Genomic DNA, 57,671 nt, shown 5'->3' with positions numbered 1-57,671 from the left:
ATCAGCGGGGAGATGCTGCCCGCCGCGCTCCTGGTGGCGGTGGGCGGCGCGACCCTGCTCGGCGACGAGATGCTCCGCCAGCATCTGACGGATGCTCAGCTCGCGATGGCCACGACCGCACCCGGCGGCTCCACCGGGTCCTCATCGGGTGACGGCAGCTGGACTTCGCCGGGCGACGTGCCGGGCACCTCCTGGTGCGCCGGCTCCGACGGCGGTTCGGGATGCGGGGGTTCCAGCTCCGACGGCGGAGGCAGCCACTCCGGAGGCGGAAGCCATTCGTCCTGCGGAAGCCACTCCGGGGGCGGGAGCCACTCGTCGTGCGGAAGTCACTCGTCGTGCGGCGGCGGACTCTCGTGCGGCGGTGGCAGCAGCTCCAGCTGCGGTTCCAGCTGCGGCAGTTGAGCCACCACGGGGGCGCACACCCGCCCGCCGGCACGCACCCCGCCCCCTCGGGCGCGCCCCCTCCCCCACCAGCGACCCGGCCCGCCCGTCGGGAGGGTTTCCGCATACTGAGAAATAGCGTGGCGGCACGGGCGCCGTTCCCGTAGAACCACCGCCATGTGGCTCCTCTTCCTCGCGGTCGCCGTGGCCGCCGCCGTCATCTCCTGCGTCCGGGTGTGCCGTGCGGCGTCCGTCCCCCTGCCCGGTGACGCCGCGTCACACCCGCCCGGTCCCCGCGAGCCGGACGGGGCGACCCTGTACGAGACGGCGTTCCTGGCCGGCGGTCCCGACCGGGTCGCCGATGTCACGCTGGTGTCGATGGCCAGGCAGCGCCGGCTGCTGCTCGCCCACACCGGCTGGGCCACCGTCGTCGACCCGGTCGGCCGGGACGCCGTCGAGTGCGCCGTGCTCGCCGCCATCGGTCCCGGCGGGCAGCACCGGATACCGGCGGTGCGCGAGGGGCTCGCCAGGACCGCGACGCTCCGCTCCCTGGCGGACGGTCTGGTCGCCACGGGCCTCACCCCGTCGGCGACCGGCCGCAGCGGGGTCGACGCCGCGATCCGCCAGGTCCGTGCCGCCACCCTGCTGATCCTGCTGGCCGCCGCCGCTGCCGTGTGGTCGGGCCCGCAGGGCCTCGGCACCGGCCTGCTGCTCGCGTGGTTCGCGCTGCCCCTGGTCCTGACGACGGGCACCTGGGCGATGGCACGCGTCGAGGCCCGCCCCTCCGTGCGCTGGGCGACCACCGCGGGCGAACACCTGCTGCGCCGGGCCGCCGCGCGCGTCACACCCGACGGCGGCGGGCACCGCGCGGAGGGCCACGACCCCCTCACCGCGCTCGCCCTGCACGGCCCCCGCACCCTCGCCGACCCCACGCTGCGGGCCGCGCTCCACTCTTCCGGGGCATAGCGCCCGACACCGGTGCCCGGTGCTTTACTTCGGCAACCCCCACCCGAACTATCCCTTTTGTATGCACGCAGTGCGGCCGAACGAGGAGGGTCGCGCCGTGCCACACCCCATACGAAGGGACGGCTCGTGAGAGCACTCGCGTTGTACGGGACCATCGGGTCACTGGTTTTGAGCGCCCTCGCCACCGCACCCGCGGACGGCGCCACGGGGGCATCGGCCGCACCGCCCGCGCCCGTTGTGCACCCCATCTCCTTCGGCCGCTGCGCGCCCGTGGAACATCTGCCGTCGACCGTCGAATGCGGCACCCTCACCGTCCCCCTCGACTACGCGCGCCCCGAGGGCAAGAAGATCAAGCTCACGGTCAGCCGGATCCGCGCCACCGCGCCCAAGGAACGGCAGGGCGCGCTGATCTTCAACCCCGGCGGGCCCGGCGGCTCCAGCATGGAATTCCCGCTCTACGGGTCGCTGCCCGAGTGGCGCAGGACCGCCCGCGCCTACGACTTCGTCGGCTACGCGCCACGCGGCGTCGGTCGGTCGGCGCCCCTGTCCTGCCAGGACCCGGAGAAGTTCGCGAAGGCGCCGTCGGACAGCCAGGTGCATCCCACCGAGGCGTTCAAACGGCACAAGACCGCGCAGGCCAAGGCGTACGCGCAGGGCTGCGCCCGGCGTGCCGGTGCCGACCTGCCCTTCTACAACTCCGTGAACAACGCCCGCGACCTGGACATGCTGCGGGCCGGCCTCGGCGAGCGGAAGCTGACGTTCATGGGCGCGTCGTACGGCACCTACTTCGGGGCCGTCTACGCCACCCTCTTCCCCGGCCACGTCCGCCGGATGATCTTCGACAGCATCGTCGACCCCGACCCCCGGCAGATCTGGTACCGCAACAACCTCGACCAGAACGTCTCCTTCGAGGGCCGCTGGAACGACTGGCGCCGCTGGGTCGCCAAGCATCACGACGTCTACCGCCTCGGCACCTCGGCGCAGGCCGTCCAGCGCGCCTACGACACGGTGCTCCAGCAGGTCCGCAAGCATCCGGCGGGCGGCAAGGTCGGGCCCGCACAGTTGCAGGCGTCGTTCCTCAACGTCGGCTACAACGACGCCTATTGGCCGCTGCGCGCCAAGGCGCTCGCCGAGTACGTGCGGGGCAACCCGAAGCCGCTGACCACCCAGGCGGCAGCGCACCGGGAGGACGCGGCCGACGCGGAGAACAGCAACGCCGTGTACACCGCCGTCGAGTGCAACGACGCCGCCTGGCCGCGCGACCTGCGCACCTGGGACCGGGACAACACCGACGTCGCGCGGGTGGCACCGTTCGCGACCTGGGACAACGCCTGGATGAACCTGCCGTGCGCGTTCTGGCCCCGACCGGCGGACTCGGCGGCCGACGGCCTGACGGCGGCGGTCGGCAAGGCGGCGGACGGCCCGTCCAAGGGCACCCCGGCACCGGGCGGGGACGACATCGCCGAGGCCGCGCGCCAGGTGGCGGCCACCGAGGCGGACGGCGCGCTGCACCGCCGGCACGGCCCGGTCGACATCCGTACGGCGCCCGGCGCGCTGCCGCCGGTGCTGCTGCTGGCGGCCGAGCGGGACGGGGCGACGCCGTATCCGGGCGCGCTGGAGCTGCAACGCAGGCTGTCCGGCTCCTCGTTGGTCACCGAGCAGGGGTCCGGCACGCACGGCATCGCGCTCGGCGACAACGCCTGCGTGAACAAGTACACCGAGGCGTACCTGCTGGACGGGAAGATGCCCGCGCACCGGGTCTACTGCGGCCCGCGGGCCGAGCCGCGTCCCGACGCGCAGTCCGAGAGGTCCCTGCGGTCGCTGAAGCCGCACGTGGCGGTCCACCCGTAAGGGGACCGGCGCTCCGGACGCGGCTGCGGGCCGCCCTTCCCCGGGCGGCCCGCAGTGCTGTCCGGGTCAGGCCAGGCCGGCGACCAGCTCGGCGACCGGCTTGCGGCGGCCCGTGTAGAACGGGACCTCCTCGCGGACGTGGCGGCGCGCCTCGGAGCCGCGCAGGTGACGCATCAGGTCGACGATGCGGTACAGCTCGTCGGCCTCGAAGGCGAGGATCCACTCGTAGTCGCCGAGCGAGAACGACGGCACGGTGTTGGCGCGGACGTCCGGGAAGCCGCGCGCCATCTTGCCGTGGTCGGCGAGCATCTTGCGGCGGTCCTCGTCGGGGAGCAGGTACCAGTCGTAGGAGCGCACGAACGGGTAGACGCTCACGTAGTCGCGGGCCTTCTCGTCGGCGAGGAACGCCGGGATGTGCGACTTGTTGAACTCGGCGGGGCGGTGCAGCGCCATGTTCGACCACACCGGGTCGAGGGCGCGGCCGAGCCGGGTGCGGCGGAAGAGGTTGAACGCCTCCTGGAGCGCGTCGGAGCTCTCCGAGTGCCACCAGATCATGACGTCGGCGTCGGCGCGCAGGCCGGACACGTCGTAGGTGCCGCGCACCACGACGTCCTTGGCGGCGAGCTGCTCGAACAGCTCCTCCACCTCGTCGGCGAAGCCGCTGCGGTCCTCGGGGAGGATCTCGCGCAGCCGGAAGACCGACCACAGGGTGTAGCGGATGGTCTCGTTGAGGTCCTTCGCCTTCTTGCCGGCGTTCGGGGCCTTCTCCGGGCTGGTCTGTTCGGGGGCGGAAGCGTCAGTCATACCGACCATTCTCACTCGTCACCGGATGAACCCGGCGCCAGGGTGCCGAGTACCTCGTCGGCGGCCCTGTGAGCCGAGCCGACACAGGCCGGGATGCCCACGCCGTCGTAGACCGCGCCGCACACCCGCAGGGGCCCTGGCAGCGCGCCGACCGCCGCCCGGATCCGTGCGACCCGCTCCACATGGCCGACGGCGTACTGCGGCAGGCCACCGTCCCAGCGGGTGACGGTGGACGCCACCGGCCGTGCGGCGAGCCCCACCGCCTCGCCGAGGTCGCCGAGCGAGAGGTCCACCAGCTCGGCGTCCTCGCGCTTGAGGTCGGCGTCGTCACCGAACCGTCCGACGGAGGTGCGCAGCACGAAGAGTTCGGGGTCGGCGTCCGCGATCCAGCCCCACTTGTGGCTCGCGAACGTCGACGCCTTGATGCGGTGGCCGTCGACCGGCGGGACGAGGAAGCCGCTGCCCGCGGGCACCCGGTCCAGGTCGGCGCGGCGGAAGGCCATGGTGATCAGGGCCATCGACGCGTAGTCGACGGCGGCCAGTTCGGTGGCAGCGGCCGGGCAGTCCTGCCCGACGAGACGCGCGGCTTCGCCCGCGGGCGCGGCCATGACGACCGCGTCGGCCACCAGGGCACGGTCGCCGACCCGCACCTCCCAGCCGCGCTCGCCCCGCCACCACAGGTCCTGGACGCGGGTGTGGAGCAGGATCTCCCCGCCGGACGCGCGGACCGCGTCGGCGACGGCGCCCGGCAGCGTCCCGATGCCGCCGTCGATGCCCATGAAGACCGGGCCGCCTTGCTGCGCCGCGGCGGCGGTGCGGGCCTGGAGCGCGCGGACACCGTCGAGCAGGGACCGCTGGGAGCGGGCGGCGTCGAAGAGCTGGGGTACCGCGGCGCGCATCGAGATGCGGTAGGCGTCACCGGCGTAGACCCCGCCGAGCAGCGGTTCCACCAGCCGGTCGACGACCTCGCGGCCGAGCCTGGCGGCGACGTACGCGCCGACCGCGACGTCCTCGCCCGCTTCGGTGCGCTCCAGCGTCGCGTCCCGGCCGATGCGGTCGAGCCCTTCCGGGGAGAGCACCCCGGAGGCCGCCAGCGGGCCGAGGTCACCGGGGACGCCCATGACGTGCCCCTTGGGCATCGGGCGGAGCGCGCCGCGGGTCCACAGCGATGCCGACGCGGTGGTGGGCGGCTGGAGCCGGTCGCCGAGCCCCACCGCGCGGGCGAGCGCCACCGCTTCCGGCCGCCTGGCCAGCATCGATTCGGCCCCCAGGTCGACCGGGACGCCGGCGATCTCCCCGGCGCGCAGCTTGCCGCCGAGCCGGCCGGACGCCTCCAGGACGGTGACCTTGGCGCCGCCTTCGAGCAGGCGGTGCGCCGCGGCGAGTCCGGAGATGCCGCCTCCGATGACGATGACGTGACCGGTGCCGCCGGCCGCCCGGCCCGTCCTGGTGTGCGCTGCGCTCATGCCCCCACTCTCTCAGAGTCCTTACGGCGCCCCCGCCGGGGCCGCTCCGGAGCCCGCCACCAGCGTTCCCGTGGCGCCGTAGCACCGTGCAACGGGCAGTCCCCGCACGCCACTTGGCGCCCTTCCGCCCGGGGCGCCCGGCCCCCGGAAGGTGGCCGACGGCCCCGTTGACACCGGGCTGCACCGGGCAAAGACTCGGTGCGGGCGGCGGCGATCTTCGTGCCGTCCGCCCACGCCGGGCCGGGAGCGCGCACACCGCGCGCGGACAGCGAGGACGCCGCCTGATGACCGACCACCGCGTACGGGATGTCTACATCGTCGATGCCGTGCGGACCCCCGTCGGCAAGTACGGCGGGGCGCTGGCCGGGCTCCGGCCCGACGACCTCGCCGCGAAGGTGCTCAGGGCGCTGGTGGACCGCACCCCCGCGCTGGATCCGGCGCGGATCGACGACGTCTGTTTCGGCGACGCGAACGGCGCGGGCGAGGACAACCGCAATGTCGCGCGGATGGCCGTGCTGCTGGCCGGGCTGCCGGTCACGGTGCCGGGCGTGACCGTCAACCGGCTGTGCGGCTCGGGCCTGGAGGCGGTCGTCCAGATGGCCCGTGCCCTCGCGCTCGGCGACGCGCACCTCGCGGTGGCGGGCGGCGTCGAGTCGATGAGCCGCGCACCGTACGTCCTGCGCAAGCCCGAGAGCGCCTACCCCGCGGGCCATCAGGAGCTGTCCTCCACGACCCTGGGCTGGCGGATGGTCAATCCGCGGATGCGGCCCGAGTGGACGGTCTCGCTCGGCGAGGGCGCCGAACTGATCGCCGACCTGCACGGCATCACCCGCGAACAGCAGGACGTGTTCGCGCTGGCCAGCCACCAGAAGGCGGTGCGCGCCTGGCGGGACGGCGCCTACGACGCGGAGGTGGTGGCGCTGCCCGAGGTGGCGCTCGCCCGGGACGAGTCGATCCGCGAGGGCTCCTCACTGGAGTCGCTGTCCAAGCTGAAGCCGGTGTTCCGCACGGCGGGCGGCACGGTCACCGCGGGGAACTCCTCGCCCCTCAGCGACGGCGCCGCCGCCCTGCTGCTGGCCGACGAGGAGGGCCTGCGGGCCACCGGCCGGGAGCCGCTGGCCCGGATCCGGGCGAGCGCGGTGACGGGTGTGGAGCCGCAGCTGTTCGGGCTCGGCCCGGTGGAGGCGGTGCGGCGGGCGCTCGACCGGTCGGGGCGTGGCTTCGGCGAGGTGGCGGCGTTCGAGCTGAACGAGGCGTTCGCGGCGCAGGCGCTGGGCTGCATCGGGCAGTGGCCCGAGCTGGACCCTTCGGTGGTCAATCCGCGCGGCGGCGCCCTCGCGATCGGCCACCCGCTGGGCGCGTCCGGTGCCCGGCTGGCCGGCTCGGTCGCCCACCAACTCGCCGCGCTGGGCTCGGGAACGGGCCTGGCGGCGCTGTGCATCGGCGTGGGGCAGGGGCTGGCGCTGGTACTGGAACGGTAGGGGCGGCAGTCGTACCGGCGCGCGCTCCGCGCCGGCCGGCCGCGCACCGTAGCCTGGCGGTGCGGTCCCCACCCGGCGCCTGGGCCCGTCCCGGACGGTCGGCGGACACCGCGGAACAGGCGAACCCGGCGAAAGGGCACAGGACATGGCGGCTGCGGAGCGACTGGTGGTGGTCGGCGGTGACGCGGCCGGAATGGCAGCCGCCTCGCAGGCCAGGCGCCTGCGGGATCCCGGCGAACTGGCCATCACCGCCTTCGAGCGCGGCCATTTCACCTCGTACTCGGCCTGCGGCATCCCGTACTGGGTGGGCGGCGCGGTCGAAGGACCGGCCGGCCTGATCGCCCGTACACCGGAGGAGCACCGGGCCCGCGCCATCGACCTGCGGATGCGCACCGAGGTCACCGAACTCGACCTGGACCGCGGCCGGGTGCGCAGCCGCACGCTGGACGGCGGCGGCGAGTCCTGGACCGGCTTCGACAAACTGGTGCTCGCCACCGGCGCCAGACCGCTGCGCCCCGCCCTGCCCGGCATCGACGCGCGGGGCGTGCACGGCGTCCAGACCCTGGACGACGGCCGGGCGCTGCTGGACACGCTCACCTCCGCCACCGGCCGGCGCGCCGTGGTCGTCGGCGCCGGCTACATCGGCGTCGAGATGGCCGAGGCGCTGATCCGCCGCGGATACGAGGTGACGGTCCTGGACCGCGGCGAGCAGCCGATGTCCACGCTCGACCCCGACATGGGCGCGCTGGTGCACTCGGCGATGTGCGCGATGGGCATCGAGACGGTGCGCGGCGCGCACGTCACCGAGGTGCTGACGGACGCGGCGGGGCGGGCCCGCGCGGTGGCCACCGAGGACGCCGAGTACCCGGCGGACGTGGTCGTGCTGGGCATGGGCGTACGGCCCGAGACATCGCTGGCCGCCGCGGCGGGACTGCCGCTCGGCGACTCCGGCGGGCTGCTCACCGACCTGTCGATGCGGGTACGCGGCCAGGAGCACATCTGGGCGGGCGGCGACTGCGTCGAGGTCTGGGACCTGGTGTCGGGCCGCACCCGCCACATCGCGCTCGGCACCCACGCCAACAAGCACGGCCAGATCATCGGCGCCAACGTGGGCGGCGGCTATGCCACCTTCCCCGGTGTCGTGGGCACCGCCGTCAGCAAGGTCTGCGATCTGGAGATCGCCCGCACCGGCCTGCTGGAGCGCCAGGCGCAGGCGGCCGGGCTCCAGTTCGTCACCGCGACGATCGAGTCGACCGACAAGGCCGGCTACTACCCGGGCGCCCGCCCGATGCACGTGAAGATGCTCGCCGAGCGCCGCACGGGGCGGCTGCTCGGCGTGCAGATCGTCGGCCACGAGGGGGCGGGCAAGCGGGTGGACATCGCGGCCGTCGCGCTGACCGCCGGGATGACGGTGGAGCAGATGACCGCACTCGACCTCGGCTACGCGCCGCCGTTCTCGCCGGTCTGGGATCCGGTGCTGGTGGCGGCCCGGAAGGCCACGGCGGCGGTACGGGCCGCCGGGGCCTGACGGGTCAGCGCGCGGTCTGCGTGTGGACGTACTCGACGAGGCGGGTCAGCGCCTCCGGGTCGGTGGCGGGCAGCACGCCGTGTCCGAGGTTGAAGATGTGCCCCTCCAGGCCCGCCGCCGCGTCCAGGACCTCGCGGGCCTTGGCCTCGACCGCCTCGCGCGGCGCGAACAGCACGGCCGGGTCGATGTTGCCCTGGAGCGCCTTGCCGGGACCGACCCGGCGGGCCGCCTCGTCCATCGGCACCCGCCAGTCGACGCCGACGACGTCCGCGCCCGCCTCGCCCATCAGGCCGAGGAGTTCGCCGGTGCCGACGCCGAAGTGGATGCGCGGCACGCCGTGGTGCGCGACCGCGTCGAAGACCTTGGCGGACGCGGGCATGACCGAGCGGCGGTAGTCGGCGGGGGACAGCGCGCCGACCCAGGAGTCGAAGAGCTGGACGGCGCTCGCCCCGGCCTCGATCTGCACGGTGAGAAAGGCGGAGGTGATGACGGCGAGGCGGTCGAGCAGGTCGGCCCACAGCTGCGGGTCGCCGTACATGAGCGCCTTGGTGTGCTCGTGGTTGCGGGAAGGACCGCCCTCGACGAGGTAGCTGGCGAGCGTGAACGGCGCACCGGCGAAGCCGATGAGCGGCGTGGCGCCCAGTTCGCCGACGAGCGCCCGGACGGCCTCGGTGACGTACGCGACGTCGTCGGGCTCCAGCGGACGCAGCCGCTCCAGGTCGGCGCGGCTGCGGATCGGCTTCTCGACGACCGGTCCGACGCCGGGCTTGATGTCGAGGTCGATGCCGATGGCCTTGAGCGGGACGACGATGTCGCTGAAGTAGATGGCGGCGTCGACGCCGTGGCGGCGGACCGGCTGGAGGGTGATCTCGGTGACGAGATCGGGCCGCATGCAGGAGTCGAGCATCGCGGTGCCCTCGCGGAGCTTGCGGTACTCGGGCAGCGAGCGCCCGGCCTGGCGCATGAACCACACGGGCGTGTGCGGCACCGCCTCGCGCCTGCACGCCTTGAGGAAAGCCGAGTCGTACGTACCGGTCTGCTGCTGGCCCGCGGGGCTGTGGTTGGCGCTCACGCCCCAAATCTTCGCATGCAGGGAACGACACCTCCGAATGGGCGACGCGCGCACCGGGTGTCCTCCCCATATGCGGGCCCGGTTCCGCCTAACCTTCCGGGCATGGCTGCGGCTCACGAACACCTCGCGGACAGCGCGGACGAGACCCCGATCCCCTTCCGTCAGGCGGTCGAGTCGCTCCGCGCGGCACGACTGCGGCCCGAGATCGAGATCGACCCGACACCCGCACCGAAACGGCTCGCCCCGTTCGCGTACGCGCTGGAGGCTGCGGTCGTCGAACGGGGCTCGGGTGCCGACGGGGAGGACACCGACCTGGCGGACGGCAGACTGGTGCTGCTGTACAACCCGGCAGGCCAGGAGGCATGGGCCGGCGCCTTCCGGGTGGTGACCCTGGCGCGCGCCGAACTGGAGCCGGAGATGGGCACCGATCCGCTGCTGCCCGAGGTCTCCTGGTCGTGGCTGACGGGTGCGCTCGACGCCCGCGCGGTGCGGTACGGCGAGCCCAGCGGCACGGTGACGCGGGCCGGTTCGCACTACTTCGGCGGGCTCGCGGCACGTGAACCCGCCACCCAGATCGAGATCCGCGCCTCCTGGACGCCGGCGGAGGGGCCCGGCGGTGTGCCGGATCTGGCGGCGCACCTGGCGGCGTGGTGCGACCTGCTGTGCCAGGTCGCCGGGCTGCCGCCGGTCCCGCTGGACGCGGCGCCGCGCGGCGGGGTGGTCCCGCTGCCGCAGCGCCGCGGCCCGCAGCCGCGCTGAGTACCGACGGACCACGAGGGCGTCGCACCGAACCGGTGCGACGCCCTTTCGTCATGCGTACGCCTCTGATCATGTCGGTGCTCACGTATGATCGATCACGCATCCGATTTGCCCGAATTGCACCCAACTAAATCGTGATCAAAGTCTAAAGTCCCGCCGTATTGCTGCCGAAGAGGTCAGTGACCCTTCCATCACGGAACATTCCGGCTCGCCCCTCTGTAGCCGGATTTCTTCCCCCCTCGCCACTCCCCCAGGAGGCCCGGTGTCTGTTCTCCTCGAGCAACCTTCGAGCCTGGTCGCCTACCGCCCGAACAAGCCGACGGCCATGGTCGTCGTGGCCGACCCTCGCGTCCGCTCCACCGTCACCCGCCATCTGTGGGCGCTCGGCGTGCGTGACGTGATCGAGGCGTCGTCCATCGCGGAGGCCCGTCCCCGCGTCGGTAACCCGCGCGACATCTGCGTTGCCGACGTCCATCTTCCCGACGGCTCCGGCCTGACCCTGCTGTCCGAGACCCGGGCCGCCGGCTGGCCCAACGGCCTGGCGCTGTCGGCTGCCGACGACATCGGCGCGGTACGCAACGCACTCGCCGGCGGCGTCAAGGGCTACGTCGTCACCGGCACCCGCACCAACCTCGGACTGCCGGGGCGTCCCGGCGCCGCGCCCATCGGCGCCCATGCCGCCCGCATGCAGCGCCGTCCACCTGGTGCCCCGGGGCACCCCGGCGGCTACCGCGAACTGTCGGGCCGCGAGGTCGAGGTGCTGCGGCTGGTGGCGGAGGGCCAGTCCAACAAGGCCATCGGCGTCTCGATGGGCCTGTCCGCGCTGACCGTCAAGAGCCACCTCGCCCGCATCGCCCGCAAGCTCGGCACCGGCGACCGGGCGGGAATGGTGGCCGTCGCCCTGCGCACCGGCATCATCCACTGACCCGTCACACGACCGCATCGCCCGTCGAGGGAACGTTCCCTCGACGGGCGATGCGCATACACAGATACCCTTGACTGGTGACCGACGCCCAAAAGACCGCAGCAGACACGACACTGCGAGCAGCCGGAGACTCGCCTCCGGATTCCCGACCGGCGCCGGAACCCCTGTTGGAGCCCCGCGAGGGCATCCCTCCGGTGACCGAGACCGACGAAGCGCTCGCCGAGGTCGTCGCCGCCTTCGCGGCCGGCCGCGGCCCCGTGGCCGTGGACGCCGAACGCGCCTCCGGCTACCGCTACGGCCAGCGCGCCTACCTCGTCCAACTGCGCCGCGAAGGCGCCGGCAGCGTACTGATCGACCCGGTCGGCTGTCCCGACCTCTCGGCCCTGGGCGAGGCCATCGCCGACGCCGAATGGGTCCTGCACGCCGCCACCCAGGACCTGCCCTGTCTGCGCGACATAGGGATGGTCCCGGCCCGGCTGTTCGACACCGAGCTGGCCGGACGGCTGGCCGGTTTCGCCCGGGTCGGCCTGGGCGCGATGGTCGAGAACGTCCTCGGATACGCGCTGGAGAAGGGGCACTCGGCCGTCGACTGGTCCACCCGCCCGCTGCCCGACCCCTGGCTCCGCTACGCCGCGCTCGATGTCGAGCTGCTGGTGGACCTGCGGGACGCCCTGGAGGATGAGCTGGCGGAACAGGGGAAGCTGGAGTGGGCCAGGCAGGAGTTCGCGGCCATCGCCGCGGCGCCGCCCGCGCCGCCCCGCAAGGACCCCTGGCGCCGCACCTCCGGCATGCACAAGGTGCGCAGACGCCGCCAGATGGCCGTCGTACGGGAACTGTGGACAGCGCGCGACCAGGTCGCCCAGAAGCGCGACGTGTCGCCGGGCAAGGTGCTCGGCGACGGCGCGATCGTGGAGGCGGCGCTCAATCTGCCGCCGAACACGCACGCGCTGGCCGCGCTGCCCGGCTTCGGGCACCGCATGGGCCGCCGTCAGCTGGAGCAGTGGCAGGCCGCCGTCGACCGCGCCAGGGCACTGCCCGACAGCGAACTGCCGCAGCCGGGAGCGCCGCTCAACGGCCCGCCGCCGCCCCGCTCCTGGGCCGACAAGGACCCGGTGGCCGCGGCCCGGCTCTCGGCGGCCCGTACCGCCGTGACCGCGCTGGCCGATTCGCTGAATCTCCCTCAGGAGAACCTCATCACGCCCGACACGGTGCGCCGGCTGTGCTGGGAGCCGCCCGCCGAGCCCACCGAGGAGGCGGTCGCCGCCGTCCTCGCGGGCCACGGCGCCCGCGCCTGGCAGATCGAGCAGGTCGCGCCGGTCCTCACGGCGGCGCTGGAGGCGAACAGCGGCTGACACGCGACAGCACCCCGGCGGTCCCCTCACGGGGCGCCGGGGTGCGTGCGTGGGGCGTCCTCAGCCCTTGCCGACGTGAGTCCTTGTCGACGTGCTCAGTCCTTGTCGACGTGCTCGCGCAGGATCTTGCGGTTCGTGGCGTCGACGTCGAAGGTCGTCTTGTTCCAGTCGGACGTCGTCACGACGTCCACCGACCACTTGGGCGTGCCGTTGTCCGTGTCGTCCAGCTCGACGGAGCTGACGGTGCCCTTGGTCTTGCCGGTCGCCGTCTGCGCGGCCTGCTGCACCGTGACGGTGGCCTTGCGCAGTTGATCGGCCAGCTGGGTCTTGTCGTCCTTGTCCTGGTCCTTCTTGACGCTCGGCTTGTCCGCCTTCCCGGAGGCCGCGTCGACGCGGACGGTGTGGACGGTCCCGTCGGCGGTGGCCACCTCCGTGTCCCAGGTGGGCCGGCCGCCGTCGTTGCCGTCGAGTTCGACGGCCACCGCCTTGGACTTCGGTACGGCGGCGAGCGCGGTGTCCAGCGCCTTGTCGTAGCCGACCTTGGCCTTCGGGATCAGGGCCTTGCGCTGGGCCTGGTCCTCGGTGAACGAACCGCCCGGCGATCCGCTCGGTGAACCGCTGGGCGAACCGCTCGGTGTGGCGGCTGCCGGATCGGCCGCCCCGGAAGCCGCCCCGGAAGCCGCCGCCGGGCTGCCGGGACCGCTCTTCACGTTGCCCGCGCCCTTGTCCGTCCCGCTTCCGCAGCCCGCGAGCAGCGCGCCCGCGGCGGCGACGGCACACACCAGGCCGATCGCACGGGGCCCCGTCGAATGCATACTGCGTGTGACCACGCTCTTGCTCTTCGTGTCCATATGGGCACTTTAAGCGGGCCGGGGGCGGATCACACCTCCACCCGGACGGCATCCGCCGGGTGTGACGTTCACCGCTCCGGGCGAGGGGGCTGTGCAGCTTGGTTACCCGTAAGTAGCATGAGGGGTGTGACGCGTCCCCCGGGGCGCCCCGCAGCAGTGCCATCCCGCACCTGGAGGAGAGCCAACGTGCCTCGTACCGCTAGGGACGTCGTCTTCGTCGACGGCGTCCGCACCCCGTTCGGCAAGGCGGGCCCGAAGGGCATTTATCACGAGACCCGCGCCGACGACATGGTCGTCAAGTGCATCCGGGAGCTGCTGCGCCGCAACCCGGATCTCGATCCGGCCAGGATCGACGAGGTCGCTCTCGCGGCGACCACCCAGATCGGCGACCAGGGCCTGACCCTGGGCCGTACGGCCGGCATCCTGGCGGGCCTGCCGCAGTCCGTGCCCGGCTTCTCGATCGACCGCATGTGCGCCGGCGCGATGACCGCCGTGACGAGCATCGCGGGCGGCGTCTCCTTCGGCGCGTACGACATCGCGGTGGCCGGCGGCGTCGAGCACATGGGCCGCCACCCCATGGGTGAGGGTGTCGACCCCAACCCGCGCTTCGTGTCGGAGAAGCTGGTCGACCAGTCCGCCCTGTTCATGGGCATGACGGCGGAGAACCTGCACGACCGGCTGCCGCACCTGACCAAGCAGCGCGCCGACGAGTACGCGGTGCGCAGCCAGGAGAAGGCCGCGAAGGCGTACGCCAACGGGCAGATCCAGGCCGACCTGGTGCCGATCTCCGTGCGGCGTACCAACGCGGAGGCCGGGGAGACCGGTTGGGGCCTGGCCACCGCCGACGAGCCGATGCGTCCGGGTACGACCCTGGAGAACCTCGCCGGGCTCAAGACCCCGTTCCGTCCGCACGGCCGGGTGACCGCGGGCAACGCCGCCGGGCTCAACGACGGCGCGACCGCCTCGCTGATCGCCGCCGAGGACGTGGCGCGCGAGCTGGAACTGCCGGTCAAGATGCGCCTGGTGGACTTCGCGTTCGCCGGTGTGGAGCCCGAGGTCATGGGCATCGGCCCGGTCCCGGCGACCGAAAAGGCGCTGGCCAAGGCCGGTCTGACGATCGATGACATCGGCCTGTTCGAGATCAACGAAGCCTTCGCGGTGCAGGTGCTCTCGCTGCTGGACCACTACGGCATCGCGGACGACGACCCGCGCGTCAACCAGTACGGCGGCGCCATCGCGTTCGGCCACCCGCTCGCCTCGTCCGGCGTGCGCCTGATGACGCAGCTGGCCCGGCAGTTCGAGGAGCAGCCGCAGGTCCGCTACGGCATCACCACCATGTGCGTGGGCTTCGGCATGGGCGGAACGGTCATCTGGGAGAACCCGCACTTCGAGGGGAACAAGTGAGTACTACCGCTGAGCTGTTGAAGGGTGCGGCAGAGCTGTTCCCCGACGAGGTCGTGACTGCGGCGCACGTGCGCCACATCGATCTGCCCCTGGGCGCGGGGAAGTTCGCGCTCATCACGCTGGACAACGGCCTGGACCACACCAAGCCGACCACCTTCGGGCCCCAGTCGCTGGCGAACCTCAACACCGCCGTCGACCAGGTGGAGAAGGAGGCCGCGGCCGGCGACATCGTCGGTGCCGGCGTCACCGGCAAGCCGTTCATCTTCGCGGTCGGCGCCGACCTCAAGGGCGTCGAGCTGCTGAAGCGGCACGAGGACGCGCTGGCCATCGGCAAGGGCGGCCACGAGGTCTTCAAGCGTCTTTCGGGCCTGGCCGTGCCGACCTTCGCGTACTACAACGGCGCGGCGATGGGCGGTGGCGTCGAGGTCGGGCTGCACTGCACCTACCGCACCGTCTCCAAGGCGCTGCCGGCGTTCTCGCTGCCCGAGGTCTTCCTCGGTCTCGTCCCCGGGTGGGGCGGCTGTGTGCTGCTGCCGAACCTCATCGGTGCGGACCGCGCGGTCTCCGTCGTCATCGAGAACTCGCTCAACCAGAACAAGCAGCTCAAGGGCGAGCAGGTCTTCGAACTCGGGATCGCGGACGCGCTCTTCGAGGGCGCGGACTTCCTGGAGCAGTCGCTGATCTGGACCGCTTCGGTGCTGAAGGGCGACACCGAGGTCGTACGGGCCGAGATCGACCGCGGTGCGGCCTGGGACGAGGCCGTGGCGCGCGGCAAGGCCATCGCCGACGGCAAGGTGCACGGCGCGGCCCCCGCCGCCTACCGTGCGCTGGAGATCATCGCCGCCGCCAAGAACGGCGACCGCCAGCAGGGCTTCGACGCCGAGGACCAGGCTCTCGCCGACCTGATCATGGGTGGCGAACTCCGGTCCGGCATCTACGCGTTCAACCTCGTGCAGAAGCGCGCCAAGCGTCCGGCCGGTGCGCCGGACAAGAAGCTGGCCCGCCCGGTCACCAAGGTGGGTGTGGTCGGCGCCGGTCTGATGGCCTCGCAGCTGGCGCTGCTCTTCGCCCGTCGCCTGGAGGTGCCGGTCGTCCTCACCGACATCGACCAGGCCCGGGTCGACAAGGGCGTCGATTACGTCCACGGCGAGATCGACAAGCTGCTGCTCAAGGGCCGGGTCAACCAGGACAAGGCGAACCGCCTCAAGGGCCTGGTCTCCGGTGACCTCGACAAGGCGGCGGCGTTCGGTGACGCGGACTTCGTCATCGAGGCCGTCTTCGAGGAGATGGGTGTCAAGCAGAAGGTGTTCGCCGAGGTCGAGGCGGTCGTGCCGGAGCACGCCATCCTCGCCACCAACACCTCATCGCTGTCGGTCACCGAGATGGCGTCGAAGCTGAAGAACCCCGAGCGGGTCGTGGGCTTCCACTTCTTCAACCCGGTCGCGATCCTGCCGCTCCTGGAGATCGTGCGGGCGGAGCGGACCGACGACGCGTCGCTGGCCACCGCCTTCTCCGTCGCCAAGTCGCTGAAGAAGACCGCCGTGTTGGTGAAGGACGCCCCGGCGTTCGTCGTCAACCGCATCCTGACCCGCTTCATGGGCGAGATCCAGAACGTCATCGACGAGGGCACCCCGATCGCCGTCGCCGAGAAGGCCGTCGAGCCGCTCGGTCTGCCGATGTCGCCGCTGGTGCTGCTGGAGCTGGTCGGCCCGGCGATCGGTCTGCACGTCTCGGAGACGCTGAACGGCGCCTTCCCCGACCGCTTCAAGGTCTCGCCGAACCTCGCCGCCGTGGTCAAGGCCGGCAAGCGCGGCTTCTACGTGTACGACTCCGGCAAGCCGGAGCTGGACCCGGAGGTCGTCGCGCTCCTGGAGCAGGGCGACGCCGTCCTGACCGAGGAGCAGGTGCGTGACCGCGTCCTGGACGCCGTCGCGCAGGAGATCGGCCTGATGCTGGACGAGGGTGTCGTCGCCGAGGCGCAGGACATCGACCTGTGCCTGATCACCGGCGCCGGCTGGCCCTTCCACCTGGGCGGCATCACGCCGTACCTGGACCGCGAGGGTGTCTCCGAGCGGGTGACGGGCAAGAAGTTCCTGGCTCCGGGTGTGGCGAGCGTGCCCGCGTAGGCGAGCGGCTCCTGAGGTACAGCGCGCGGACCGGCTCTTCGGAGCCGGTCCGCGGTGCGTGTGGGGTGTTCCTGCGGGCGGGGCTTCCTCTCCCCTCCCCCGTGGCACGCTGGGGCCATGGATTCCTTGGTGATCGTCGATGCCGCGAATGTCGTCGGTTCGGTACCGGACGGCTGGTGGCGGGACCGGCGTGGCGCGGCGGAGCGGCTGCGGGACGCGCTGGCCGGCTACGCGTCGGGCGGGGTGCCGGGTTTCGTCGAGCCGCCCTTGGAGATCGTGCTGGTGGTGGAGGGCGCGGCGCGGGCGGTGGTGTCGGTCGACGGGGTGCGGGTGGAGTCCGCGGCGGGCAGCGGGGACGACCGGATGGTGGAGCTGGTGGCCGATGAGGGTGCGGGGCGGGACTGTCTGGTGGTGACCGCGGACCGGGAGCTGCGGGCCCGCGTCGAGGCGCTGGGCGCCCGGGTGGCGGGCCCCCGCGCGGTCCGCGGCGCACGGGGCGGGAGCGCGTAGGGACGTCCCGTGGTGCCACCGCTGCGGGCCGCGACGGCGGCGTTCACCCCTTGCCGGTGGCCTTGTTGCGCAGGCCCAGCCGGCTGTGTCCGCGCCCGTACACGAAGTAGACGACGAAGCCGATCGCCATCCACACGGCGAATCGCAGCCAGGTCTCGGCGGGCAGGTTGAGCATCAGCCACAGCGAGGCGAGCACGGACAGGGTGGGGACCAGCGGGACGAGCGGGGTGCGGAAGGCCCGCGGCAGGTCCGGGCGGGAGCGGCGGAGCAGGACGACGCCGATGGCGACCACGACGAAGGCGAACAGCGTGCCGATGTTGACCAGTTCGGCGAGTTCGTCGATCGAGGTGAATCCGGCGACGACGGCGACGACGACGCCCAGCAGGACGGTCGACCGGTAGGGCGTGCCGAAGCGCGGGTGCACGCGGGAGAAGAACTGCGGCAGCAGTCCGTCGCGGCTCATCGCGAAGAACACCCGGCTCTGGCCGAGCAGCAGGATCATGCAGACCGAGGTGAGGCCGACGGCGGCGCCGAAGCTGATGACACCGGCGTAGAAGGGGTGGCCGACGGATTTGAAGGCGTCGGCGAGGGGGGCGTCGGTCGACAGTTGGCTGTACTTCTGCATGCCGGTGACGACGATGGAAACCGCGACGTAGAGGACGGTGCAGATGGCGAGCGAGCCGAGGATGCCGCGCGGCACGTCGCGCTGCGGACTGCGGGTCTCCTCGGCGGCGGTGGCGACGATGTCGAAACCGATGAAGGCGAAGAAGACGACGGCAGCCGCGGCGAAGACGCCCATCACGCCGAAGTCGGACGGGGTGAAGCCGAAGAGCAGCTGGGAGAGCGGGGCTGCGTAGCCTCCGGCGCCCTCGGTGGGCCGGCTGGGCGGCAGGAACGGCCGGTAGTTGGCGCCGCTGACGAGGAAGGAGCCGGCGATGACGACGAGCAGCACGATGGTCACCTTGATGCCGACGATCACCGAGGTCACCCGCGAGGAGAGCTTCATGCCGAGGACGAGGACGGCGGTCAGGACCAGGACGAGGACGCAGGCGAGCAGGTCGAATCCGAAGGCGTCTTCGTGGGTGCCGGAGAGCCCGGCGGGCAGGTGCCAGCCCGCGGTGTCGAGCAGCGACCGCAGGTAGCCCGACCAGCCGACGGCGACCACCGCGCAGCCCAGCGCCAGTTCGAGGATGAGATCCCAGCCGATGATCCAGGCGGGCAGCTCGCCGAGCGAGGCATAGGAGAAGGTGTAGGCGGAGCCGGCGACCGGCACCGTGGAGGCGAACTCCGCGTAGCACAGGGCCGCCAGCGCGCAGACCACGCCGGCCAGGACGAAGGACACGGCGACGGCGGGGCCCGCCTGTTCCTTGGCGATCTTGCCGGTGAGAACGAAGATGCCGGTGCCGATGACGACACCGACGCCGAAGACGGTCAGATCGAGCGCCGACAGGGATTTCTTGAGCGCGTGTTCCGGCTCTTCGGTGTCCTGAATGGACTGTTCGACCGTTTTCGTGCGGAACATGCCGCGGTCGCGGCGTGCGTCGTTGCCTGTGCCCTGCTGTCTGCTCATGGGCGAACCTCCGCCTGGACGACCGTCGACACTCTCCTGAACTGACCGAGTCTCCGAAATGCTGAGCGGCCGTCAGGGGCGGCGGGCCTCCGGGCAGCGGGGATTCACCCGATGGAATGCGTCGGCGGACATGCCGGTGGGCCGACCGAAGCACCCGAACGGGTGTCCGGCCGGCCCATGGGCTGCGGCTATGAGGTCAGTCGCCGGAGACCTCGGCCGGGCGCGGGGCGCCCGCGGTCTCCTCCGCCGTGCCGGCGTCCTCGTAACGGCCGTCGATCCTGGCGACGAGGCCGGTGACCTGGCGGGCGATGTCCGGCGCGGTGAGCCCGATCTCGGCCATGACCTCCTTGCGCGAGGCGTGGTCGAGGAAGCGCTCGGGGATGCCGAAGTCACGCAGCGGGATGTCCACCCCGGCGTCCCGCAGTGCCTGCGCGACGGCCGAGCCGACGCCGCCGGTACGGATGTTGTCCTCGACGGTGACGACGACGCGGTGCTTGGCGGCGAGGCCGGGCAGCGCGGCGTCGACCGGCTTGACCCAGCGCGGGTCGACCACGGTCGTCGAGATGCCCTGCTTGTCGAGGAGACCGGCGATCTCCAGGCACATGGGGGCCAGCGCGCCCACCGACACCAGCAGGACGTCGGGGCGCTTGACCGAGGCGGCGGGCTCGCGCAGCACGTCCATGCCGCCGACCCGTCCGACCGCATCGACGGCCGGGCCGACCGCGCCCTTGGAGTACCGCACGACGGTCGGGGCGTCGTCCACCTCGACGGCTTCGCGCAGCTGGGCGCGGACCTGGTCGGCGTCGCGCGGCGCGGCGATCCGCAGACCGGGGACGACCTGGAGGAGCGACATGTCCCACATGCCGTTGTGCGAGGCGCCGTCGGTGCCGGTGACACCGGAGCGGTCCAGGACGAAGGTGACCCCGCACTTGTGCAGGGCGACGTCCATCAGGACCTGGTCGAAGGCGCGGTTGAGGAACGTCGCGTACAGCGCGAAGACGGGGTGCAGCCCGCCGGTGGCCAGACCGGCGGCGGAGACCGCGCCGTGCTGCTCGGCGATGCCGACGTCGTAGACCCGGTCGGGGAACGCCTTGGCGAACTTCTGGAGGCCGACCGGCTGGAGCATCGCGGCGGTGATCGCCACGATGTCCCCGCGCTCGTGGCCGAGCTTGACCATTTCCTCGCCGAAGACGGAGGTCCAGTCGGCGCCGGACGCGGCGACCGGGAGGCCGGTGTCGGGGTGGATGACGCCGATGCCGTGGAAACGGTCCGCCTCGTCCTGCTCGGCGGGCTTGTAGCCGCGGCCCTTCTCCGTGAGGCAGTGCACGATGACGGGGCCGCCGAAGCGCTTGGCGCGCTGGAGGGCGGACTCCAGGGCCTCCAGGTCGTGGCCGTCGATCGGGCCGACGTACTTCAGGCCGAGGTCCTCGAACATGCCCTGCGGCGCGATGAAGTCCTTCAGGCCCTTCTTGGCGCCGTGCAGCGTCTCGTAGAGCGGCTTGCCGAGCACCGGGGTGCGCTCCAGCAGGTCCTTGCCGCGGGCCAGGAAGCGCTCGTAGCCGTCGGTGGTGCGCAGGGTGGCGAGGTGGTCGGCGAGGCCGCCGATGGTGGGCGCGTAGGAGCGCTCGTTGTCGTTGACGACGATGACGAGCGGGCGGTCCTTGGCCACGGCGATGTTGTTCAGCGCCTCCCAGGCCATACCGCCGGTCAGCGCGCCGTCACCGATCACCGCGACGACGTGGTCGTCCTTGCCGCGCACCTGGTTCGCCTTGGCCAGGCCGTCGGCCCAGCCAAGCACCGTCGACGCATGGCTGTTCTCGATGACGTCGTGCTCGGACTCGGCCCGCGAGGGATAGCCGGACAGACCGCCCTTGGTACGCAGTCCCGCGAAGTCCTGGCGCCCGGTGAGCAGCTTGTGGACGTAGGACTGGTGGCCGGTGTCGAAGAGGACCCGGTCCTTCGGGGAATCGAAGACGCGGTGCAGGGCGATGGTCAGCTCGACCACACCCAGGTTCGGCCCGAGATGTCCACCGGTCTTGGAGACCGCGTCGACGAGGAAGCCGCGGACCTCACCCGCGAGCTGTACGAGCTGTTCCGGGGTGAGCCGGTCCAGGTCGCGTGGCCCTTCGATACGGGTCAGCAACTCCCGCCCGTCTCCAGCGACCGACCCGGCCTGGCGCGCTTCGCGCGGCACCTTCTGCACTGTGCCTCCTTGCTGTCGAGCTTCGAACTGGTCGAGGTTGCCGATCAGCCGAGTCTAATGTTCCGTCGGCTACGGCGGTCCCCGGGCCTTGCGATGTATGTCACTCGGGTGATCGGCCGGATCCGGCCGCCCCCCGCACGCGGACCGGCCCCCACCGGAACGTGCCTGGTGGGGGCCGGGACGGGGACGACCACCCGCGCTCTACGTGCGCCGGATGCGCGGCGACGGACGAACGTCTACCCGCGCATAACGTCTACCCGCGCATTACGTGCGCCCCGCGGTCTTCTGCGTCCGCCGCGACACCGAGTCGATGACGACGGCGGCGAGCAGCACCGCGCCGGTGATCATGTACTGGATCTCGCTGGCCATGCCGAGCAGGTTCAGGCCCTGCTGGATCGACTGGATGACGAGCATGCCGAGCAGCGCGGACCAGATCTTGCCGCGACCGCCGAAGAGGCTGGTGCCGCCGATGACCGCGGCGGCGATGACGTTCATCAGGGTGTTGCCGGAGCCGAGGTTCTTCGTGGCGCCGCCGGAGAGGCTGGCGATGAACAGTCCGCCGAAGGCGGCCAGCATGCCGGAGATGGCGAACACCGTGATGCGGATCTTGTTGACGTTGATGCCCGCCCTGCGGGCCGCCTCCGCGTTGCCGCCGACCGCGAAGATCTGCCGCCCGTAGGTCGTACGGCGCACCACGAAGTCGGCGATGACCAGCACGGCGAGAAAGAGGACCAGGGCCAGCGGGAGGCCGCGGGCGCCGGCCGGCTCGTTGAGGACGAAGGCGACGGCGAAGGCGAGTACCGCGACCACGGCGGTGCGCAGCAGGATCTCGCTCAGCGGCCGGGACGGCAGGGCCGCCGCCTTGCGGCGCTTGGCGTCCAGGAGGAGCGAGCCCGCGTAGGCGAGTACGGCGACCAGGGCGAGCCCGTAGGCGGCGGCCTTGTCCTCGAAGTAGTAGCCGGTGAGGTTCTCGACGATGCTGCCGCTGGGCGTGTTGATGGAGCCTTCCTTGCCCATCATCCAGATCTGCAGGCCGCTCCAGCCGAGGAAGCCGGCGAGGGTGACGACGAACGCCGGGACGCCGATCTTGGCGAAGAAGAAGCCGTGGAGCGTGCCGATGACGGCGCCTGCGGCGACGGCGATGAGGACGGCGAGCACGTCGTTGACGCCGTGGGTGACGCTCAGCACGGCCCAGACGGCCGCGCCGACGCCGGCCACCGAGCCGACGGAGAGATCGATCTCGCCGAGCAGCAGGACGAAGACGATGCCGACGGCCATGATGCCGAGGCCGGAGGTGTAGACACCGATGTTGGCGAGGCTGTCGGCGGAGAGGAAGCTGCTGTTCTTGAACTGGAAGACGACGGCGATGACGATCAGGCCGATGACGACCGGGAGGGAGCCCAGCTCGCCGCCGCGTATCCGGCGTCTGAAGTCGCTCACGTAGCCGGCGAAGCCCTGCTCGCGGACGAGCAGGCGGGGGTCGACGGCGGCGGTCGTGGCCTGCGGCGCGCTCTCCGCGGTCCGGTCCTTCTCCTCGGCCGGCCGCTTGGTCAGGTCGCTCATGCGCCGGCCTCGCTTCGCGTGCGCCTCTTGGCGGTTCGCTCACTCACCGCACGTCCTCCTTCTTCACCTGGTCCGTGCGTGCCTTGCGGCGGGTGACGGCGTTGTCCGACGCGCCGGTGATGGCCGCGATGATCTCTTCGTGGGAGGTGCTTCCGACGTCGAAGACGCCGTTGTTGCGGCCCAGTCGGAGGACCGCGACGCGGTCCGCGACGGCCTGGACGTCGGCCATGTTGTGGCTGATGAGGATGGTGCCGAGGTTCCGTTCGCGCAGCCGCTCGACGAGGTCGAGTACCTGGGCGGTCTGCTCGACGCCGAGTGCCGCGGTCGGCTCGTCGAGGATGACGACCTTCGGGTCGCCGATCAACGCACGGGCGATGGCGACGACTTGGCGCTGACCGCCGGAGAGCGAAGCGACGGGGATCCGGACGCTGGGGATCCGGATGGACAGGGTGTCCAGCAGCTCCTTGGCGCGCTTCTCCATCGCGATCTCGTCCAGGACTCCGGCGGTGCGGATCTCGCTGCCGAGGTAGAGGTTGGCGACCACGTCGAGGTTGTCGCAGAGTGCGAGGTCCTGGTACACGGTGGCGACGCCCAGCTCCTGGGCGTCGTGCGGCTTCGTGACACGGACCGGCCTGCCCTCCCACTCGATGGTGCCTTCGTCGACCGGGTGGACACCCGAAATGGTCTTGACCAGGGTGGACTTGCCGGCGCCGTTGTCGCCGACCAGGGCGACCACCTCACCGGGGTGGATCTCCAGCGTGACGTCCGTGAGCGCCTGGACGGCGCCGAACCGCTTGGAGATCTTGCGCAACGCCAGCACAGGCGTAGCGGACACGTGAATCATCTCCTTCGCCGCCTTCACACCGGCGGGGATGGTGGTACAGGGAGCACGGGGCTTCGCGAGATACGGCCGGGCCCGGGGCGCGGGCGGGCCGGCGGGGCGGGGCCGCCGCGGGTGATGCGGCGGCCGGGCCCGGCGGGCTACTTGATGCCGGCCGCCTCGCAGGCCGCCTTCACGTCCGCGGTGCAGATCTGGCTCGCCTTGTAGACCTTGTCCTTGATGATCGTGTCCGCGACGTTGTCCTTGGTCACGACCTGCGCGTCGAACAGCTTGGCCGGGATGCCCTTGACGTCGCCGCTGAGGCTGTCGACCTCGGTGGGCGCCAGCGAACCGATCTTCTCGCCCTTGAGCAGCTTGACCGCGATCTCGGCGGTGGCGTCGGCCTGCGGCTTGATCTGCTTGTAGATCGTGAACGCCTGGTCGCCCTTGAGCACCCGCTGCAGGCCCGCCAGTTCGGAGTCCTGGCCGCCGACCGGGACCTTGACACCCTGCTGCTTGAGCGCGGTGATGACGCCGCCCGCCTCGCCGTCGTTGGCGGCGTAGACGCCCTGGAAGCCGTCCTTGCCGAGCGAGTCGATGGCCGCGCTCATCTTCTTGTTGGCCTCGTCCGACGACCAGTCGGGGATGTCCTGCTCGTAGGCGATCTTCTTGACCTGCTTGTCGAGGACGGTGTGGGCGCCCTTCTTGAAGAGCGGCGCGTTGGGGTCGGTCGGCGAGCCGTTGATCATGACGACGTTGCTGTCCTTGGCGTCGCTGCCGAGCGCCTTGACCAGCGCCTGCCCCTGGAGGCGGCCGATCTTCTCGTTGTCGTAGGAGACGTAGGCGGAGATGTCGCCCTCGGCCAGCCGGTCGTACGCGACGACCTTGACGCCCTTCTTGGCGGCCTGGTTGACCCACGACTTGGTGGCCTTGTAGTCGACCGAGTCCAGGATGATCACCTTGACGCCCTGGGTGATCAGCGCGTCGAACTGCTTCTTCTGGGTCTCGGTCTCCTGCGCCGCGTTGTTGTACTTGACCTTGCAGTCGCCGCACAGCTCATGGATCTTCGCCTCCATGAGGGGCCGGTCGAAGGTCTCGTAACGAGTGGTCTTGTTCTCCGGCAGCAGCAGGCCGATGGTCTTGCCGTCCCCGCCTGCGGCCTTGCCGCCGTCACCGGCCTTGCCGCAGGCGGCCACCGAGAGGGCCAGCGATACGGCTGCGGTACCTATGACGGCGCGACGCGTCCAGACATTCATTGAGCTTGCCTCCCTGACGTGGCCGCGTCGTTGCGGCCGAGGTGGCTGGAAGTCAACTCGGCCGCCAGCGCACCGTCAAGGAGTAAATCCTTAACGAGATGACAACGGTGCCATGCGTTAGGTGCCTGAAGTCAGCTGCCTCAGGCGATGGCGGCGCTCTCGACGCCCTGCGCGCCGTCGAGGAGGGTCGAATCGCCCATCTCGCTGAGCACCAGCGCGAGCGCGCCGAGCACCTCGGCCCGGCCGCCGAGCGTGCCGGGGACCAAGCCCAACTGCCGCGCCGCGCTGGGGATCGCGTACCGCGACACGGATTCCCTGATCGGCCCGAGCACCAGCTCGCCGGCCTCGGCCAGATCCCCGCCGAGCACCACCCGGCTCGGATTGAGCAGATTGCACAGGTTCGCCACACCACTGCCGATATGGCGTCCTACATCCGCGATGACCCGCCGGCAGCCCGGATCGCCCTCGCGGGCCAGCTGTACGACACGCGCCATGGTGAGATCCGGGCCGTGGCTCGGCTGGAGCAGCGGCAGCACGTAGCGGGCCGCGGTGAACGTCTCCAGGCAGCCGCGGTTGCCGCAGCGGCAGACGGGGCCCGCCTCGTCCAGCGTGATGTGCCCGATCTCGCCCGCCGTACCGCCCGGCCCGCGGTAGATCTGCCCGCTGATCACCAGACCCGCGCCGACGCCGCTGGCCACCTTGATGTACGCGAGGTCGGCGGCGCCCCGGCCGCTGCCCCACACCAGCTCGCCCAGCGCGCCGAGATTGGCGTCGTTGTCGACGTAGACGGGCACCCCGAGGCGGCCGGTCAGCTCGTCGGCCGGGTTGGTGCCCGACCAGCCGGGCAGGATCGCGGTGGAGCCGAGCGTGCCCGACTCCACGTCGATCGGGCCCGGCACACCGAGGCCGACGCCGATGACCTTGCCCGCCTCGATGCCTGTCGCCTCGACCAGCCTGCTGACCAGCTGTTCCGCCCGGTCGAAGCCCTCCGCCGCGGAGGCGTCCACATCGATCGGCTCGGCCTGCTCGGCCAGGACCTGATGGGCGAGGTTCCCGACGGCGACCCGCAGGTGGGAGTGGCCGAAGTCGACGCCGACGACGATGCCGGCGTCGCCGGACAGGGACACGCTGCGCGCTCTGCGTCCGCCCGCGGAAGTGGGGGTCACCTCGACGGTCCCGCCGTCCTTCAACTCACGAACGATATTGGAGACGGTGGCCGCGGACAGCCCCGTGCTCCGGGCGATCTCCGCCTGCGTGAGTGAGCCCGCCATACGCACCGCGCGTACGACCCGCTCCAGATTGGCCCGGTGCAGCGAGGACTGCGACCCCGGAGTCTCCATCGACTCATCCACTCCCGCCTTGGGACGGACGGCACGACGACCGCCCGCCGGGCCGAGCCACAACAGCGTGGTCCCGGCTTGTCTCCAACATGTGAATCTAAGCTGACGCGCCTCGGCCACCTCCCGTCAAGTCCTTGAGCGGCCATGGGCCGAGCCGCCACGGCCATGGCTCCCGCCGCCGGAGCGGCGGGAGCCATGGCCGGGCGGGCCGTGCCCGCGGTGCCGGCCCGGGTGCACGGGACGCCGGGCCGGCCGCATGAGCTACTTGAGCGCGCCGGCGGTGAGCCCCGCGACCACCTGCCGCTGGAAGATGATGTACGCGGCGAGCACCGGCAGCATCGCGATGGTCAGCCCCGCGAAGAGGCCCGACCAGTCGCCCTTGTAGCCCTGGCTGACGGCGAGGGCCACCAGACCCTGGGTGAGCATCTTCTTGTGCGGATCGCCGACGTTGAGCACCGTCGGCAGCAGGTACTGGTTCCACTGCCCGAGGAAGTTGAAGATGCCGACGCTGATCAGGCCAGGCTTGGCCATCGGCAGCATGACCTGGAAGAAGGTGCGGGTGTGCGAAGCGCCGTCGATGAGGGCGGCCTCGGCCACCGAGGTCGGCAGCGTTTTGAAGAATCCGCTGAGGAAGAAGACGGTGAACGGCAGCGAATACGCGATGTAGACGAGGATCAGGCCGTGGTAAGTGTCCAGCAGGGCCATGTTCTTCATGACGAAGAACAGCGGGACCAGCGCCAGGATGACCGGGAATCCCATGCCGCCGACGAAGAGGAAATAGAGGAAACGGTTCCCCGGGAAGTCGAAGCGGGCCAGCACATACGCCGCCATCGCCCCCAGCAGCATCGTGCCGATCAGTGAACCGCCCACCACGATCAGCGAGTTGAGGAAGTACTGGCCCATGTTCGCCTTTTCCCAGGCGCGCGACCAGTTGTCGAAATGCAGGACGGACGGCAGTCCCCAGGGCGAACCGAAGATCTCGGTGTCGTCCTTGAAGGAACTCACCACGGCCCACAGCAGCGGCATGGCCACCAACAGGCCCCAGATCACCAGGACTCCGTGCGAGAAGACGTTCAGCACACCGCTTTCGCGGCCCTTCCCGTCCGGTCGGCCCGCCGCCCCCTTCGGCGGTCCCGGCTTTCCCGCGTCCGCCGTCTTCCCCTGCGTCACACCCGGGTTCGCCGCGTCCGGAAGGCCCGTGGGGTCGGTCTGCGCACTCATCAGAACTCCAGTCGCTCGCGTCGTCCCAGCCGCATGACGATGGCCGAGAAGACGAGGGTCACGATCAGCAGGGAAACGCCGATGGCGGTCGCGTATCCGGCCTGACCGTCGCGGAAGGTCTTCTGGTACACGTACAGCGGCAGGACCTCGGTCGAATAGTCGGGGCCGCCGGGACCGACGCTCATGATCTGCACGAAGGCGAAGGCCGAGACGTCCAGAGCGAGAATTCCCATATAGATCCAGCCGGTCTGCACGGTGTCCCACAGCAGCGGCAGGGTGATACGGAAGAACGTGTTGATGCGGTTGGCGCCGTCCAGCAGCGCCGCTTCGTAGAAGTCCTTCGGAATGGAACTCATACCGGCCGAGAAGAGCACGACGTAGAAGCCGACGTTCGCCCACACCATCGCCGCCATGACGCACCACAGGGCGATCTGGGGATCCCCCAGCCAGTCGGGCTGCACATCGAGGCCGACCGCCTTGAAGAACGCGTTGAGCGCCCCGCTCTCCGGGTTGTACGCGAACTGGAAGAGCAGCGCGACGATCGGGACCGACAGCACCTGCGGGAAGAAGTAGACGATTTTGTACGTGCCCGAGCCGCGCACGCCGCCGATGACCGCCTTCTTCCGCCGCCGGCCACCGACATTGAGCATGAAGGCGAAGAAGAGGCCGAGCGAGAGCGTCACCACCGGCAGCAGCAGCAACAGCGTCACGCTGTTGCCCACGGCGGACCAGAAAACGCTGTCCTTGAAGAGCCGTGCGTAGTTGTCGAACCCGACCATCTTCATGTCCGAGCTGAGCCCGGTCCAGTCCGTCAGGGAGTAGTAGATGGCCTGTACGAACGGCGAGATCACGAAGACCGCGTAAATCGCCAGCGGGACGGCCAGGAACCCCGCGATGAAACGGTATCTACCGTGCTGCATGACCACCGATCCCGTTCTCCGGCTGCGGATGCTGCCGCTGGTGACGCATCGAACTCACCGGTCAGCGCTTGTACTTCGTGACACTGGAATCCGCACGGGTGTCGTCGGCATACTTCTGGATCTTCTTGATCGCCTCGTCGGGTGTCATACGTCCGGCCATCATCTCGCCGATGGCGCCGACCCCGATCTTCTCCTTCTGGAGGGCCACGTACCAGTCCTGCATCCGCGGATTGACGATATTCTCGCCGGCTTTCTCCAGCGCCTGCTGCGCCGAGGCCAGACCGGGAGGCAGAGTGATTCCCTCGGTGCCGCCGTTGAGCGATGTCAGCGAGGAGACCTGCTTGATGAAATTCTGCGAGGACTTCTTGCCGAGCATGATGCGCAGCAGCTCCATGCCGCCCTCGGAGTTGTGCCCCTTCTTGGGCACGATGTACGGCTCGCCGCCGGACGCCCAGAGCGTGCCGTACGGCATCTTGTCGGAGCTGGAGTAGCTGGACGGGGCGCCGACCGAGAGCTGGAAATCCGGGTCCTTGGCGAGCTGCTTGGCCGACTCGTTCTCGACCCAGGAGCCGTTGGGGATGAACAGCGCCTTGCCCTCGGCCCAGGCGTTCTGCGACTGGAGGTGGTCGAGTCCGGGCGAGCCCTTGAGCACATAGCCCTTCTTGTACAGCTCGTAATAGGCTTCGAAGGCCGTCTTGACCGCCGGGTCGTGCCAGGCGTTCGGCTCCAGATTGTCGATGCGCCGCAGCACTTCGGCGCCACCGATCTTGCCGATGAACGGGTAGAGGCTGAAGGGGAAGTAGTACGGGTACTTGCCCGGATAGGTCCAGCCGGCGATGCCCTGCTTCTTCGCCTTCGCGCACAGGGCGAGCATGTCGTCCCAGGTCTCCGGGTATTCCGCGTCCAGCTTCTTGAGATTCCCCTTGGAGTACCACACACCGTAAACCGTGTAGGCGTAGTAGAGGACCCAGGATTCCTTGCCGCCGAACTGGCCCATTTCGAGAACGCCGGGGCGCAGCGTGTCCCTGACCTTCTTGCTCGGGTCGTCGATCGACGGGGCGTCGAAGAGCGGGGTGAGGTCGGTGAGCTGGTCCTTGCTGACCAGGGTTCCGAAGTCCATCTGCTCGGCACCGGAGTTGTCGACGAGATCCGGCGGGTTCCCGCCGTTGAACCGGGGCTGGAGCGTCGACTGAATCTTCTGGGTGGAGGTCAGCTTGACCTTCCCGTCGGCCTTCGGGAATGCCTTGGTGTACTCGCCCTGCGCGGCCTTCGCGTACTTGTCGCCGAATCCGCCGTCGAAGATGACGACATCGAGGCCGGCTGATTCGTTGACGGCCAGCGGATTCTTGGCCGACTTGGTGCCCTTTTCGACCTTGTCACCGCCTCCGCCGCCCGCTCCGGCGCAAGCCGTCAGGACGCTCATGGCCGGAACGGCGACAATTCCGACGGCCGCGGCCCGCTTGACCAGATCGCGGCGGTTGAATTCCGAGGTGAATCCCATGCGCAAGTCCTCGCCTTCTCCAGGACTCAGGCAGTACCGGAACTCCCGGCACCGCAGGTCATCAGATGGAGCTGAGTTGTACGGGATGTGCACCGGGCGTGCCAGAGATATGCGGGGAAATCATCCGATCCCCGCATTTCCCCCCGGGTCCGCGGGCCCGTTGTCACGGCCGTTCGGACGCCGACAGGTATAGTCCACTTCCGGTCGACCGGCAAGATCGAATGCACGGTTCGGCAGTGTCTTTCCCGAGTTGAGACCTCATCGGCCGGTGCGCCTCCGCGGCAGCCCGTAGCGCCGGTCCGCTCCGCACCCTTGACACCCAAGATGCCACGCACGTTACTTATCTCTGCGTTATCCAACTGACAACGATGTCAACACCGTTGAGAGGGCTCGCGTGCGGCTCAGACCCCGGCACACCCCCCTGCGGACGACCGCCCGGCCCGCCGCCCTCGTGGCCGCCGCGCTGCTCGTCCTCACCGCGTACGGCCCGGCCGCCCAGGCCGCGCCGCCGCCAAAGCCTCCTGGCGCGGCGGCCTTCAGCTCGTCCTTCGAGCCGGGCCAGCCGCGGCCCGACTGGAGCGACACCCCCGAAACCGGCCCCGACGGGCGCCCCAAGGCCGCCGGCGTCAGCCCGCAGGCCGCCCCGGCGGCACCGGGCATGACCACCCGCACCGGCACAGGGCCCGCCGACTCCCCCACCGCCAAGGCGGGCGCGGGCTTCTCCGGCCGCCACGCGCTGCGCTACGCCGGCACCCACACCGCCGCCGGTCACGGCTACGCGTACAACAAGGTCTTCGACGTCAACACCCCGGTCACCGCGGCCACTTCGCTCTCCTACAAGATCTTCCCCGAGATGGCGAAAACCGACGCGGACTACCCCGCGACCCACGTCGCCGTCGACCTGGCCTTCACCGACGGCAGCTACCTCAGCGAGCTGCACGCCGTCGACCAGCACGGCACCCCGCTGACGCCGCAGGGCCAGGCCGCCGCCAAGACGCTCTACGTCAACCAGTGGAACGACCGCATCTCACGGATCGGCGCGGTGGCCGCGGGCAAGGTCATCGACCGCATCCTGGTCGCCTACGACGCGCCCGCCGCCCCGAAGACCGCCCCGGCCTTCCGCGGCTGGGTCGACGACATCGCGATCGGCCCGAAGCCCCCGGACAAGCCGCTCGCCCATCTCTCCGACTACGCGACGACCACCCGCGGCACCCTCTCCAGCGGCAGCTTCTCGCGCGGCAACACCTTCCCCGCCACCGCCGTCCCCAATGGCTTCAACTTCTGGACGCCGGTGACCGATGCGGGCTCGTCCGACTGGCTCTACGAGTACGCGAAGAAGAACAACGCCGACAACCTCCCCACCCTCCAGGCGTTCAGCGCAAGCCACGAGCCCAGCCCCTGGATGGGCGACCGGCAGACGTTCCAGGTGATGCCGTCGACGGCCCACGGCGTCCCGGACGCCTCCCGCACGGCCCGCGCGCTGCCCTTCCACCACGAGAGGGAGATCGCGAAGCCGCACCACTACGGCGTCACCTTCGACAACGGCCTCAAGACGGAGATCACCCCGACCGACCACGCCGCGATGATGCGCTTCACCTTCCCCGGCGACGACGCGAACCTGATCTTCGACAACGTCAACAACAAGGGCGGACTCACGCTGGATCCCGAACACGGGACGGTCAGCGGCTTCTCGGACGTCAAGAGCGGCCTGTCGACCGGCGCCACCCGGCTCTTCGTCTACGGCACCTTCGACGCGCCGGTCACCCGGGGCGGCCGGCTCGACGGGGGCGGGGGCAAGGACGTCACCGGCTACCTGCGCTTCAAGCCCGGCGCCGACCGCACCGTCACCTTGCGCATCGCCACCTCCCTGATCGGCACCGACCAGGCGAAGGCCAACCTCACCCGCGAGATCCCGGCCGGCACGTCCTTCGCGCGGACCGAGCACCGGGCCCGTGCGCAGTGGGACGACATCCTGGGCCGCATCGAGGTCGAGGGCGCGAGCCGCGACCAGCTCACCACGCTCTACTCCAGCCTCTACCGCCTCTACCTCTACCCCAACTCCGGTTCGGAACAGGCCGGTTCACGCACCCGCTACGCCAGCCCGTTCTCCCCCCGGGTCGGCGATGACACCCCGACCCGCACCGGCTCGAAGATCGTCGACGGCGCGATCCACGTCAACAACGGCTTCTGGGACACCTACCGGACGACCTGGCCCGCCTATTCCCTCCTCACCCCGAAGCGGGCGGGCGAGATGGTGGACGGATTCGTCCAGCAGTACAAGGACGGCGGCTGGATATCCCGCTGGTCATCGCCGGGATATGCGGACCTGATGACCGGGACGAGTTCCGATGTGGCCTTCGCCGACGCCTATGTGAAGGGCGTGACATTCGACGCCGAGGCCGCCTACGACGCGGCCGTCAAGAACGCCACCGTCGCCCCGCCCGCCCCCGGCGTCGGCCGCAAGGGCATGAACACCTCGCCCTTCCTCGGCTACACCGCCACCGACACCAAGGAAGGCGCTTCCTGGGCGCTGGAGGGCTATCTCAACGACTTCGGCATATCCCGTATGGGCCGGGCCCTCTACGCAAAGACCCACAAAGCCCGTTACAAGGAGGAGTCCGACTATTTCCTGGGTCGCGCCCAGAATTACGTCAAGCTCTTCGACAAGGGCGTCGGCTTCTTCCAGGGCAAGGACGCCGAGGGCAACTGGCGGCTGCCGCCCGGGAAGTTCGACCCGCGGGTCTGGGGCAACGACTACACCGAGACCAACGCCTGGACGTACGCCTTCACCGCGCCGCAGGACACCCGCGGGCTGGCCAGTCTCTACGGCGGCCGGGCCGGTCTGGCCAAGAAGCTGGACACGTACTTCGCCACGCCGGAAACCGCGTCGAAGGAATTCGCCGGCTCCTACGGCGAGGTCATCCACGAAATGACCGAGGCCCGGGACACCCGGATGGGCATGTACGGGCACAGCAACCAGCCCTCGCACCACATCGCGTACACCTATGACGCCGCGGGGCAGCCCTGGAAGGCGCAGGAAAAGGTCCGCGAGGTGCTGTCCAGGCTCTATGTCGGCAGCGAGATCGGGCAGGGATATCCGGGCGACGAGGACAACGGCGAGATGTCCGCGTGGTACGTCTTCAGCGCGCTCGGCTTCTATCCGCTGGTGATGGGCCAGGGCGAATACGCGGTGGGTTCCCCGCTGTTCACCAAGGCCACCGTCCATCTGGAGAACGGCCGCGATCTCGTCGTGAACGCGCCCCGCAACAGCGCGCGGAACGTCTACGTCCAGCATCTGCGGGTCAACGGAAAGCCGTGGAATTCCACCGCGCTGCCGCACGAACTGCTGGCCCGCGGCGGCACCCTGGACTTCACGATGGGCCCCCGCCCGTCGGCCTGGGGCACGGGCAAGGACGCGGCCCCCACGTCGATCGCCCAGGACGACAAGGTGCCGTCGCCGCCCGCCGACGTGACGGACCCGGGCGCGGGACCGCTCTTCGACAACACATCCGTCACCTCGGCGCCGTTCACCCGGACCGCCGTCGACCTGGCGAAACCGGCCCGGGTGACCTCGTACACCCTCACCTCGGCGGACCACGCCAAGGCGCCCGCGGGCTGGACGCTGGAGGGCTCCGCCGACGGCAGCCACTGGAAGCCGCTCGACCACCGCACGCACGAGTCCTTCCGCTGGGACCACCAGACCCGGGTCTTCGCCGTCGGCACACCGGGCGGCTACCGGCACTACCGCCTGGTGCCGGACGGATCCGGCGGCTCCCTCGCGGAGATCGAGCTGCTGGCGTAGTACGGGCGCGCAGGCGCGAAGGGCCGCACCCCATCAGCGGGGTGCGGCCCTTCAGGTGCTCAGGGCGCTCAGCTGTTGATCAGCGACCGCAGCACGTACTGCAGGATGCCGCCGTTGCGGTAGTAGTCCGCCTCGCCGGGGGTGTCGATGCGCAGCTTGGCGTCGAACTCGACGTCGCCGGCGGTGACCTTGACGGTCTCCGGGATGCCGCCGTCGTTCAGGCCGGTGACGCCGGTGACCGAGAAGGTCTCCTCGCCGGTCAGGCCGAGCGACTCGGCGGTGGCGCCCTCGGGGAACTGGAGCGGGAGGACGCCCATGCCGATGAGGTTCGAGCGGTGGATGCGCTCGTAGGACTCGGCGATGACGGCCTTGACGCCGAGGAGCGCGGTGCCCTTGGCGGCCCAGTCGCGGGACGAGCCGGAGCCGTACTCCTTGCCGGCCAGGATGACCAGCGGGGTGCCGGCGGCCTGGTAGTTCTGCGACGCGTCGTAGATGAAGGAGACCGGGCCGCCCTCGACGGTGAAGTCGCGGGTGAAGCCGCCCTCGGTGCCCGGCGCGATCTGGTTGCGCAGGCGGATGTTGGCGAAGGTGCCGCGGATCATGACTTCGTGGTTGCCACGGCGCGAGCCGTAGGAGTTGAAGTCGCGACGCTCGACGCCGTGCTCGGTGAGGTACTTGCCGGCCGGGGTGTCGGCCTTGATCGCACCGGCCGGGGAGATGTGGTCGGTGGTGACCGAGTCGCCGAGCTTGGCGAGCACGCGGGCGCCGGCGATGTCCTCGACCGGGGTCGTCTCCATCGTCATGCCCTCGAAGTACGGGGGCTTGCGGACGTAGGTGGACTCGGCGTCCCACTCGAAGGTGTTGCCGGTCGGGATCGGCAGCGCCTGCCACTGGGCGTCACCGGCGAAGACGTCCTCGTACGAGGAGGAGAACATGTCCTGGCCGATGGCGGAGGCGACGACCTCGTTGACCTCGGCCTCGGTGGGCCAGATGTCCTGGAGGTGGACGGGCTTGCCGTCCTGGTCGATGCCCAGGGCGTCCTTGGTGATGTTCACCTTCATCGAGCCGGCGATGGCGTACGCGACGACCAGCGGCGGGGACGCCAGGTAGTTCATCTTGACGTCGGGGTTGATCCGGCCCTCGAAGTTGCGGTTGCCGGAGAGCACCGAAGTGACGGCCAGGTCGTGCTCGTTGACGGCCTTGGAGACCTCCTCCGGCAGCGGTCCCGAGTTGCCGATGCAGGTGGTGCAGCCGTAGCCGACGAGGTTGAAGCCGACCTTGTCGAGGTACGGGGTCAGGCCCGCACGGTCGAAGTAGTCGGTGACGACCTTGGAGCCCGGGGCGAGGGTGGTCTTGACCCACGGCTTGCGGGTCAGGCCCTTCTCGACCGCCTTCTTGGCCACCAGCGCGGCGGCGACCATGACGTAGGGGTTCGAGGTGTTGGTGCAGGAGGTGATCGCGGCGACGGTGACGGCGCCGTGGTCGATCTCGTACGTCGATCCGTCGGGGGCGGTGACGGTGGTCGGGCGGGTCGGCACGCCGTTGTGGGCGGCCGGCGCGTCGGATGCCGGGAAGGACTCCTTGCCCGACTCCTCGTCATCGGAGACGTAGTTGCGGACGTCCTGGGCGAACTGCTCGGCGGCGTTGGCGAGGACGATGCGGTCCTGCGGGCGCTTGGGGCCTGCGATCGACGGCACGACCGTCGAGAGGTCCAGCTCCAGCTTCTCGGAGAAGTCGGGCTCGGCGGCCGGGTCGAGCCAGAGGCCCTGCTCCTTGGCGTACGCCTCGACGAGCGCGACCTGCTGCGCGGAGCGGCCGGTGAGCTTGAGGTAGTTCAGGGTCTCGTCGTCGATCGGGAAGATCGCGGCGGTGGAGCCGAACTCCGGCGACATGTTGCCGATGGTGGCGCGGTTGGCGAGCGAGGTGGCGGCGACGCCCTCACCATAGAACTCGACGAACTTGCCGACGACGCCGTGCTTGCGCAGCATCTCGGTGATCGTGAGGACCAGGTCGGTGGCGGTGGTGCCGGGGGTCAGCTCGCCGGTCAGCTTGAAGCCGACGACGCGCGGGATGAGCATCGAGACCGGCTGGCCGAGCATCGCGGCCTCGGCCTCGATGCCGCCGACGCCCCAGCCCAGCACGCCGAGGCCGTTGACCATGGTGGTGTGCGAGTCGGTGCCGACGAGGGTGTCGGGGTACGCCTGGCCGTTGCGGGTCATGACCGTACGGGCCAGGTGCTCGATGTTGACCTGGTGGACGATGCCGGTGCCCGGGGGGACGACCTTGAACTCGTCGAAGGCGGTCTGGCCCCAGCGCAGGAACTGGTAGCGCTCGCGGTTGCGGCCGTACTCCAGCTCGACGTTCTGGGCGAACGCGTCGTTGGTGCCGAACTTGTCGGCGATGACGGAGTGGTCGATGACCAGCTCGGCCGGGGCGAGCGGGTTGATCTTCGCCGCGTCGCCGCCCAGCTCCTTGACGGCCTCACGCATGGTGGCGAGGTCCACGACGCAGGGCACGCCGGTGAAGTCCTGCATGATCACGCGGGCCGGGGTGAACTGGATCTCCTGGCTCGGCTGGGCCTGCGAGTCCCAGTTGCCGATCGCCCGGATGTGGTCGGCGGTGATGTTCGCGCCGTCCTCGGTACGGAGCAGGTTCTCCAGCAGCACCTTCAGGCTGTACGGCAGGCGGGCGGAGCCCTCGACCTTGTCCAGCTTGAAGATCTCGTACGACTCGTCACCCACGCGCAGCGTGCTGCGGGCGTCGAAGCTGTTCGCCGACACGACAGTCTCCTTCATGCATGAATTCACGCGTACCACCGCGCCGGTGGCCCGGTGGCGACTGTCGTCCCACGGGTCCGTTGCAGGTCCTTGCCGATCCGCTAAGGTATCCCTAAGTTAGGTATGCCTCACTAGCGCGGCAGCGGTACGCCTCTCGGCAGATATCTCGATGTCGAGATAACTCTAATACATCGCTGCGGCAGGGTCATGCCCTGGCGGGGCGACCTGCCGCAGCGAAGACTGCCGGTACGCCGGCGCTACGAGCGGACCGCAGCGGCTCCGGAAGGGCGGCCGGCCTCCCAGGCCGCCTCGATCATCAGGAAGACCTCGTCCACCGCGGCCTCCGGCTCGTCCGCCTCGCGGGCCAGCGCGTAGGCGTCGATCACGAACCTCGCGATCGCCCGGCAGGCCGTCGCGGTCCGCGACAGGCCGGGGTCGGCGGCGATGGCCGTCGCCAACGACTGCGCATGGCGCAGCCTCATCGACTCGTCGTACTTCCGCAGGGCGGGCGACGCGTCGATCATGCGCCGGATCGGGGCGGCGCCGTCCGCCGTGCAGTGCCGCACCAGGACCTGGATCTCGCGGCGCAGCGCGGGGATGAGCGGCTCGTGCGGCGACCGGCCGGTGACCGCCTGCGTGAGGCGCTGCTCGAAGTCCTCGTCCTGCTCGAACACCAGGGCCTCTTTCGAGGCGAAGTGGGAGAAGAGCGTGGTGACGGCGACATCGGCCTCGGCGGCCACGTCGCGGATGCCCACCGCGTCGTACCCGCGCTCCAGGAAGAGCCGCAGGGCGGCGTCAGCGATCTTCTGGCGGGTCGCGGCCTTCTTGCGCTCACGGCGTCCGGACGGCTCAGTCATGACGTGACGCTATCAAATACAAAGGAGTAACTGTTCCGAAAGGCTAACCGTTAGTGTTACGTTCGGCGGCATGAAGAGAGTGAGCTTCGCCGAGTTCGGCGGTCCTGATGTTCTGCGACTCGAAGACGCCGATGAGCCCCACGCGGGCCCCGGCCTGATACGCATCGCCGTGCGGGCGGCGGGCGTGAACCCCGTCGACTGGAGGGTCCGTGAAGGCCAGGTCCTGGGGGCCCATCCGGTCGAGTTGCCCGCCGGGGTCGGGCTGGACGCCGCCGGGGTGGTGGACGAGGTCGGCGCGGGTGTCGAAGGGGTCGAGGTCGGCGACCCCGTGTTCGGCGAAGGCTCCAGCACCTACGCCGAGTTCGCCGTGCTGTCGGCCTGGGCCCGCATGCCCGAGGGGCTGACGTTCGAAGAGGCCGCCGGGTACCCATCCGTGGTGGAGACCGCGCTGCGCATCATCCGCGAGGCCGGTGTGCGGTCCGGGCAGACGCTGCTGGTCAGCGGTGCGTCCGGGGGCGTCGGATCGGCGGTCCTCCAGATCGCCCGGGACCGCGGCATCACGGTCATCGGCACGGCCGGAGCCGCGAACCAGGACTATCTGCGGAGCCTGGGTGCCCTCGCCACGACGTACGGCGAGGGCTGGGTCGAGCGGGTGCGGCGGCTCGGCCGGGTCGACGCGGCCCTCGATCTGGCCGGCTCGGGCGTGATCCGCGAGCTGGTGGAGCTGACCGGGGATCCGCGGAAGGTCATCTCCATCGCCGATCTCGGTGCGCCGGATCTCGGTGTCCGGTTCTCCGGCGTGGCCGGAAGCGTGCCGGACGCGCTCGCCGAGGCCGCCCGCCTCATCGCGCGGGGAATGCTCCACATCCCGGTCGAGAAGTCGTACCCGCTCGCCGAGGCCGCGGCGGCGCACAGCGACAGCCGGGCCGGTCACACCCGCGGGCGCCGGGTCATGGTCGTCTGAACCGTTTCCGCGACGCCCGCCCCCGCCGGGCAGCCGGCGGGGCCGGTGGTCACGGCTCGATCAGCCCGGCGCGGATGGCGTAGCGGGCGAGTTCGAGGCGGTCCTTGAGGCCGAGTTTCTGCAGCAGGTTGGCGCGGTGGCGTTCGACGGTCTTGACGCTGATGACGAGCAGGTCGGCGATCTGCTGGGATGTGTGGCCCTCGGCGACGAGTTTGAGGATTTCCTCCTCGCGGTCGGTGATGGCCCGCTCGGGCAGCGGCTCACCGTGCCTGACCCGGTCGAGATAGTTGCGGATCAGGGCGTTGACGGCGCCCGGGTAGAGGAAGGGCTCGCCGCGCATGGTGGCGCGGCAGGCTTCGACGAGATCGCGGTCGGCGACGGATTTCAGGACGTAGCCGGAGGCGCCGGCCGCGAGGGCTTCGAAGAAGTACTGCTCGTTGTCGTACATCGTCAGCATCAGGAGGCGGACGTCGGGCTGGGTGCGGGACAGTTCGCGGGCGGCCTGCAGGCCGGTGGTGCGGGGCATGGCGATGTCGAGGATGGCCAGGTCCGGATGGTGGGTGCGGGTGGCTTCGACGGCCTCGGTGCCGTCGCCCGCCTCGGCGACCACCGTCAGGTCGGGCTCGGCGTCGAGGATGAGGCGCACTCCGCGGCGGACCAGTTGGTGGTCGTCGGCGAGCAGGATGCGGGTTTCCGTCACCTCGGGCATGGTCGGTGGCTCCCTCGGTGGGTGGGGACGACGAGCCGTACCTCGGTGCCGCTGCCGTGGCCGGGGCCGAGTGACAGGTCGGCGCCGATGAGCAGGGCGCGTTCGCGCATGCCGCCGATGCCGGACCCTTCGGGAGCGCCGTGGATGCCGTGGCCGTCGTCGCGGACGCTCAGCTCCACACCGGCGGGGGTGTGCTCAAGGGCGAGGCCGACACGGCGGGCGCCCGAGTGGCGGGCGGCGTTGGTCAGGCTCTCCTGGGCGACGCGGTAGAGGACGAGTTCGGTGTCCCGGCTCAGCGGCGGCAGGTCGGCGTCGATGTGGTGGCGTACGGACAGGGCGGGGCCGGTGAACTCGCCGGTGAGGGCCTTGAGGGCGCTGGACAGGCCGAGTTCCTCCAGGACGCCGGGGCGCAGGCGGCGGGCGATGCGGCGGATCTCGTCGAGACCGGCGCGGGTGGTCTCCTGGACCTGGTGGAGTTCGTCGCGTACGGCGGGTGGTGCGTGGTCGGCGACGCGTTTGAGTTCGAGCAGGACGGCGGTGAGGGTCTGGCCGACCTCGTCGTGGAGTTCCTGGGCGATGCGGTGGCGTTCGGCTTCCTGCGCGGACAGGGCGCGGGCGGCGCTGACGGTGCGTTCGGCCTCCAGCCGGTCCAGCATGGCATTGAACGTCGTGATCAGTTCGGCGACCTCCCCCTGGCCTCCGGCGGCCGGGCGCGCCCCCGGCCGCAGCAGGTCCGTGGTGGTCATGGCACGCGTGAGGCGTTGCAGCGGGGCGAGGCCGACGCGCAGCAGCACGCCGTTGGCGATCAGCATCGCGGCCAGTCCCGCGGTGAGCACGGCGGCCTCGGTGAGCAGCACCGGGGTGGAGACGGTGACCGGGCCCAGCAGCAGGGCGGTCGCCACGGTCAGCACCACGGCGTTGAGCAGGAAGATCCGCCAGAACAGGGGCATCGGCCCACCTCTTCTCACGTCGCTCATCCGGCGGCCGGTACCGGCCGGGCGCGCCCGGCGGAGCAGGTGCCCCGGCCGCCGCCCAGGGAGCGCTCGCCCTTCACAGCCAGCGTGCGGGGTGCGGTGCGCCGGTGTCCATCGGTGCCGAGGCCCCTCTGCCGGCCGGTCGTGGGGGTCGGCCACCTGCGGAAATGGGTGCCGGGCCCGATGGCGGGGCCACGCGCGCGCGTGTGACGGTGACATGGACCCCGACCTGCCGGTCTCCGGAAGGAGGAGTCATGACGCAGCCCCGCACCGGCCCACCGCACGGCCTTGGGACGCCGACGCGGCGCAGCACATCGCGAGGCGCCCGGGGTGTGCCGCCGAGGCGCCGCCCGCACCGGCCGCACGCGTACCGGCGGCGCGGCCCGGCCTGGGCGCTGCTGGCCGCCTCCGTGGCGATGCTGGTCATGGGCATGATCCTGCCGCAGGGGCTGCTCTTCGCCTCGGGCCTGGTCACCGTGGGAACGGCGACGTATCTGCTCGCGCCGCCACCGGACCGGGACCGCCACGGCCTGCCCTGACGCACCACGCCGTGCCCGTCGCGGAACGCTCACCGGGGGCCGACCGGCCCCGTAACAGCGGAAGGCGGTGACCCGTGGGACACGCCGACACCCTGCTCGCCATGGGCGGCGCCTTCCTGGCCGCCGCCGTCCTCGCCCGTATCGGCGGCCGGATCGGCCTGCCGACCATCCCGCTGTTCATGCTCGCCGGTGTCCTGCTCGGCCCGCACACCCCGGGCCCGGTCCTGGTCGAGGACGCGCACGACTTCGCGATGCTCTCCGCGCTGGGGCTGGTGCTGCTGCTGTTCTACCTGGGCCTGGAGTTCCAGGTCGACGACCTCAAGAGCGGCGGCAGACGCCTGCTGACGGCCGGCGGGACCTATCTGCTGCTGAACGTCGGCGCGGGGCTGGGCTTCGGTTTCGCCCTGGGATGGGGGACGCGGGAGGCGCTGGTGCTCGCGGGCGTCCTGGGCATCTCCTCGTCCGCGATCGTCACCAAGATCCTCGTCGACCTCGGCCGCATCGCCCGCCCCGAGACCCGCCTGATACTGGGCGTCACCGTCGTGGAGGACATCTTCCTCGCCCTGTATCTCGCCGTGCTCCAGCCCGTCATCGGCGGCGCCCAGGGCGTCACGGAAACGGTCCTCCAGGCGGCCAAAGCCTTCGGATTCCTGATGCTGCTGGCCGTCGCGGCCCGCTTCGGCACCCGCCTGATCGGGCGTCTGATCGCGGTGCGTGACAACGAACTGCTGGTCATCAGTTTCCTCGGTGCCGCGATCCTCATCGCCGGCGTCTCCGAGGTGCTCGGGGTCGTCGACGCCATCGGCGCGTTCATGGTCGGCCTGCTCCTGGCCGGAACCCCCTCCGGGCCGCGGATCAGGGAACTGGTGCATCCCCTGCGCGACGCCTTCGCCGCGATCTTCTTCTTCTCCTTCGGCCTGGCCATCAACCCGGCGGACATCGCCTCCGTCGCCGTACCGGTCGCCGTCGCCGTCGCGCTGACCCTCGCCATGAACGTGGCCGCGGGACTGTTCGCGGCCCGCCTGTACCGCTACGGCCCCCGGCCCGCCGCGAACATCGCCACCACGCTCCTCGGACGTGGCGAGTTCGCGCTGATCCTGGCCGCCATGGCCGCCGGCGCCGGCCTCGACGGCCGCCTCGCCCCGTTCATCGCCGGCTACGTCCTCGTCCTCGCCGTCCTCGGCCCCATCGCCGCCGGGCGCGCGCACCTGCTCGCCCGCGCCCTGAAGGCCGCGCGCTCCCTGCTGCCCGGCGGCCGGGCCCGCCGCCCCACCGGCGACATCACCGCGTCCGCCCTGCCGGCGGAAGCGGAACGGTAGGGCGCCGCGAAGATCCGTCAGAGCCGCGAAGATCCGTCAGAAACGCCCTGCCGCCTGCCCCGAGCAGCCCCGCCCCATCGTTGTCACCGCGGAAGGCGCCCAGTAGGTTCGGGGCCTGCCTGCGGGACACCAGCGACGGGGGCGACACGATCATGACCATCGAACGGACCGATCCGCCCCTGACGGGCAGCGAACGCGAGATGCTGCGCGGCTACCTCGACCATCACCGGGCGACCCTCGCCCTCAAGTGCGAGGGCCTGAGCGACGAGGAGTTGCGCCGGCCGTCCAGCCCGCCGTCGACGCTGTCCCTGCTCGGCCTGGTGCGGCACATGGCCGAGGTGGAACGGGCCTGGTTCCGCCGGGCCGTCGCCGCCGAGGACGTCCCGCTCGTCTGGTCACCGGACGGCGACTACCAGGTGGCCTACGACGCGCGGACCGCCGACCGGGCGGAGGCGTTCGACGCGTGGCACACGGAGGTTGCCCACGCCCGCCGGATCGAGCGGGCCGCGGCCTCCCTGGACGTGCTGGTCCATCAGCCCCGCTGGGGCAAGGACGTGTCGCTCCGCATGGTGATGCTGCATCTGATCCACGAGTACGCCCGGCACAACGGCCACGCCGACCTGCTGCGCGAGGCGATCGACGGGACGACCGGCACCTGACCTGCGCGGCCAACGCCCGTACGGCAGCGGCTTTCTGACCCCCGCACGTGTGTGACGACCGAGGAGAGGTGCCTGTGGGAGAGAACAAGCGGCGCATGCTGGCCGGCGACTGGTACGTGGCCGACGATCCCGAGCTGAGCGCCGACACCGAACGCCGGATCGCGCTGTGCGCCGCGTACAACGCGCCCGGCGCCACCACACCCGCCGAGCGGGCCGGGATCCTGGAGCAGCTGCTCGGCGCGGTCGGCGAAGGGGTGCGGATCCGGCCGCCGTTCCACTGCGACTTCGGCTATCACATCCGCATCGGCGCCGGGACGTTCGTGAATTTCGGCGCGGTGTTCCTGGACGCCGCACCCGTCACGATCGGCGCCGACGTCCAGATCGGCCCTTACGTCCAGCTGCTGACGCCGCAGCACGAGCTGGACACCGAACGGCGCCGGGCCGGCTGGGAGAAGGGGGAGCCGGTGACCATCGGGGACAACGTCTGGCTCGGCGGCGGGGTCATCGTCTGCCCCGGAGTGACGATCGGCGCGAACACGGTGGTCGGCGCGGGGGCGGTGGTCACCCGTGACCTGCCGGCCGGGGTGCTGGCGGTCGGCAATCCCGCGCGGGTCATCCGCACCCTGGACGGCGACGACGACCGGGCGGTCGCGGTGGCCGGGGAGCGCTGAGGGACCAAGGGTGCGGCGGGCCGGGAAGGCCCGCTCCCCGGTCCGCCGCGCCTCAGTTCCCCGCGATTCCCAGTCCGGTCCGCACCACGCCGACGATCTCGTCGTCGGACAGGCCGAGCCTGCGGGCCTCGGTGATCAGGCGCTCGGCCGCCTCGCCGAGGCGGGCGCGGCCGGGGGACGCGGCGTCGGTGACCACCGCGCCGCGACCGCGACGGAGTTCGATCAGCCCCTCTTCCTTCAGGCGCTGGTAGCCGCGCAGCACGGTGTGGACGTTGACGCCGAGCGACGCGGCCAGTTCACGCCCGGCGGGCAGCCGCTCCCCCGCGCGGAGCGAGCCGTCGGCGATGGCGCCGCGGACCGCGGCGGCGATCTGGTCACCGAGCGCCACGGCGGAGCTGGGATCGACCCGGAACAGCACTCAGTCTCCTCGGGAGGGGCGGGCGCGGTCCAGGAGGGTGTTGAACAGCGCGGCTGCGGTCGCCGCGTCGTCGACCGTCACCACGAATTCCCTGCCGCTGTGCAGCCGCAGGACGATTCCCTCACCCGAACGGAGCACCAGGCCACTGCGGTTGTGACGGACCCGGTAGCCCCAGCCGCCGAACTCGGCGGCGATGTGGACATTCCTGCTGGTGGCCTCGGCGACCCGGTCGAGAGGGATGCGCCGGAAAGCGTACGGCAGCAGGGCGGGCGCCAGTGCCAGACCGCGCCGGTCCACGGTCACCCGCACCGACGCCATGGCGCCGGTCACGGCCCCCACCGCCAGCAGCAACCCACCGGCGAGCCAGTCGTCCGTGATGCCGAGGAACAGGCCCCCGCAGACGGTCAGCAGGCCCACGGCGACGAGCAGCGGGGAGCCGGCGGTACGGGTCCAGCCCGCGCTCTCGCCGGGGCCGAGGTCGAGGCGGGGCGCGGCGCCCGGACGCGGCGGCTGCGGCCGTGGCTCCGGGCCCGCAAGCAGCCAGCCCAGCGCGCCCGCCGCGACGCCGACCGCCAGCACGACGGCCACCAGCCACATGGGCAGCCGGGCGGATTCCGGCCGGTCGGCATGCGCGTTGGCCAGCAGCGTCAGGGAGGTGGGAAGAGCGAGCGTGGCGGCGATGCCCCAGCCCGTGCCGATGACCCAGCGGCCCGACGCTGCGGGGCGCCCGCGGTGGACGAACACCGCGCTGCCCGCGCCGAGGAGGGCGAGGATGAGGAGCGTGCCCGTCAGGAAGCCCTGGACGGAAGTGAAGCCGTCGGCCTCGCCCCGGACGTCGAAATGAGTGGCGAGCGGATCGGTCAGCCGGTCGGCAACCTTGAGATGGATGCCGGCGACAACGGCCACCGCAGCGAGGAAGGGAAACAGGGCGATCGCGACCCGCAGGGAGCCGGTCACTGGGCGCGTGAAGGGAGCGGCAGTTTTCATGGAGACCTCCAGTTATTCGCATAGTAGTAGAACAACTGGCGATTACGAAGTCATCTCATATCTGAGATACGGTCACTTCATGGCAGACGACTACCTCGTACGCATCGGCAGGCTCATCCGGGACGCCCGGCAGCACCGGGGCTGGACGCAAACACATCTGGCCGAGGCACTCGGCACCAGCCAGAGCGCGGTCAATCGCATCGAGCGAGGCAACCAGAACATCAGTCTTGAGATGATCGCCCGGATCGGCGAGGCGCTGGACAGTGAAATCGTGTCGCTCGGCTACGCGGGCCCGATGCATCTGCGGGTGGTCGGCGGCCGTCGGCTCTCCGGCAGCATCGCGGTCAAGACGAGCAAGAACGCCTGTGTCGCGCTGCTCTGCGCCACGCTGCTGAACGCGGGCCGGACCACGCTGCGCCGGGTGGCCAGGATCGAGGAGGTCTACCGCATCCTCGAAGTGCTGAACAGCATCGGCGTCCGCACCCGCTGGGTCAACGACGGCAACGACCTGGAGATCGTGCCGCCGGCCCGGCTGAACCTGGAGGCGATGGACACCGAGGCGGCCCGCCGCACCCGCAGCGTCATCATGTTCCTCGGCCCGCTGCTGCACCGCGTCGACCACTTCAAGCTGCCCTACGCGGGCGGTTGCGACCTGGGCACCAGGACCGTCACCCCGCACATGACGGCGCTGCGCCACTTCGGCCTGGAGATCACCGCGACCGACGGCACCTACCTCGCCGAGGTCGACCGCAGCGTCACCCCGCGGCGCGCGATCGTACTGACCGAACGCGGCGACACGGTGACCGAGAACGCGCTGCTCGCCGCCGCCCGGCACGACGGCGTCACCGTCATCCGCAACGCCTCCTCCAACTACATGGTCCAGGACCTGTGTTTCTTCCTGGAGGAGCTGGGCGTCAAGGTCGAGGGCGTCGGCACCACCACGCTCACCGTCCACGGCGTCGCACGCATCGACCGCGACGTGGATTACGCGCCGTCCGAAGACCCGGTCGAGGCGATGAGCCTGCTCGCCGCCGCCGTGGTCACCGAGTCGGAGCTGACGATCCGTCGCGTCCCGGTGGAATTCCTGGAGATCGAACTGGCCGTCCTGGAGGAGATGGGCCTCGACCACGAGCGCAGCCCGGAGTACGCCGCCGACAACGGCCGCACCCGGCTGATCGATCTGACGGTCCGTCCCTCCAAACTCCAGGCGCCCCTGGACAAGATCCACCCGATGCCGTTCCCCGGCCTGAACATCGACAACGTCCCGTTCTTCGCGGCCATCGCGGCAGCGGCCGAGGGCCAGACACTGATCCACGACTGGGTCTACGACAATCGCGCCATCTACCTGACCGACCTCAACCGGCTGGGCGCACAGGTCAAACTCCTCGACCCGCACCGCGTCCTGGTCGACGGGTCGACCCGCTGGCGCTCGTCCGAGATGATGTGCCCGCCCGCACTGCGCCCGGCCGTCGTCGTCCTCCTCGCGATGATGGCCGCCGAGGGCACGTCCGTCCTGCGCAACGTCTATGTCATCAACCGGGGTTACGAGGACCTGGCGGAGCGGCTCAACTCGATCGGCGCGCAGATCGAGACGTTCCGGGACATCTGAGGGGCACAGGTCACAACCGGACCGCGCACGGGTGTCCGCGCCCCGGCCCCGGGCGCCCGTCGCGCCGTCAGTTCCTGCCGAGCAGCAGGGGACGGGGGCGGGTCGGCCTCGCGCCGGGTGCGCGGTCCGGTGTGGTCGGCGGCGGTACGGAGTTGGTGTCGACCACCACGTGGGGGTCGCGCAGCAGGCCCAGTTCGATGGCGGTGCGGGTGAGGTCGGCCTTGTTGCCGACGTTGAGCTTGGCGCGGACGCGCTTGATGTACGTGCTGACCGTCGCCTCCGTCAGGCCCATCCGGCGGCCTATCTGACGGTGCGTCATTCCTTCGGCGAGCAGTCGCAGGGCCTCCAGTTCGCGGCGGGCGAGCGAACGCGGCTCGGCGTCACCGGGCTGCTGCAACTCGTTCCGGAGGCGGGGCACGAGCGTCGACGAGAGGTGGAAGCCGCCGCTGAGGACCGTGTCGACGGCGCGCAGCAGTTCCTCGTCGTCCGCCTGATCGGTGACGCAGCCCAGCACGCCGGCGCGGACCGCTTCCAGGAGGCCGTAGGGCCGGGCGAAGTCGGAGATCAGCAGCACCGGGGCGCAGGCGACGAGGCGGGCGAGGGTCCTGGCGGGCAGTTCCTGTGCGGTGTGGTCGTACGCGGGCGGGCCGTAGAGGATGGCGTCGGGGGCTTCGGCGTCCGGAGCGTCGAACGGAAAGTCCCGCGCATGCTCCACCGCGGCGACCACATCGAACCACGAGCCTTGGGAGAGCGCCCTCTCCATCCCGTAACGGACGAGATTCTGTTGCTCGATAATGGCGATGCGCGCACAACTAGACATGCGTATTCCTGTCGTCAGATCAACGCGTCACTCCGAGAGCCCTTGAGCGACACAGTAGCGGAGAACCGACTCGGCGCGTCCTCAAGGTACCGGACGAGAATGTACCGGCGCCTCGGACCCGTTTCCAGGTCACGACGGAATGACACTTCCGTGGTTGCGCAATGGTTGCATACAGACCCTGACGACAAATCACTCAAGGTGAATCCGATTTCCCCCGTGGGCCTTTCGCCTTTGCATCCGCGGGGTATCTTTGCCGCTGTCCCTACGGCTGGATAATTGGAGAGTGCGAACGTGGCTGACCAGGAAAAGCCCCCACAGCCTACCGGCAAGGCGCCGGGCCGCCTGCCCGAGGAGGACCGGCACGGCTTCGTCTCCGCATTCGTGGGCGGCGTCCGCCCCGAGGGGGAACGGGGCAAGCCGGGCAAGCGGCTGGTGGCGATCGGCATCGCCGTCGTCGTGACGCTGGGCCTCGGCGCCCTCGCCGTCGGCGCGCTCACCAGCCCCGACGACAAGAAGAACCAGGCGGACAAGGTGTCACCTGCGGCGGCCACCGGCAAGGCCGACCCCCGCCCGAAGGGCGAGGAGTCCCCCGCCGGCACCACCGGGGGCCAGGGCGGCAACGGCGGCAACGGCGGTATGGGCCGGCAGGACATCACTCCGGAAGGCCGACAGAAGATGCCCGCGCCGGACGCCCGGGACACCACGGGCTCCGCGCACACCCCGCCGAGCCCGTCGCCCACCACCGGCAGCAAGACCAGCCGGACCACCGAGGCGGAGAAGGGCAAGTCCCTGTCCCGCAGCGCCGTTCCGGCGTTCTCCGCGCTGGCCGGCTACGGGTGCCCGTCGAGCGCCACCGCGGGGATCTGGACGAAGGACCCCGACTTCAACAAGAAGGAGGACGGCTGGCTCAAGACCGCCACCGGCGGTTACACGGGGTCGGGTTGCACCGGCAGGTACCTGTCCGTGCCGATGTCCGGGTCGGCGACGAAGTACGACCCGGCGCAGTACGTCCTGTGGAAGTTCGACTACCGCGCCAAGATCAAGGGCGCCGCGTCCTGCCGGCTGGCCGTGTACGTGCCGGACAACCCGAAGATCCTTTACGTCGGCGGCAGCCCCGCCAAGTACGCGGTCTACGACGCCGACCGCAGCGGCGGCACCCCGGCCGGTTCCTTCGACATCGACCAGGTCCGCAACCGCGGCAAGTGGCTTTCCCCCGGCTCGTTCAAGGTCACCAGCGGCCGGGTGACCGTCAGGATGTTCAACACCGGCATCGACTACACCTCGTCGACGAAGCACGCGCACGACGTCGCGGCGCCGGTCCAGCTCAGCTGCACCCCGGCGTGACCGGCCGGTCCGGCGGCGCGGGCGCACCCCGCGCGGCATCGCGCGCCGCCGGACCGGACGCAGGACACGTGAACCGGCGGGCCCGGACGGCCCGTTGAGCCGGTGCACCGGTGCGGTCAGGTGCCCACGATCGACTTGCCGGACGGCTCGGGGAAGACCGACTGGTGGTCGGCGCGGGCGTAGTAGGTGCCCGCGCGGTCCATCAGGACGATGTACCGCCCGAGCAGCTCGATGGCGTTGGCGCACTCCATCAGCACGTTCTTCATGCCCGGGTACATGTACGGGCCGAATTTCTCGGCCGCCGAGCGCACCCCCGGGTCGTCCTTGATGAGCGGCCCCTGCGGTTCGGCGAACGTCGGCTCGTGCCCGTTCCGCCGGTCCACCGCGGTGGGGGGCGTCTTGGGGATGTGCTCCGTGTAGGTCGCCTGCTCCCCGAAGACGGTGTGGGAGGCGTCGGCGCTGAGGACGAGCGCCTTGAGCGCCTCGTACCGCGTGACCATGTCCCTGGAGGAGTCCAGCAGGAACGTCATGCTGTCGGCCATGTCACCGACGTTGACGCTGAAGGCCGAGTGGGTCTCCGCCCTGGTCGGCTTCCCGCCGCCGCCCTCGGTCTGCGGCATGGCGGTGTCGATGGCCGGGGCGGTCGCCCAGAGCATGTACAGCGTCGGCGGGGCCTCAGCCGTGGGGGGCGGGTCGGTGTTCCCGCCCGAATCGCCGCCGCCGTCCGACTTGATGGGCACCCGGTGCGGGCCGTACCGGGAGTCTTTCGGTTCCACTGCCTCAGTCGCCTTCCGCCGCGCTGACCCGGGTAGGGTCCGGTTCGCCCCATCCCATCCGACGCGGCGACCTCCGGACAGGTCCCCGTTCGGGGGCGCCCCCCTCCTCGGAACGGTGGCCTCGGCCCTCCCCCCGAATCGGGACATGCCTTCGGACGAAGCGGGCACTTAGGGTCGCCGAATGGCCTCTCACAGCCTGACCCTCACAGAGTTCCGGATCGAACTCGACCTGCTCCACGACACCATCGGCACGGTCGCCGGGTGCACCTCCTCCATCGAGGAGGACATCGCGGCCGTGAAGGAGGCGTTCCGCCTCGCCGAGGCCGTCTGGCAGTCGCCGTCCAGCACGTCCTTCAGCAATCTCCAGCGCGAGTTCAGCACCAACATGGACACGCTGGTCACGCTGCTGCACGAGATGAAGCGGCGGATGCAGGCGGCGTACCACACGTACCACGAGGTCGAAGAGAAGAACACGCGGAACTTCCACAAGAAGCACTAGGCCGCCTGCCGGACGTGCGAAACCGCAGCTCGGGCCCGTCGGTGGGGGCTCCGCCCCGGGCACGTCAGCGGAACATCAGCGTTACGTCAGCGGTGGGCCGGATAGTCGTCGGCATGAGCAGACTCAAGGCCGCGTCCGTGGCGGCTGCCGTCGTCGCCGGTATCGGCGGGGTGGGGTGAGGCAGCGGTGAGCCCCGGTGCGGACCCCACGCCCGAAACGCCGGTCGTCTACGGCCAGGTCGGCGGCGTACACGCCAAGATCACCGTCGATGGTGAGCTTCTCCGGACCTACGGGGAGCAGATCGGCGGCCCCGACGGCGGGGGCGGCTACGTCGAGGACCTCGGCTCCCAGGTCTCCCGGCTCTTCAAGGCGCTCGGCGCACTCCAGCTCGGCTGGGCGGGCCAGACCCAGGAGGAGGCGGAAAGCTTCTTCAAGCGCCTGGACGCCTGCATGACGAGCCTCTTCGGCAAGACCGGTGACGAGCAGAGCCAGGCGAACAGTGTGCTGGCCCGGGTCGCCTTCTCGCTGACGCTCGCGGGCAACAACTACCTGTCGGCGGAGGACGCGATCTCCAAGGAGTTCGGCGACTTCGCTTCTCAGCTTCTTTCCTGGGGAGGCGGAGACGGAAGCGGGAAGAAGGAGAACGCGACCGACGCCAACAAAACCGCGATCGGTGAAATTTTCTGACCTCCGGACTCCCGATCTCCTGACTTCTCCCCGGTCGCTTCTCTTCTCCGGCGGTTCGCTGTAGCGAATTCTTCGTCGACGGTTCCCCGTAGCGCTTCTTCCTTTTCCTTTCTCCTCACCCAGGTGATGTCGTCATGTACGAGCCCGACCCGACCATTGCCGACAACATCTACGCCCTCGGCAATGCGTGGATCGAATTCGGGGACGCACTGTGGGAAAAAGTGGCCGCCATGGACACCTCCGTCCAGGGCATGCAATGGAGCGGGGACGGCCGGGAGCTGGCCGTCCAATGGTCGTGGACCCTTCTGCGGGACGGTAAATTCAAGCCGGCCATCAATCACGCCTGGGATGTCGGCAACGCCATCAACGCGTTCGGCGACTTCGTGAAGGAGGTGCAGGCCAAGGAGCTGCACGCGGCGAAGATGCAGGCGATCAAGATGATGATCACCACCCTGCTCCCCCTCCTCGCCGCCGTGGCCCTGGCGGTCCTGCTGCCGCTGGGCGCGATCGTGGCGGCGCTGACCTCGGTGCTTGAGGCGATGGGTGCCGTCATCGAGGGGATCGCGCTCGCAGCCGTCTACGCCGGTGCCGTCGCGATCGACGTGATCCTGAACATCGTCGTTCAGCTCGGCTTCGACGTCGGCGCGCAGGCACTCGCCGCCGCCGTCACCCACACCGACATGCCCGACTTCGGGAGCAAGGAGTGGTGGAAGCACGAGGGCCTCAACCTCGGCCTCGCGGGGGCGGGAAGCCTCATCGCTCCGGGGCTGAAGGGTCTCGGCGCGCTGCGGAAGGGGCTGGGTGACCTGACCCGCGGCCCGAAGCTGGCGGCGCCGAAGTTCGACCCGAAGGCCGAAGTGCCGCCGCTGGGAGGCGGCAGGGGCGCGGCCGGGTTCGACGCGCCGAAGGGCTCGTTCGCCCCGCCGTCGGGCCTCGGCAATCTCGACGGCAAGCTCGTCAACAAGATCCCGGATGGCCCCGGGAGCAACGTGGCGAACGGCGGCAACGTCCTTCCCAAGAAGACGGACACGATCGGCCCGGTCGGGGAGATCGTCCCCAACCCGAAGATCCCGGTGAACGGCGCCGAGCCCCACCCCTCGACGGCCCCTCCGCGCGGCACCGGCGAGAACGTGGTCGCGCCGCCGAACAGCGGTGGCCGTCCGCCCACCGAGCCGCCCGTCCAGCGGCCGACCGACCTCGACGGCACCACCTCGCACGCGAACCCGTCGAAGACGGGCGTGGCACCCGCCCCCACACCGAACACCGGCAAGAACTCCGCGCCGTCGAACGGGACGCACGTCACCGACGGACGGCCGGGCGCCACCCACGCGTCGCGCCCCGAGCAGCACGCCGTCCCGGGGAACGGCCCCGGGGCGGCCGGCACGCCGGGCAAGAGCGCCGCGAACGTGGGCGACGAAGGGCTGCGGAACCCGGGCCGGCAGACGTCGCCGCAGCCGCCGTCCGGCAGGAATCCCGCGGGGGACGTCACGGTCCCCGGGGGCGAGCTGCACGGTGTGAAGGGGCAGGATGCCGCCACCGGGAACACCGGAAGCCCGAAGCCTCAGGACGTCAACGCGTCCGGAGTGACGGACGGCAAGCTCCGTGCGGAGGGCGGCAAGCCGCTGCACACGCCCAGGACCGACCTCCACCCGGGGGCCGAGGGCAAGGGCATGCCGGAGCGGTCCCCTTCGACGGTGCGCTCCGGGGACATGCCGTCGCTGGAGAACAAGCCGACCAGCACCGACCACAGGGCCGCGTTGGCGAACGAGCCCGCGGTCTCCAAGAACGTCGTGGAGAGCAAGGTCCCGGCCACCAAGGGCGCCCCGGAGGTCAAGCCCGCCGGCGACAAGGCCACCGCCGGTCAGCTGAAGCAGGAAACGCCGCCCAAGGGCGCGGCGCAGTCGGAGACCTCCGGTGGCCTCAGCAGGAACGAGGCCGGACGCACGTCCGAGACCAACTCCCTTGCCCAGAAGCCGCACGAGACCTCGGCGTCATCCGGCAGCACGTCCCACGAAGCCGCCGCCAGGGGCACGAACGCCACCGACCGCACCCACGTCACCCGCACCGCTGACGACTCCGTCCGGCACCAGGCGCCCGCGCCCGGCGCCCAGGGCGGGCCCGCCTCCCTGCACGCGGGAAGCGGCCACGCCGGGGCCGAGGGGACCGCCGCCGCGACGGGACAGGCGGAGAAGTCGGGGGCCGCCGCCGCCAAGGAGAAGGCGTGGGCCACCGAGAGCGAGAACCTGAAGAAGAGCACCGCCGGGAAGCTGGCCACCGCCGAACGGGTCCAGAAGCTCACCTCGGACGAGCACTTCAACGAGGGCGGGCGGAAGCTCCAGGACCGGTTCACGGAGACCACCGCGTCGTCCAAGGCGCTCCGGTCGCTGGACGACGTCGAGCGTCAGAAGGTCTTCGACGAGCTGGTGGGCGACGCCCGCGGCACGTTCGACAAGACCTTCGCCCCCTTCCGCGAGGGCCGCGAGGTGCACGCCGGCGCTCTCGCCAAGGCCGAGCAGCAGTGGCAGAAGGAGCTGGACAAGCTCGGCGACACCATCCGCGGACGCGGCCAACTGCACAAGATGCAGACGAAGTTGGACGCCAGGATCGAGACCGAGGTGGCGTCGGCCAGGAAGCAGTGGAGCGCCGAAGGCCATGACGCGGACCTCGTCGGCAAGGCCGTCAAGGAGTACGAGGAGGGCCTGGGCCACGTCTCGAAGGCCACGTACGGCGAGCTGAGGACGAAACCGCACTGGCAGGTCGGCAACAAGGGCCAGCGGTTCGACCAGATGGCCCGCGGCCTGCGCGACGGGCTTCCCGACCGGCTGGGCCGGGAGATCGAGTTCCAGGGCACGGTCGGCAAACACCTCAGCGCCTGGGAGGAGTTCGGGGCCGGTCTGACCAAGGAGGAGTCCGCCGCCCTGCACGGCCGCTACTCCGACGGCGCGAAGCAGGCGTTCGGCGACCTGGTGGACAAGGAGGCCGGCAAGCTGCTCACGAAGAAGCAGCAGTTCCGCCCCTTGGCCCAACTCACCTCCAAGGAACGGCAGGTGGCCCACGACCTCGCCGTGAAGAAGTGGCCGCTGAAGGAAGAGGACCTGATCAAACGGCTGGACGCCGAGGTGCAGGCCACCCAGGACATCCGCCGCTTCGTCGACGACCTGCCCACCCGCCTGGACAAGGACCTCCCGGACAGGGCCGGCACCCCCGGCGCCAAGGAACAGCACGCCGACAGCGTCCACGCCTCGCTGAAGCGCGACGCCGAGACGCTGCTCGCCGACCTCAGGAACAAGCCGCTCGACACCCGGTCAGGGGAGATCCAGAAGTTCACCCAGGACGGGCTGTCCCGGCTCAACAGGGGCATCGACGAGCGCTTCCGCTTCGAGAGCGGCGCCTGGGAACGGTGGAACGCCCAGCAGACCCACGGCTCCGGCCACACCGGCGGACCTGGCGCGCACGGCGACCAGGTGCGGTCGTGGCAGCACGACCTCACGCACCAGGCACTCGCCGACACCCGCAAGGGCCTGGGCACCGACTACTCCCCCGCCCGGGTCGACGACGCGCTGGCGAAGCTGGACGCGTCACTCGCCGACATCGAGAAGTCGGTACCTGAGCTGCGGGAGAGCGCGGAGCAGCTGCCGGAGACGACCGCCAAGGCCCAAGCGGCGTGGGACGAACTGACCGCGGGCCGGAGCGGGTTGCACCAGGCCACCGCGGACCGCATGTGGGCGGATTTCCACCACGACTGGATGTCAGGGCACAGCAGGATCTGGTCGGACGGACGGATGGACGGCGTCCGGTGGCACGCCCCGGAGAGGACCCCCGACGGCCCGTCCCCCGCCGCCGCGGCGGCCGAGCACCAGGCCGCCCAGGCCCGGCTCACCGACTACTACGACACCGTTCTCGACGTGGCCGAGAGCCGCAACATGAACCTGTCGCGGCTGACCGACGACGTGAACCAGGCCGCCAAGGACTGGCAGCCGCCGCACCAGCGGTTCGACACGGCGGCCGGCACCGCAAGGGAAGCCGCCGACGCGGCCAGGGAAGCGGCCGAGGCGGCCGAGCGCGCGGCCACCGCGGCCAAGGAGGCCGCCGAAGCCGCCGAGAAGGCCGCAGGGAAGGGCGGCCGGAGCGGCGCGGCGCCCCAGAGGTCCGTCCCGGCGGATGGCAGGGCCGCCACGCGGGGCGAGCACACCGTCCCCTCGGGGAAGCAGGCCCCCGAGACGCTCCACGACGGTGTCGCCAAGGCCAAGGAGGCCCACTCCGCGGCCCGGACCGCCGACGACGCCGCGGCTGCGGCCCGCCAGTCGGCCGCCAGGGCCACGGACGCCGCGGCGAGCGCCAAGGCGGCCACCGAGCGGATCGGGCAGGGCGGGAAGACCCACGCGGCGGCGGACGGAACGGCCGCGGCCCGCGAGTCGGCAGCCGCCGCCCGGGAGGCCGCCGAAGCCGCCGAGCGGGCCGCAGCGAAGGCCGCGGACGCCGCCGACGAGGCCGGCCGGGCCGCGGAATCCGCCCAGCGGGCCGCGGTCGCCGCGGAGGAGTCGGGCGCCCACCACTTCCACGAACTGGTGGGCCGCCGCTCGGCGTTCGAGCCCACCGCGGCCGACATCAAGGCGGTGGTGGACGAGGCGACCGCCGATCTGCACGCGCACTTCACGAAGCTGACCGAGCTGCCCGAGCGCGGCCTGGTCAAGAACGTCGACCGCGACGCGCTGCACGACTCCTGGGCGGCGTACCACCGGAAGCTCATCGACGAACTGCCCACCCGCTTCGACACCCGGTTCCGTGAGGGCGACTGGGATCCGGCGGCGGGCAAGGCCGTCGACGACGCCCTGGCGACGCCGGAGTTCCGGAAGAATCCGCTGCCCGACGGCCTCGCCCACCTCGTCAAGCACAGGTATGTGCAGGACCTGGCGGAGGCCAGGACGGCCGGGCCCGGCGGGGGCGACCCGGTCGGCACCATCGGCGACCGGCTCGACTTCGCCCGCGCGGTGGAGCTGCGGGTCGACGACCTGATGAAGCGCTACGACGCCGGTGCCGGCGCCGCCGACGACCTCGGGGACGGCGCCGCCCGGGAGACCGGGCGCGAGGAGTGGCGCCGGTCCGCCCGTGGCCGGCTGCTGGACACGTACCACGGCATGCGGGACCTGCGGGCGACCGGCATGGGGACGCGGGAGGCGTCCGACCTCGCGCTGAACGGCACCTCGCTGAAGCTGGCGGAACACCTGCGGATCGAGCGCGAGCTGCTGCCCGGCCTGGAGGCAAAGCTCCAGGACATGGGGTTCCGGCGCGACGTGGACAGTTCGGCCGTCGACGCGGCCGTGGGGAGCCTGGAGAAGGACCTCAAGGCCGCCGTGGACGACGCGTTCGGTTCCTTCCCCTCGGGCGGCAGGGCCGATCCGTACACCGCAGGGCACGCCGCGGGGCACAGCAGGACGGCCATCGGGGCGATGACGGGCGAGCGCGGTCTGGCCGGACGGCTGCGCTACCACGAGGAGTTGGACACACAGCTGCGCACCCTGCGCTCCGAGGTCGACCGGAGCCGCCTGCTGGACGACGAGCACGGCATCGAACGGGTCCACGACACACTCGCATCGGAGCTGGAGAAGGCCGCCGACACCCACCTGGGCGGCGTACGGACCGGCCGGGATCCGCTGCTGAACGGGGATCTCGACCCGCGCTTCCGGGCCTGGCGGAACGAGTCCCGTGACGTCCTGGGCCGCTTCGACGCCGAACTGGCCATGGACGAGTCCCGGCGGACCGCCACCCGTCACGCGGGCGAGGTCTTCGAGAGGCGGTTCGGCGGTCACAGCGTCTTCGATGACTACACCCCGCACGGCGGCCGGAGGTTCGGCGCGGACGACGTGGCGGATTCCTTCCGGCACGACTGGGTCGCCCTGGACGACCACTTCCACCGCCCCGGCGCCAGTGACCTCAAGAGCTGGCTGGACGCCGAGAAGCACAGCGCCGACGACTTCCGGAAGGGCCTCGACGGCGCACGGGCGGCGAAGGAGGCCAGGACCGCCCAGGAACTGAAGGAGCACCGGGCGCAGAAGGACGCCGGTGCCGCGGGCGCCGATGACGCCGCGGACACCCCCGCGGGCCGCAAGGACACCGCGGGCGGCCCTGGCCGCGACCTCACCGGGCAGCAGCAGGTGCCGGAGCAGCTCCGCACGGAGAAGCACACCGCGCAGGACCAGCTCCAGGCGCAGGAGCGGCGGTCGGCGGAATCGGAGACGCGCGAGCAGGTACCGCAGCAGCAGGAACTCGTCCGGGAATCCGCCCCGAAGCGGGAGCAGGAGCCGGTGCCGGTACCGGACCGGGAGGACTCCCTCCGTCAGCGGTCCTGGCAGTTCTACCGCTCCCACCTCGACGACGACATGGTGCTGCGCGCCTTCGGCGACACACGGCAAGCCGGCGATCTCAAGGGCGAGTTCAGCGTCCTGTTCGCCGACGGCGTCGAGCGCGGGCTCACCGAAGGCGCAGCCGCCGACGCCGCCGCGCGGGCGGTACGGCCCGCCTACGAGCAGGCGCGGGCCGACTGGGGGGTCAGGGAGGGCCTGCGGCGCGAGTTCCGCTCGGTGCTGCGCCAGGGCCCGCTCACGCCCCGTCCCGGCCTGACCGACGGATGGATGTGGGAGAGCGATCTCGGCCGTCACCAACCGAGCTGGGACGGCAGGGCCGGGGAGTGGTACGACACCAAGCTGGCCCGGCTGGAGCAGGAGTACATCGACAGCCGCGTCGCGCCGGCCGACGAAGGGCGGGCTCTGACGCACCGGACCGTGCGTGCCACGGCGCTGCGGCTGACCGACCTCGCCGCGCCGATGTCGCACGTGCTGGAGCGCTTCACGACGTACAGCAAGTCCTACGACTTCCACCCGCAGTCGTCCTGGAGCCGCGAGACCTTCCACTGGTTCAGGGGGGAAGCGCACCTCCACCAGGCGCAGGCGGTCGAGGCCCTGGAGCGCGACCCCGGCTCGCTGTCCGCCGTCCAGAAGCAGTACGCCGAGCGGATGGCCGTACTGCTGCGGGGCGCCGAGCTGCGGGAGCAGCCGGGTCTGCTCGCCGGCGCGCACGCCTCCTACACGCCGGTCCCCTCGTACGACGGGTCCGATGGCCGGCGGGCTGCGGTCATGCACGCCGGTGAGCAGGGGCTCCGGGAGGAGTACGACCGGCTGCTCACTCAGGCGGGCGAGGACGCCGCGTACCGGCAGCAGGTGCGGGTGGCCGTCGAGGAGTGGGCGCACACCGAGGGCCACACGCTGTCGGCCCAGCAGGTGGAGCGGCTGGCCGATGAGGCGTCCCGTTTCCGCGAGTTCGGCGACGGCACCCAGGACGAGCTGCGCGCATCCTTCCAGGACCGCATCGCTCTGCGCGCCGCCCGCGAGGC

Annotated in this window: 43 protein-coding genes (2 of these 43 only partly in view); 22 read left to right on the top strand and 21 right to left on the bottom strand. The window is 71.0% G+C overall.

What is annotated here, in order from left to right; translation table 11 throughout:
- The 3 genes from ACIBK8_RS16610 to ACIBK8_RS16600 all read left to right on the top strand — a co-directional run.
- A protein-coding gene (locus ACIBK8_RS16610) for a TIGR04222 domain-containing membrane protein (protein WP_399042535.1) crosses the window boundary here: on the top strand, positions 1-402 show its end. The gene continues 657 nt to the left of window position 1, outside the view; 402 of the gene's 1,059 nt are visible here — the last part of the coding sequence; its start codon lies off the left edge, out of view; it ends in the stop codon at positions 400-402.
- 156 nt (positions 403-558) lie between these two features.
- The gene (locus ACIBK8_RS16605; RefSeq protein WP_399042534.1) at positions 559-1,347 is read left to right on the top strand and encodes a TIGR04222 domain-containing membrane protein; all 789 of its coding nucleotides are present in this window, start codon (positions 559-561) and stop codon (positions 1,345-1,347) included.
- A 126-nt stretch (positions 1,348-1,473) separates the two neighbouring features.
- Positions 1,474-3,198 carry an alpha/beta hydrolase gene (locus ACIBK8_RS16600; protein WP_399042533.1) on the top strand — a complete coding sequence of 575 codons (1,725 nt, stop codon included), beginning with the start codon at positions 1,474-1,476 and terminating at the stop codon, positions 3,196-3,198.
- Positions 3,199-3,264: 66 nt separating this feature from the next.
- Here ACIBK8_RS16600 and hemQ read toward each other — a convergent pair whose 3' ends face one another.
- Together hemQ and hemG are read right to left on the bottom strand one after the other, a co-directional pair.
- Positions 3,265-4,002, bottom strand: coding sequence for a hydrogen peroxide-dependent heme synthase (gene hemQ, locus ACIBK8_RS16595; RefSeq protein ID WP_393687328.1), 738 nt, complete (start codon positions 4,000-4,002; stop codon positions 3,265-3,267).
- An 11-nt stretch (positions 4,003-4,013) separates the two neighbouring features.
- Entirely contained in the window at positions 4,014-5,468 is a 1,455-nt protein-coding gene (gene hemG / locus ACIBK8_RS16590) for a protoporphyrinogen oxidase (RefSeq protein WP_399042532.1), read from the bottom strand.
- A gap of 284 nt (positions 5,469-5,752) precedes the next feature.
- On the opposite strand from hemG, the gene ACIBK8_RS16585 reads away from it, so the two are divergent.
- Both ACIBK8_RS16585 and ACIBK8_RS16580 read left to right on the top strand, forming a co-directional pair.
- A complete protein-coding gene (locus ACIBK8_RS16585; RefSeq protein WP_399042531.1) occupies positions 5,753-6,949 on the top strand; it encodes a thiolase family protein in 1,197 nt (398 codons plus the stop codon).
- Positions 6,950-7,094: 145 nt separating this feature from the next.
- A complete protein-coding gene (locus ACIBK8_RS16580) occupies positions 7,095-8,477 on the top strand; it encodes an FAD-dependent oxidoreductase (RefSeq protein ID WP_399042530.1) in 1,383 nt (460 codons plus the stop codon).
- A gap of 4 nt (positions 8,478-8,481) precedes the next feature.
- On the opposite strand, the gene hemE is transcribed toward ACIBK8_RS16580, so the two are convergent.
- Positions 8,482-9,549 carry a uroporphyrinogen decarboxylase gene (hemE, locus tag ACIBK8_RS16575; protein WP_399042529.1) on the bottom strand — a complete coding sequence of 356 codons (1,068 nt, stop codon included), beginning with the start codon at positions 9,547-9,549 and terminating at the stop codon, positions 8,482-8,484.
- A gap of 102 nt (positions 9,550-9,651) precedes the next feature.
- Here hemE and ACIBK8_RS16570 point away from each other — a divergent pair, with 102 nt between their 5' ends.
- The 3 genes from ACIBK8_RS16570 to ACIBK8_RS16560 all read left to right on the top strand — a co-directional run bounded on the left by ACIBK8_RS16570 (position 9,652) and on the right by ACIBK8_RS16560 (position 12,585).
- The gene (locus ACIBK8_RS16570) at positions 9,652-10,308 is read left to right on the top strand and encodes a DUF3000 domain-containing protein (protein WP_399042528.1); all 657 of its coding nucleotides are present in this window, start codon (positions 9,652-9,654) and stop codon (positions 10,306-10,308) included.
- 262 nt (positions 10,309-10,570) lie between these two features.
- A complete protein-coding gene (locus ACIBK8_RS16565) occupies positions 10,571-11,233 on the top strand; it encodes a response regulator transcription factor (protein WP_030279967.1) in 663 nt (220 codons plus the stop codon).
- Positions 11,234-11,310: 77 nt separating this feature from the next.
- Positions 11,311-12,585, top strand: coding sequence for a ribonuclease D (locus tag ACIBK8_RS16560; protein WP_399042527.1), 1,275 nt, complete (start codon positions 11,311-11,313; stop codon positions 12,583-12,585).
- Between the two features lie 95 nt (positions 12,586-12,680).
- On the opposite strand, the gene ACIBK8_RS16555 is transcribed toward ACIBK8_RS16560, so the two are convergent.
- Positions 12,681-13,436, bottom strand: coding sequence for a PepSY domain-containing protein (locus ACIBK8_RS16555; protein WP_399042526.1), 756 nt, complete (start codon positions 13,434-13,436; stop codon positions 12,681-12,683).
- 186 nt (positions 13,437-13,622) lie between these two features.
- On the opposite strand from ACIBK8_RS16555, the gene ACIBK8_RS16550 reads away from it, so the two are divergent.
- From ACIBK8_RS16550 to ACIBK8_RS16540, 3 genes are all read left to right on the top strand, one after another.
- On the top strand, positions 13,623-14,840 hold the full coding sequence (locus ACIBK8_RS16550; protein WP_399042525.1) for a thiolase family protein: 1,218 nt from the start codon (positions 13,623-13,625) through the stop codon (positions 14,838-14,840).
- Positions 14,837-16,966, top strand: coding sequence for a 3-hydroxyacyl-CoA dehydrogenase NAD-binding domain-containing protein (locus ACIBK8_RS16545; RefSeq protein ID WP_399042524.1), 2,130 nt, complete (start codon positions 14,837-14,839; stop codon positions 16,964-16,966). Before ACIBK8_RS16550 ends, ACIBK8_RS16545 begins: the two co-directional genes overlap by 4 nt.
- Before the next feature lie 117 nt (positions 16,967-17,083).
- On the top strand, positions 17,084-17,476 hold the full coding sequence (locus ACIBK8_RS16540; protein WP_399042523.1) for an NTP pyrophosphohydrolase: 393 nt from the start codon (positions 17,084-17,086) through the stop codon (positions 17,474-17,476).
- 43 nt (positions 17,477-17,519) lie between these two features.
- On the opposite strand, the gene ACIBK8_RS16535 is transcribed toward ACIBK8_RS16540, so the two are convergent.
- The 9 genes from ACIBK8_RS16535 to ngcE form a co-directional block, all read right to left on the bottom strand.
- Positions 17,520-19,046 (bottom strand): amino acid permease, encoded by a 1,527-nt coding sequence (locus ACIBK8_RS16535; RefSeq protein ID WP_399042522.1) that lies wholly within the window; start codon positions 19,044-19,046, stop codon positions 17,520-17,522.
- 196 nt (positions 19,047-19,242) lie between these two features.
- Positions 19,243-21,249 carry a 1-deoxy-D-xylulose-5-phosphate synthase gene (gene dxs, locus ACIBK8_RS16530; protein ID WP_399042520.1) on the bottom strand — a complete coding sequence of 669 codons (2,007 nt, stop codon included), beginning with the start codon at positions 21,247-21,249 and terminating at the stop codon, positions 19,243-19,245.
- Positions 21,250-21,513: 264 nt separating this feature from the next.
- The gene (locus ACIBK8_RS16525; RefSeq protein ID WP_399042519.1) at positions 21,514-22,812 is read right to left on the bottom strand and encodes a sugar ABC transporter permease; all 1,299 of its coding nucleotides are present in this window, start codon (positions 22,810-22,812) and stop codon (positions 21,514-21,516) included.
- Between the two features lie 43 nt (positions 22,813-22,855).
- A complete protein-coding gene (locus ACIBK8_RS16520; RefSeq protein WP_399042518.1) occupies positions 22,856-23,656 on the bottom strand; it encodes an ATP-binding cassette domain-containing protein in 801 nt (266 codons plus the stop codon).
- 137 nt (positions 23,657-23,793) lie between these two features.
- Positions 23,794-24,888: a substrate-binding domain-containing protein gene (locus tag ACIBK8_RS16515; RefSeq protein WP_399042517.1), complete on the bottom strand. Its 1,095-nt coding sequence runs from the start codon at positions 24,886-24,888 to the stop codon at positions 23,794-23,796.
- 140 nt (positions 24,889-25,028) lie between these two features.
- On the bottom strand, positions 25,029-26,228 hold the full coding sequence (locus tag ACIBK8_RS16510; protein WP_399042516.1) for an ROK family protein: 1,200 nt from the start codon (positions 26,226-26,228) through the stop codon (positions 25,029-25,031).
- A 261-nt stretch (positions 26,229-26,489) separates the two neighbouring features.
- On the bottom strand, positions 26,490-27,449 hold the full coding sequence (locus ACIBK8_RS16505) for a carbohydrate ABC transporter permease (RefSeq protein ID WP_399042515.1): 960 nt from the start codon (positions 27,447-27,449) through the stop codon (positions 26,490-26,492).
- A complete protein-coding gene (locus ACIBK8_RS16500) occupies positions 27,449-28,369 on the bottom strand; it encodes a carbohydrate ABC transporter permease (protein WP_399042514.1) in 921 nt (306 codons plus the stop codon). Before ACIBK8_RS16500 ends, ACIBK8_RS16505 begins: the two co-directional genes overlap by 1 nt.
- Before the next feature lie 61 nt (positions 28,370-28,430).
- Entirely contained in the window at positions 28,431-29,870 is a 1,440-nt protein-coding gene (gene ngcE / locus ACIBK8_RS16495) for an N-acetylglucosamine/diacetylchitobiose ABC transporter substrate-binding protein (protein ID WP_399042512.1), read from the bottom strand.
- Between the two features lie 394 nt (positions 29,871-30,264).
- Here ngcE and ACIBK8_RS16490 point away from each other — a divergent pair, with 394 nt between their 5' ends.
- Positions 30,265-33,672 carry a GH92 family glycosyl hydrolase gene (locus tag ACIBK8_RS16490; protein ID WP_399042511.1) on the top strand — a complete coding sequence of 1,136 codons (3,408 nt, stop codon included), beginning with the start codon at positions 30,265-30,267 and terminating at the stop codon, positions 33,670-33,672.
- A 68-nt stretch (positions 33,673-33,740) separates the two neighbouring features.
- Here the strand turns inward: ACIBK8_RS16490 and acnA are convergent, their stop codons facing one another.
- Positions 33,741-36,452, bottom strand: coding sequence for an aconitate hydratase AcnA (acnA, locus tag ACIBK8_RS16485; RefSeq protein WP_399042510.1), 2,712 nt, complete (start codon positions 36,450-36,452; stop codon positions 33,741-33,743).
- A 254-nt stretch (positions 36,453-36,706) separates the two neighbouring features.
- Positions 36,707-37,306: a TetR/AcrR family transcriptional regulator gene (locus ACIBK8_RS16480; RefSeq protein ID WP_399042509.1), complete on the bottom strand. Its 600-nt coding sequence runs from the start codon at positions 37,304-37,306 to the stop codon at positions 36,707-36,709.
- Between the two features lie 70 nt (positions 37,307-37,376).
- Between ACIBK8_RS16480 and ACIBK8_RS16475 the strand changes: the two genes are divergently transcribed.
- Positions 37,377-38,270, top strand: a complete 894-nt coding sequence (locus ACIBK8_RS16475) for an NADP-dependent oxidoreductase (RefSeq protein ID WP_399042508.1) — start codon at positions 37,377-37,379, stop codon at positions 38,268-38,270.
- 49 nt (positions 38,271-38,319) lie between these two features.
- Here the strand turns inward: ACIBK8_RS16475 and ACIBK8_RS16470 are convergent, their stop codons facing one another.
- Entirely contained in the window at positions 38,320-38,979 is a 660-nt protein-coding gene (locus ACIBK8_RS16470) for a response regulator (RefSeq protein WP_399042507.1), read from the bottom strand.
- The gene (locus ACIBK8_RS16465; protein WP_399042506.1) at positions 38,967-39,929 is read right to left on the bottom strand and encodes a sensor histidine kinase; all 963 of its coding nucleotides are present in this window, start codon (positions 39,927-39,929) and stop codon (positions 38,967-38,969) included. The genes ACIBK8_RS16470 and ACIBK8_RS16465 overlap by 13 nt, the downstream gene beginning before the upstream one ends.
- 278 nt (positions 39,930-40,207) lie before the next feature.
- On the opposite strand from ACIBK8_RS16465, the gene ACIBK8_RS16460 reads away from it, so the two are divergent.
- From ACIBK8_RS16460 to ACIBK8_RS16445, 4 genes are all read left to right on the top strand, one after another.
- Positions 40,208-40,492 (top strand): hypothetical protein, encoded by a 285-nt coding sequence (locus ACIBK8_RS16460; protein ID WP_399042505.1) that lies wholly within the window; start codon positions 40,208-40,210, stop codon positions 40,490-40,492.
- Between the two features lie 74 nt (positions 40,493-40,566).
- Positions 40,567-41,811, top strand: coding sequence for a cation:proton antiporter (locus tag ACIBK8_RS16455; protein WP_399042504.1), 1,245 nt, complete (start codon positions 40,567-40,569; stop codon positions 41,809-41,811).
- Between the two features lie 152 nt (positions 41,812-41,963).
- Positions 41,964-42,470: a DinB family protein gene (locus tag ACIBK8_RS16450; protein WP_399042503.1), complete on the top strand. Its 507-nt coding sequence runs from the start codon at positions 41,964-41,966 to the stop codon at positions 42,468-42,470.
- 74 nt (positions 42,471-42,544) lie between these two features.
- Positions 42,545-43,141: a sugar O-acetyltransferase gene (locus ACIBK8_RS16445; RefSeq protein ID WP_399042502.1), complete on the top strand. Its 597-nt coding sequence runs from the start codon at positions 42,545-42,547 to the stop codon at positions 43,139-43,141.
- A 52-nt stretch (positions 43,142-43,193) separates the two neighbouring features.
- On the opposite strand, the gene ACIBK8_RS16440 is transcribed toward ACIBK8_RS16445, so the two are convergent.
- Both ACIBK8_RS16440 and ACIBK8_RS16435 read right to left on the bottom strand, forming a co-directional pair.
- Positions 43,194-43,559, bottom strand: a complete 366-nt coding sequence (locus ACIBK8_RS16440; protein ID WP_399042501.1) for a GntR family transcriptional regulator — start codon at positions 43,557-43,559, stop codon at positions 43,194-43,196.
- Positions 43,560-44,546, bottom strand: a complete 987-nt coding sequence (locus tag ACIBK8_RS16435) for a DUF1648 domain-containing protein (protein ID WP_399042500.1) — start codon at positions 44,544-44,546, stop codon at positions 43,560-43,562.
- Positions 44,547-44,625: 79 nt separating this feature from the next.
- Between ACIBK8_RS16435 and ACIBK8_RS16430 the strand changes: the two genes are divergently transcribed.
- The gene (locus tag ACIBK8_RS16430) at positions 44,626-46,155 is read left to right on the top strand and encodes a helix-turn-helix domain-containing protein (RefSeq protein ID WP_399042499.1); all 1,530 of its coding nucleotides are present in this window, start codon (positions 44,626-44,628) and stop codon (positions 46,153-46,155) included.
- 67 nt (positions 46,156-46,222) lie between these two features.
- On the opposite strand, the gene ACIBK8_RS16425 is transcribed toward ACIBK8_RS16430, so the two are convergent.
- Positions 46,223-46,975: a DNA-binding response regulator gene (locus ACIBK8_RS16425; RefSeq protein WP_399042498.1), complete on the bottom strand. Its 753-nt coding sequence runs from the start codon at positions 46,973-46,975 to the stop codon at positions 46,223-46,225.
- 291 nt (positions 46,976-47,266) lie between these two features.
- On the opposite strand from ACIBK8_RS16425, the gene ACIBK8_RS16420 reads away from it, so the two are divergent.
- Positions 47,267-48,319, top strand: coding sequence for a hypothetical protein (locus ACIBK8_RS16420; protein ID WP_399042497.1), 1,053 nt, complete (start codon positions 47,267-47,269; stop codon positions 48,317-48,319).
- A 116-nt stretch (positions 48,320-48,435) separates the two neighbouring features.
- Here the strand turns inward: ACIBK8_RS16420 and ACIBK8_RS16415 are convergent, their stop codons facing one another.
- The gene (locus ACIBK8_RS16415) at positions 48,436-49,095 is read right to left on the bottom strand and encodes a hypothetical protein (RefSeq protein WP_399042496.1); all 660 of its coding nucleotides are present in this window, start codon (positions 49,093-49,095) and stop codon (positions 48,436-48,438) included.
- 181 nt (positions 49,096-49,276) lie between these two features.
- Here ACIBK8_RS16415 and ACIBK8_RS16410 point away from each other — a divergent pair, with 181 nt between their 5' ends.
- The 3 genes from ACIBK8_RS16410 to ACIBK8_RS16400 all read left to right on the top strand — a co-directional run.
- Positions 49,277-49,594 carry a WXG100 family type VII secretion target gene (locus tag ACIBK8_RS16410; RefSeq protein ID WP_399042495.1) on the top strand — a complete coding sequence of 106 codons (318 nt, stop codon included), beginning with the start codon at positions 49,277-49,279 and terminating at the stop codon, positions 49,592-49,594.
- Between the two features lie 186 nt (positions 49,595-49,780).
- Complete coding sequence (locus ACIBK8_RS16405) at positions 49,781-50,281, top strand: hypothetical protein (RefSeq protein ID WP_399042494.1); 501 nt, start codon at positions 49,781-49,783, stop codon at positions 50,279-50,281.
- A 134-nt stretch (positions 50,282-50,415) separates the two neighbouring features.
- Positions 50,416-57,671, top strand: partial view of a protein-glutamine glutaminase family protein gene (locus ACIBK8_RS16400; RefSeq protein ID WP_399042493.1) — the 5' portion only. The gene runs 25,150 nt beyond the window's last position; the window shows 7,256 of its 32,406 coding nt (coding positions 1-7,256); it begins with the start codon at positions 50,416-50,418; the stop codon falls past the right edge of the window.

This window comes from Streptomyces sp. NPDC050161, from assembly GCF_044460025.1.
In the GTDB taxonomy this organism is placed as follows: domain Bacteria; phylum Actinomycetota; class Actinomycetes; order Streptomycetales; family Streptomycetaceae; genus Streptomyces.
The sequence above is the reverse complement of the archived record's forward strand: the minus strand, read 5'-3'. Positions and strand labels throughout refer to the sequence as shown.

Bases quoted from the DNA above. Each gene is read 5' to 3' on its own strand.
- ACIBK8_RS16605 (WP_399042534.1), top strand. From the start codon at position 559: ATGTGGCTCCTCTTCCTCGCGGTCGCCGTGGCCGCCGCCGTCATCTCC.
- hemQ (WP_393687328.1), bottom strand. From the start codon at position 4,002: ATGACTGACGCTTCCGCCCCCGAACAGACCAGCCCGGAGAAGGCCCCG.
- hemG (WP_399042532.1), bottom strand. From the start codon at position 5,468: ATGAGCGCAGCGCACACCAGGACGGGCCGGGCGGCCGGCGGCACCGGT.
- ACIBK8_RS16585 (WP_399042531.1), top strand. From the start codon at position 5,753: ATGACCGACCACCGCGTACGGGATGTCTACATCGTCGATGCCGTGCGG.
- ACIBK8_RS16580 (WP_399042530.1), top strand. From the start codon at position 7,095: ATGGCGGCTGCGGAGCGACTGGTGGTGGTCGGCGGTGACGCGGCCGGA.
- ACIBK8_RS16570 (WP_399042528.1), top strand. From the start codon at position 9,652: ATGGCTGCGGCTCACGAACACCTCGCGGACAGCGCGGACGAGACCCCG.
- ACIBK8_RS16555 (WP_399042526.1), bottom strand. From the start codon at position 13,436: ATGGACACGAAGAGCAAGAGCGTGGTCACACGCAGTATGCATTCGACG.
- ACIBK8_RS16540 (WP_399042523.1), top strand. From the start codon at position 17,084: ATGGATTCCTTGGTGATCGTCGATGCCGCGAATGTCGTCGGTTCGGTA.
- ACIBK8_RS16535 (WP_399042522.1), bottom strand. From the start codon at position 19,046: ATGAGCAGACAGCAGGGCACAGGCAACGACGCACGCCGCGACCGCGGC.
- ACIBK8_RS16525 (WP_399042519.1), bottom strand. From the start codon at position 22,812: ATGAGCGACCTGACCAAGCGGCCGGCCGAGGAGAAGGACCGGACCGCG.
- ACIBK8_RS16520 (WP_399042518.1), bottom strand. From the start codon at position 23,656: ATGATTCACGTGTCCGCTACGCCTGTGCTGGCGTTGCGCAAGATCTCC.
- ACIBK8_RS16515 (WP_399042517.1), bottom strand. From the start codon at position 24,888: ATGAATGTCTGGACGCGTCGCGCCGTCATAGGTACCGCAGCCGTATCG.
- ACIBK8_RS16510 (WP_399042516.1), bottom strand. From the start codon at position 26,228: ATGGAGACTCCGGGGTCGCAGTCCTCGCTGCACCGGGCCAATCTGGAG.
- ACIBK8_RS16505 (WP_399042515.1), bottom strand. From the start codon at position 27,449: ATGAGTGCGCAGACCGACCCCACGGGCCTTCCGGACGCGGCGAACCCG.
- ACIBK8_RS16500 (WP_399042514.1), bottom strand. From the start codon at position 28,369: ATGCAGCACGGTAGATACCGTTTCATCGCGGGGTTCCTGGCCGTCCCG.
- ngcE (WP_399042512.1), bottom strand. From the start codon at position 29,870: ATGGGATTCACCTCGGAATTCAACCGCCGCGATCTGGTCAAGCGGGCC.
- ACIBK8_RS16480 (WP_399042509.1), bottom strand. From the start codon at position 37,306: ATGACTGAGCCGTCCGGACGCCGTGAGCGCAAGAAGGCCGCGACCCGC.
- ACIBK8_RS16475 (WP_399042508.1), top strand. From the start codon at position 37,377: ATGAAGAGAGTGAGCTTCGCCGAGTTCGGCGGTCCTGATGTTCTGCGA.
- ACIBK8_RS16470 (WP_399042507.1), bottom strand. From the start codon at position 38,979: ATGCCCGAGGTGACGGAAACCCGCATCCTGCTCGCCGACGACCACCAA.
- ACIBK8_RS16465 (WP_399042506.1), bottom strand. From the start codon at position 39,929: ATGCCCCTGTTCTGGCGGATCTTCCTGCTCAACGCCGTGGTGCTGACC.
- ACIBK8_RS16460 (WP_399042505.1), top strand. From the start codon at position 40,208: ATGACGCAGCCCCGCACCGGCCCACCGCACGGCCTTGGGACGCCGACG.
- ACIBK8_RS16450 (WP_399042503.1), top strand. From the start codon at position 41,964: ATGACCATCGAACGGACCGATCCGCCCCTGACGGGCAGCGAACGCGAG.
- ACIBK8_RS16435 (WP_399042500.1), bottom strand. From the start codon at position 44,546: ATGAAAACTGCCGCTCCCTTCACGCGCCCAGTGACCGGCTCCCTGCGG.
- ACIBK8_RS16430 (WP_399042499.1), top strand. From the start codon at position 44,626: ATGGCAGACGACTACCTCGTACGCATCGGCAGGCTCATCCGGGACGCC.
- ACIBK8_RS16425 (WP_399042498.1), bottom strand. From the start codon at position 46,975: ATGTCTAGTTGTGCGCGCATCGCCATTATCGAGCAACAGAATCTCGTC.
- ACIBK8_RS16410 (WP_399042495.1), top strand. From the start codon at position 49,277: ATGGCCTCTCACAGCCTGACCCTCACAGAGTTCCGGATCGAACTCGAC.